The organism is Streptomyces sp. NPDC044719 (genome assembly GCF_056433405.1).
The window spans coordinates 1,128,630-1,184,674 of sequence record NZ_JBWKHE010000001.1 but is presented as its reverse complement, the minus strand read 5'-3'; the positions used below and the strand labels follow the sequence as shown (position 1 = coordinate 1,184,674).

54 protein-coding genes and 2 riboswitches (1 of these 56 only partly in view) are annotated in these 56,045 nt (G+C 71.1%); of the genes, 17 read left to right on the top strand and 37 right to left on the bottom strand.

Going from position 1 to position 56,045, the window contains the following annotated elements; genetic code table 11:
* Position 1: 1 nt before the first annotated feature.
* Positions 2-952: a 2-hydroxyacid dehydrogenase gene (locus AC07DF_RS05535; RefSeq protein ID WP_478967149.1), complete on the bottom strand. Its 951-nt coding sequence runs from the start codon at positions 950-952 to the stop codon at positions 2-4.
* Positions 953-1,029: 77 nt separating this feature from the next.
* On the opposite strand from AC07DF_RS05535, the gene AC07DF_RS05530 reads away from it, so the two are divergent.
* The gene (locus AC07DF_RS05530) at positions 1,030-2,028 is read left to right on the top strand and encodes an aldo/keto reductase (protein WP_478967147.1); all 999 of its coding nucleotides are present in this window, start codon (positions 1,030-1,032) and stop codon (positions 2,026-2,028) included.
* 135 nt (positions 2,029-2,163) lie between these two features.
* Positions 2,164-3,336, top strand: coding sequence for a PQQ-dependent sugar dehydrogenase (locus AC07DF_RS05525; protein ID WP_478967145.1), 1,173 nt, complete (start codon positions 2,164-2,166; stop codon positions 3,334-3,336).
* 7 nt (positions 3,337-3,343) lie between these two features.
* Here AC07DF_RS05525 and AC07DF_RS05520 read toward each other — a convergent pair whose 3' ends face one another.
* The 7 genes from AC07DF_RS05520 to AC07DF_RS05490 form a co-directional block, all read right to left on the bottom strand.
* Positions 3,344-3,526 (bottom strand): DUF6191 domain-containing protein, encoded by a 183-nt coding sequence (locus AC07DF_RS05520; RefSeq protein WP_478967143.1) that lies wholly within the window; start codon positions 3,524-3,526, stop codon positions 3,344-3,346.
* A gap of 48 nt (positions 3,527-3,574) precedes the next feature.
* Entirely contained in the window at positions 3,575-6,619 is a 3,045-nt protein-coding gene (locus AC07DF_RS05515) for a helix-turn-helix transcriptional regulator (RefSeq protein ID WP_478967141.1), read from the bottom strand.
* Positions 6,620-6,798: 179 nt separating this feature from the next.
* On the bottom strand, positions 6,799-6,984 hold the full coding sequence (locus AC07DF_RS05510) for a hypothetical protein (RefSeq protein ID WP_478967139.1): 186 nt from the start codon (positions 6,982-6,984) through the stop codon (positions 6,799-6,801).
* Between the two features lie 197 nt (positions 6,985-7,181).
* Entirely contained in the window at positions 7,182-7,742 is a 561-nt protein-coding gene (locus AC07DF_RS05505; protein WP_478967137.1) for a hypothetical protein, read from the bottom strand.
* A 35-nt stretch (positions 7,743-7,777) separates the two neighbouring features.
* Positions 7,778-8,350 carry a GNAT family N-acetyltransferase gene (locus AC07DF_RS05500; protein ID WP_478967135.1) on the bottom strand — a complete coding sequence of 191 codons (573 nt, stop codon included), beginning with the start codon at positions 8,348-8,350 and terminating at the stop codon, positions 7,778-7,780.
* Positions 8,328-10,574: an MMPL family transporter gene (locus AC07DF_RS05495; RefSeq protein ID WP_478967133.1), complete on the bottom strand. Its 2,247-nt coding sequence runs from the start codon at positions 10,572-10,574 to the stop codon at positions 8,328-8,330. Before AC07DF_RS05495 ends, AC07DF_RS05500 begins: the two co-directional genes overlap by 23 nt.
* Before the next feature lie 158 nt (positions 10,575-10,732).
* Entirely contained in the window at positions 10,733-11,194 is a 462-nt protein-coding gene (locus AC07DF_RS05490; RefSeq protein WP_478967131.1) for a hypothetical protein, read from the bottom strand.
* A gap of 191 nt (positions 11,195-11,385) precedes the next feature.
* On the opposite strand from AC07DF_RS05490, the gene AC07DF_RS05485 reads away from it, so the two are divergent.
* Positions 11,386-12,189 (top strand): SAM-dependent methyltransferase, encoded by an 804-nt coding sequence (locus AC07DF_RS05485; RefSeq protein ID WP_478967129.1) that lies wholly within the window; start codon positions 11,386-11,388, stop codon positions 12,187-12,189.
* 63 nt (positions 12,190-12,252) lie between these two features.
* On the opposite strand, the gene gatB is transcribed toward AC07DF_RS05485, so the two are convergent.
* From gatB to AC07DF_RS05435, 10 genes are all read right to left on the bottom strand, one after another.
* Positions 12,253-13,767 (bottom strand): Asp-tRNA(Asn)/Glu-tRNA(Gln) amidotransferase subunit GatB, encoded by a 1,515-nt coding sequence (gene gatB / locus AC07DF_RS05480; RefSeq protein WP_478967127.1) that lies wholly within the window; start codon positions 13,765-13,767, stop codon positions 12,253-12,255.
* A gap of 16 nt (positions 13,768-13,783) precedes the next feature.
* Entirely contained in the window at positions 13,784-14,023 is a 240-nt protein-coding gene (locus AC07DF_RS05475) for a hypothetical protein (protein WP_215118383.1), read from the bottom strand.
* A complete protein-coding gene (gene gatA / locus AC07DF_RS05470) occupies positions 14,020-15,513 on the bottom strand; it encodes an Asp-tRNA(Asn)/Glu-tRNA(Gln) amidotransferase subunit GatA (protein WP_478967125.1) in 1,494 nt (497 codons plus the stop codon). Before gatA ends, AC07DF_RS05475 begins: the two co-directional genes overlap by 4 nt.
* 6 nt (positions 15,514-15,519) lie before the next feature.
* On the bottom strand, positions 15,520-15,816 hold the full coding sequence (gene gatC, locus AC07DF_RS05465) for an Asp-tRNA(Asn)/Glu-tRNA(Gln) amidotransferase subunit GatC (protein ID WP_031485327.1): 297 nt from the start codon (positions 15,814-15,816) through the stop codon (positions 15,520-15,522).
* A gap of 135 nt (positions 15,817-15,951) precedes the next feature.
* Positions 15,952-18,249, bottom strand: a complete 2,298-nt coding sequence (locus AC07DF_RS05460; RefSeq protein WP_478967122.1) for a putative bifunctional diguanylate cyclase/phosphodiesterase — start codon at positions 18,247-18,249, stop codon at positions 15,952-15,954.
* 259 nt (positions 18,250-18,508) lie between these two features.
* The gene (ligA, locus tag AC07DF_RS05455) at positions 18,509-20,704 is read right to left on the bottom strand and encodes an NAD-dependent DNA ligase LigA (protein ID WP_478967120.1); all 2,196 of its coding nucleotides are present in this window, start codon (positions 20,702-20,704) and stop codon (positions 18,509-18,511) included.
* A gap of 15 nt (positions 20,705-20,719) precedes the next feature.
* Positions 20,720-21,727, bottom strand: a complete 1,008-nt coding sequence (locus AC07DF_RS05450; protein WP_478967118.1) for a methionine synthase — start codon at positions 21,725-21,727, stop codon at positions 20,720-20,722.
* Between the two features lie 31 nt (positions 21,728-21,758).
* Entirely contained in the window at positions 21,759-22,457 is a 699-nt protein-coding gene (locus AC07DF_RS05445) for an SDR family oxidoreductase (RefSeq protein ID WP_478967116.1), read from the bottom strand.
* 26 nt (positions 22,458-22,483) lie between these two features.
* Positions 22,484-23,023 carry an LOG family protein gene (locus tag AC07DF_RS05440; RefSeq protein ID WP_478967114.1) on the bottom strand — a complete coding sequence of 180 codons (540 nt, stop codon included), beginning with the start codon at positions 23,021-23,023 and terminating at the stop codon, positions 22,484-22,486.
* Positions 23,020-23,823 carry a class I SAM-dependent methyltransferase gene (locus AC07DF_RS05435; protein WP_478967112.1) on the bottom strand — a complete coding sequence of 268 codons (804 nt, stop codon included), beginning with the start codon at positions 23,821-23,823 and terminating at the stop codon, positions 23,020-23,022. The genes AC07DF_RS05440 and AC07DF_RS05435 overlap by 4 nt, the downstream gene beginning before the upstream one ends.
* A gap of 80 nt (positions 23,824-23,903) precedes the next feature.
* On the opposite strand from AC07DF_RS05435, the gene AC07DF_RS05430 reads away from it, so the two are divergent.
* Complete coding sequence (locus AC07DF_RS05430; protein ID WP_478967110.1) at positions 23,904-24,227, top strand: DUF427 domain-containing protein; 324 nt, start codon at positions 23,904-23,906, stop codon at positions 24,225-24,227.
* A gap of 61 nt (positions 24,228-24,288) precedes the next feature.
* A complete protein-coding gene (locus tag AC07DF_RS05425) occupies positions 24,289-25,071 on the top strand; it encodes an alpha/beta fold hydrolase (protein WP_478967108.1) in 783 nt (260 codons plus the stop codon).
* A gap of 61 nt (positions 25,072-25,132) precedes the next feature.
* On the opposite strand, the gene mnmA is transcribed toward AC07DF_RS05425, so the two are convergent.
* Positions 25,133-26,263: a tRNA 2-thiouridine(34) synthase MnmA gene (mnmA, locus tag AC07DF_RS05420; protein WP_454362887.1), complete on the bottom strand. Its 1,131-nt coding sequence runs from the start codon at positions 26,261-26,263 to the stop codon at positions 25,133-25,135.
* A gap of 60 nt (positions 26,264-26,323) precedes the next feature.
* Between mnmA and AC07DF_RS05415 the strand changes: the two genes are divergently transcribed.
* Positions 26,324-26,989, top strand: a complete 666-nt coding sequence (locus AC07DF_RS05415) for an N-acetylmuramoyl-L-alanine amidase (RefSeq protein ID WP_478967106.1) — start codon at positions 26,324-26,326, stop codon at positions 26,987-26,989.
* A gap of 34 nt (positions 26,990-27,023) precedes the next feature.
* On the opposite strand, the gene AC07DF_RS05410 is transcribed toward AC07DF_RS05415, so the two are convergent.
* The 4 genes from AC07DF_RS05410 to AC07DF_RS05395 form a co-directional block, all read right to left on the bottom strand.
* Positions 27,024-27,611, bottom strand: coding sequence for a hypothetical protein (locus tag AC07DF_RS05410; protein ID WP_478967104.1), 588 nt, complete (start codon positions 27,609-27,611; stop codon positions 27,024-27,026).
* An 8-nt stretch (positions 27,612-27,619) separates the two neighbouring features.
* Positions 27,620-28,789: a cysteine desulfurase family protein gene (locus tag AC07DF_RS05405; RefSeq protein ID WP_478967102.1), complete on the bottom strand. Its 1,170-nt coding sequence runs from the start codon at positions 28,787-28,789 to the stop codon at positions 27,620-27,622.
* A gap of 140 nt (positions 28,790-28,929) precedes the next feature.
* Positions 28,930-29,196, bottom strand: a complete 267-nt coding sequence (locus AC07DF_RS05400) for a DUF4190 domain-containing protein (RefSeq protein ID WP_478967100.1) — start codon at positions 29,194-29,196, stop codon at positions 28,930-28,932.
* A gap of 37 nt (positions 29,197-29,233) precedes the next feature.
* Positions 29,234-29,401: a hypothetical protein gene (locus tag AC07DF_RS05395; protein ID WP_184598666.1), complete on the bottom strand. Its 168-nt coding sequence runs from the start codon at positions 29,399-29,401 to the stop codon at positions 29,234-29,236.
* A 115-nt stretch (positions 29,402-29,516) separates the two neighbouring features.
* Here AC07DF_RS05395 and AC07DF_RS05390 point away from each other — a divergent pair, with 115 nt between their 5' ends.
* The gene (locus AC07DF_RS05390; protein WP_432966758.1) at positions 29,517-30,155 is read left to right on the top strand and encodes a TetR family transcriptional regulator; all 639 of its coding nucleotides are present in this window, start codon (positions 29,517-29,519) and stop codon (positions 30,153-30,155) included.
* 110 nt (positions 30,156-30,265) lie between these two features.
* Here the strand turns inward: AC07DF_RS05390 and AC07DF_RS05385 are convergent, their stop codons facing one another.
* Positions 30,266-30,697 (bottom strand): hypothetical protein, encoded by a 432-nt coding sequence (locus tag AC07DF_RS05385; protein WP_478967098.1) that lies wholly within the window; start codon positions 30,695-30,697, stop codon positions 30,266-30,268.
* Between the two features lie 347 nt (positions 30,698-31,044).
* On the opposite strand from AC07DF_RS05385, the gene AC07DF_RS05380 reads away from it, so the two are divergent.
* Positions 31,045-32,217 (top strand): RNA-guided endonuclease InsQ/TnpB family protein, encoded by a 1,173-nt coding sequence (locus AC07DF_RS05380; protein ID WP_478967096.1) that lies wholly within the window; start codon positions 31,045-31,047, stop codon positions 32,215-32,217.
* 84 nt (positions 32,218-32,301) lie between these two features.
* Here the strand turns inward: AC07DF_RS05380 and AC07DF_RS05375 are convergent, their stop codons facing one another.
* Positions 32,302-33,177: a thioesterase family protein gene (locus AC07DF_RS05375; RefSeq protein ID WP_478967094.1), complete on the bottom strand. Its 876-nt coding sequence runs from the start codon at positions 33,175-33,177 to the stop codon at positions 32,302-32,304.
* 142 nt (positions 33,178-33,319) lie between these two features.
* On the opposite strand from AC07DF_RS05375, the gene AC07DF_RS05370 reads away from it, so the two are divergent.
* Positions 33,320-34,555 (top strand): alpha/beta hydrolase, encoded by a 1,236-nt coding sequence (locus tag AC07DF_RS05370; protein WP_478967091.1) that lies wholly within the window; start codon positions 33,320-33,322, stop codon positions 34,553-34,555.
* On the opposite strand, the gene AC07DF_RS05365 is transcribed toward AC07DF_RS05370, so the two are convergent.
* The 9 genes from AC07DF_RS05365 to AC07DF_RS05325 form a co-directional block, all read right to left on the bottom strand.
* The gene (locus AC07DF_RS05365) at positions 34,446-35,120 is read right to left on the bottom strand and encodes a trimeric intracellular cation channel family protein (protein WP_478967089.1); all 675 of its coding nucleotides are present in this window, start codon (positions 35,118-35,120) and stop codon (positions 34,446-34,448) included. The genes AC07DF_RS05370 and AC07DF_RS05365 overlap by 110 nt on opposite strands.
* 64 nt (positions 35,121-35,184) lie before the next feature.
* Complete coding sequence (locus AC07DF_RS05360; RefSeq protein ID WP_478967087.1) at positions 35,185-36,321, bottom strand: ABC transporter ATP-binding protein; 1,137 nt, start codon at positions 36,319-36,321, stop codon at positions 35,185-35,187.
* Complete coding sequence (locus tag AC07DF_RS05355) at positions 36,318-37,400, bottom strand: ABC transporter ATP-binding protein (RefSeq protein ID WP_478967085.1); 1,083 nt, start codon at positions 37,398-37,400, stop codon at positions 36,318-36,320. Before AC07DF_RS05355 ends, AC07DF_RS05360 begins: the two co-directional genes overlap by 4 nt.
* Complete coding sequence (locus AC07DF_RS05350; protein WP_478967083.1) at positions 37,397-38,407, bottom strand: ABC transporter permease; 1,011 nt, start codon at positions 38,405-38,407, stop codon at positions 37,397-37,399. The genes AC07DF_RS05355 and AC07DF_RS05350 overlap by 4 nt, the downstream gene beginning before the upstream one ends.
* A gap of 90 nt (positions 38,408-38,497) precedes the next feature.
* Entirely contained in the window at positions 38,498-40,264 is a 1,767-nt protein-coding gene (locus AC07DF_RS05345) for an ABC transporter substrate-binding protein (protein ID WP_478967081.1), read from the bottom strand.
* Between the two features lie 8 nt (positions 40,265-40,272).
* On the bottom strand, positions 40,273-41,271 hold the full coding sequence (locus AC07DF_RS05340; RefSeq protein WP_478967079.1) for an ABC transporter permease: 999 nt from the start codon (positions 41,269-41,271) through the stop codon (positions 40,273-40,275).
* A 340-nt stretch (positions 41,272-41,611) separates the two neighbouring features.
* Positions 41,612-42,412 carry an enhanced serine sensitivity protein SseB C-terminal domain-containing protein gene (locus AC07DF_RS05335; RefSeq protein WP_478967077.1) on the bottom strand — a complete coding sequence of 267 codons (801 nt, stop codon included), beginning with the start codon at positions 42,410-42,412 and terminating at the stop codon, positions 41,612-41,614.
* Positions 42,413-42,550: 138 nt separating this feature from the next.
* A complete protein-coding gene (locus AC07DF_RS05330; protein ID WP_478967074.1) occupies positions 42,551-43,339 on the bottom strand; it encodes an enhanced serine sensitivity protein SseB in 789 nt (262 codons plus the stop codon).
* A gap of 383 nt (positions 43,340-43,722) precedes the next feature.
* Positions 43,723-44,391, bottom strand: coding sequence for an AAA family ATPase (locus tag AC07DF_RS05325; protein ID WP_478967603.1), 669 nt, complete (start codon positions 44,389-44,391; stop codon positions 43,723-43,725).
* 182 nt (positions 44,392-44,573) lie between these two features.
* Positions 44,574-44,674: riboswitch (glycine riboswitch) on the top strand.
* Between the two features lies 1 nt (position 44,675).
* A riboswitch (glycine riboswitch) is annotated at positions 44,676-44,801 on the top strand.
* Positions 44,802-44,838: 37 nt separating this feature from the next.
* On the opposite strand from AC07DF_RS05325, the gene gcvT reads away from it, so the two are divergent.
* The 6 genes from gcvT (at position 44,839) to AC07DF_RS05295 (ending at position 51,787) form a co-directional block, all read left to right on the top strand.
* Positions 44,839-45,960 carry a glycine cleavage system aminomethyltransferase GcvT gene (gene gcvT, locus AC07DF_RS05320; protein ID WP_478967072.1) on the top strand — a complete coding sequence of 374 codons (1,122 nt, stop codon included), beginning with the start codon at positions 44,839-44,841 and terminating at the stop codon, positions 45,958-45,960.
* A gap of 100 nt (positions 45,961-46,060) precedes the next feature.
* Positions 46,061-46,438, top strand: coding sequence for a glycine cleavage system protein GcvH (gene gcvH, locus AC07DF_RS05315; protein ID WP_189727772.1), 378 nt, complete (start codon positions 46,061-46,063; stop codon positions 46,436-46,438).
* A gap of 14 nt (positions 46,439-46,452) precedes the next feature.
* Positions 46,453-47,715: a serine hydroxymethyltransferase gene (gene glyA / locus AC07DF_RS05310; RefSeq protein WP_478967070.1), complete on the top strand. Its 1,263-nt coding sequence runs from the start codon at positions 46,453-46,455 to the stop codon at positions 47,713-47,715.
* Between the two features lie 99 nt (positions 47,716-47,814).
* Positions 47,815-49,182 carry an L-serine ammonia-lyase gene (locus AC07DF_RS05305; protein ID WP_478967068.1) on the top strand — a complete coding sequence of 456 codons (1,368 nt, stop codon included), beginning with the start codon at positions 47,815-47,817 and terminating at the stop codon, positions 49,180-49,182.
* 505 nt (positions 49,183-49,687) lie between these two features.
* Entirely contained in the window at positions 49,688-51,100 is a 1,413-nt protein-coding gene (locus AC07DF_RS05300; protein WP_478967067.1) for an MFS transporter, read from the top strand.
* Between the two features lie 129 nt (positions 51,101-51,229).
* Positions 51,230-51,787, top strand: a complete 558-nt coding sequence (locus tag AC07DF_RS05295; protein ID WP_478967066.1) for a glycoside hydrolase family 25 protein — start codon at positions 51,230-51,232, stop codon at positions 51,785-51,787.
* A gap of 1 nt (position 51,788) precedes the next feature.
* On the opposite strand, the gene AC07DF_RS05290 is transcribed toward AC07DF_RS05295, so the two are convergent.
* Positions 51,789-52,475, bottom strand: coding sequence for an NADPH-dependent F420 reductase (locus AC07DF_RS05290; protein ID WP_478967601.1), 687 nt, complete (start codon positions 52,473-52,475; stop codon positions 51,789-51,791).
* A gap of 53 nt (positions 52,476-52,528) precedes the next feature.
* Positions 52,529-53,221: a FadR/GntR family transcriptional regulator gene (locus tag AC07DF_RS05285; RefSeq protein WP_478967065.1), complete on the bottom strand. Its 693-nt coding sequence runs from the start codon at positions 53,219-53,221 to the stop codon at positions 52,529-52,531.
* Between the two features lie 208 nt (positions 53,222-53,429).
* Between AC07DF_RS05285 and AC07DF_RS05280 the strand changes: the two genes are divergently transcribed.
* Entirely contained in the window at positions 53,430-55,139 is a 1,710-nt protein-coding gene (locus AC07DF_RS05280) for a 2-isopropylmalate synthase (protein ID WP_478967064.1), read from the top strand.
* Positions 55,136-55,927: an ABC transporter ATP-binding protein gene (locus tag AC07DF_RS05275; protein WP_478967062.1), complete on the top strand. Its 792-nt coding sequence runs from the start codon at positions 55,136-55,138 to the stop codon at positions 55,925-55,927. The genes AC07DF_RS05280 and AC07DF_RS05275 overlap by 4 nt, the downstream gene beginning before the upstream one ends.
* Before the next feature lie 47 nt (positions 55,928-55,974).
* On the opposite strand, the gene AC07DF_RS05270 is transcribed toward AC07DF_RS05275, so the two are convergent.
* Positions 55,975-56,045, bottom strand: partial view of an EF-hand domain-containing protein gene (locus AC07DF_RS05270; RefSeq protein WP_391102399.1) — the 3' portion only. Its footprint extends 142 nt past the window's final position; only the last 71 of its 213 coding nucleotides appear in the window; the start codon falls outside the window, past its right edge; its stop codon occupies positions 55,975-55,977.

Genomic DNA, 56,045 nt, shown 5'->3' with positions numbered 1-56,045 from the left:
TTCAGCCTGTTGATGCACCCGTCGTAAGGATCACGTTGCGGAGCGGCTCCCGGTTCACATAACGGTTCAACTGGTCCACCAGGAGCCGCTCGGCGCGCGGAAGGAAGGCGGAGGTGGGTCCGCCGACGTGGGGGCTGATGAGTACCCCCGGCGCACGCCACAACGGGTGTTCGCGCGGCAGGGGCTCGGGGTCGGTGACGTCGAGGGCGGCGGTGATGCGGCCGGTCTCCACCTCGGCGAGCAGGGCCTTGGTGTCGACGACGGGGCCGCGGGCCACGTTGACCAGGAGCGCGCCGTCCTTCATCCGGGACAGGAAGTCGGCCCCGGCCAGGCCACGGGTGGTTTCCGTGAGCGGCGTGGACAGGATGACGATGTCCGCTTCCGGCAGCAGGGAGGCGAGTTCGGTGAGCGGATGCACCGGACCGCGCGCCGTGGTGCGCTCGGAGCGCGCGACGCGCGCCACCCGCGCCACCTCGAACGGAACGAGCCGGTCCTCGATGGCCGCGCCGATCGATCCGTATCCCACGATGAGGACGTTCTTGTCGGCAAGCGCGGGCCGGAATCCGCCGAGCCACTCCCCGCGGTCCTGGGCGCGGACGAAGTCGGGGATCCCGCGCAGCGAGGCCAGGATCAGCGCGAGGGTGAGCTCTCCGGTGCTGGCCTCGTGCACCCCGCGCGCGTTGCACAGCCGCACGCCCGGAGGCAGGTGCCGCAGTCCGGGCTGCACGTGGTCGATCCCGGCCGAGAGGGTCTGCACGACCTGGACGTGGCTCATCTGCGGCATCGGGCGCACGCACAGCGGGCTGGGCTTCATGTAGGGAACGACGTAGAAGGCGCAGTCCGCCGGGTCCGCGGGGAACTCGTCCCCGCCGTTCCAGTAGCGGTAGCCGGGCCCCTCGGGGAGCCCCTCGATCTCGTCCGGCGGGATGGGCAGCCACACGTCAGCAGTCATGCTCTGGAGGCTATGTCAGGAGCGTGCGACGGCAGAGGTTAGGTTGGGGTGGCCGGAACAGGGAGGGTCACGACCAGGTGGAGCGCAGGACGATCGGCGCGGCGGCGCTCGCGGTGGGGGCCGTCGGACTCGGGTGCATGCCGATGAGCTGGGCTTACAGCACGTCGCGCCAGCGTGGCGACGAGTCGCTCAGGGCGGTGCACCGGGCGCTCGACCTGGGCGCGTCCCTGCTGGACACGGCGGACATGTACGGCCCCTTCACCAACGAGCTGCTGGTGGGGCGGGCGTTGAAGGAGCGCCGGTCCGACGCGTTCGTGTCGACCAAGGTCGGTCTGCTCGTGGGCGACCAGCACATCGTCGCCAACGGCCGCCCGGGGTATGTGAAACGTGCCTGCGACGCCTCGCTGCGGCGCCTCCAGACGGACGTCATAGACCTCTACCAGCTGCACCGGGCCGACCCGGAGGTGCCCGTCGAGGAGACGTGGGGCGCGATGGCGGAGCTCGTCCAGGCCGGGAAGGTGCGGGCGCTCGGCCTGTGCGCGGTCGGCGCGCGGGCCGGCCGTCGCGGCGGGGCCCGGCTGCACGACGCGACGATACGGCAGCTGGAGCGGGTGCAGCAGGTCTTCCCGGTGAGCGCGGTGGAGGCGGAACTGTCGGTGTGGTCGCCCGAGGCGCTGGAGACCCTGCTGCCGTGGTGCCGGACGCGGGGCGTCGGCTTCCTCGCCGCGATGCCGCTCGGCAACGGCTATCTGACCGGCAGACTGCGGACCGGCGCGGGCTTCGAGGCCGATGACCTGCGCGCCCGGCACCCCCGTTTCACGGGCGAGATGATGGCCGCGAACCAGCCGATCGTCGCGGGCCTGCGCCGCGTGGCCCGCCGCCACGGCGAGCACGTCACCCCCGCCCAGGTCGCCCTCGCCTGGGTCCTCGCCCAGGGCCCGCACGTGGTCCCCGTTCCGGGCACGAAGCAGGAGCGCTGGGTCACCGAGAACGCGGCCGCGGCCACCCTTCGCCTGACGCCGGACAACTTGCGGGAAGTGGCGGAGCTGCCCCGGGCACAGGGGTCGTGGGACTGAGCCGTATCCGGCCCCCCGGGGGCTACGGCACAAACCCGCCCAGGCCCCCTGTTCTCGGTTCGGGGTTCGGCGATCGGGAACTTGTGAGGCGCGAGCGGTGTATGACAAGGAGAACCCCGCCGCGTCGAAGGGACCATGATCGTGCAACGTCGAGCCGTCCCGGCCGTGTTGGCCGCCGCCGCGCTCCTGCTGACGGCCGGCTGCTCCTCCGACGGCGGAGGATCGACCGGCTCGGACGAGGGCGCCTCCCCCGGCCGTACGACACCGCAGTCCTCCGCGCCGCCGCGGCAGGCCGCCGAAGAGACACCTCCCGCCAAGGGCTCGGTCGAGGTGGTGCGCACCGTCGCCGAGGGCCTGGACTCCCCCTGGGGCCTCGCTCCCCTGCCGGGCGGCGGGCTGCTCGTCTCCTCCCGGGACGACGGGACGATCGTCCGGGTCGACGAGAAGACCGGCAAGAAGACCGAGCTGGGCGAGGTGCCGGGCGTATCGGCCGCCGGCGAGGGCGGCCTGCTGGGCATCGCCCTGTCACCCGACTATGCCTCGGACCACATGGTCTACGCGTACTTCACCTCGGCCTCGGACAACCGGATCGTCCGGATGCTGTACGACGAGAAGAAGCCCTCCGGCGAGCAGCTGGGCGCTCCCGACACGGTCTTCAAGGGCATCCCCAAGGGCTTCATCCACAACGGCGGCCGGATCGAGTTCGGCCCGGACAAGATGCTCTACGTCGGCACCGGCGAGAGCGGCGACACCGGCCTGTCCCAGGACAAGGACTCCGTGGGCGGCAAGATCCTGCGTCTGACCCCGGAGGGCGAGCCGGCGCCGGGCAACCCGTTCTCCGGCTCGCCGGTGTACTCGTACGGCCACCGCAATGTGCAGGGCCTCGCCTGGGACACCAAGCAGCGGCTCTTCGCCTCGGAGTTCGGCCAGGACACCTGGGACGAGCTCAACGCGATCAAGCCGGGCGACAACTACGGCTGGCCGGAGGCCGAGGGCAGGTCGGGCGACGGGGACTTCCACAACCCGATCGACCAGTGGACCACGGCCGAGGCGTCACCCAGCGGCATCGCCTACGCCGAGGGGTCGATCTGGATGGCGGGCCTGCGCGGCAAGCGGCTGTGGCGCGTCCCGCTGAACGGCACGGAGGCCTCGGCCGATCCGCAGGCCTTCCTGGACGGCGAGTACGGCCGGCTGCGCACGGTGGTCCCGGCGGGCGGCGACCGGTTGTGGCTCGTGACCAGCAACACGGACGGCCGGGGCAGCCCGAAGGACGGGGACGACCGGATTCTGGAGTTGCGGGTGAAGTAGCCCCCGCTCACTCCTCGGTGGTCTCCGGCTCAGCCGGCGGGCGTACGACGACCTTCCCGGACGACAGGTCTATCGGGCCGCGTCCGGGATCGCCGTCGCCGGTGTCCTCGCGGGTCAGTTCCAGGCGGTTCTGCTCGTCACGGGTGTGTTTGCGGCCGGGTGAGAACAGTTCCTCGAACACGTTGAACACAAGGCCTCCCTGGCCACGACTCCCCCGACGTCCCTTACAGCGTATGCCTCAGCCCGCCGGGCCGGGCAGGACGGATTCCGCCGGAAACAGTTCCAGCCGGTGCGCCACCGCCGCCGCCTCGCCGCGCCCGGAGACACCGAGTTTCGCCAGGATGTTGGAGACGTGGACACTCGCGGTCTTCGGGGAGATGAACAGTTCCTCGGCTATCCGGCGGTTGGTGTGGCCGACGGCGACCAGGCGCAGCACGTCCCGTTCGCGGCTGGTGAGGCCGAGCGCCTCGGCGGGGTCGGCGGAGGCGAGGACCGGTTTCGGCACGGGCGTGAGCGGGAGGCGGGCGCGCTGGGCGAGCGCGGTGGCGGACTCGGCCAGGGGCCCGGCGTCGAGGTGCCGGGCGACGGCGTGGGCGAGGCGCAGCAGCTCCGTGGCGCGGTCGCGCTCGTCCTCGCCGCCGCCCGTCAGCAGGGACTCGGCCAGTCGGTACCGGACGCGGGCGAGGTCGTAGGGCCGCTCCAGGGGTTCGAAGGCGGAGACCACCCGCGACCAGATCTCCGGGGTGCTCCGGCCCTCGGCGCGCTGGAGTTCGGCGCGGACCCACTGCTCGTGGGCCAGCCAGACGGGGGCGTTGGTGGTGAGGCGCTTGGCGGCCCTGAAGATGCCGTCCAGGGCCTCCGCGCGGCCGTCCCTCGCGGCGGGCAGGGCCCGGGCGTCGGCCTCCGCGGTGGCCGCTTCGAGCAGCAGCGGCCAGGCGTAGCGCTGGGTGCCGGGCGGGAAGCCGGAGGCCAGGGTGCTGGCCAGTTCGGCGCGGGCGTCGGGGAGACGGCCCTCGGCGACGGCGAGGGCGATGGTGAGGCAGGAGACCGGGAGGTCGTGCTGCGGCATGGGGTCGTGCGGGCCGTAGGCGGCGCGGCCCTCGGCGAGGTGGCGGGCGGCCTCGGGCAGCCGGCCGCGGGCGAGCGCGAGGAACGCCAGGCTGTTGGCGCCGGAGCCGTGCGGCCCGGCCGTCTGCCCGCGCCGCTGGGCGTTGCCGGCGGCTTCGACGGCCTCGTCCCAGCGGCCCAGCGAGATGAGCGACTCCGCGAGGTTGCTCCAGATCCAGGCCTCGGCGACCCGCAGGCCCATCGCCCCGGTGAGCCGCAGGCCCTCGCGCAGGATGTCGACGGACTCCTCGGAACGGCCGACGCCTTCGAGGACGGAGGGCAGGTTCACATGGCTGCGGCCCACGATCGACGCGAGGCTCCGGGCGACCACCTCGTCCCTGATCTCGTACATGTGCGTGAGCCCGGCCTCGATCTGCCCGGCGTCGACCATGAGGCCGCCGAGGGTGAGCCGGGCGTTGGCCTCGATGGCCTCGGCGCTCACCATGCGCGCGTACTCGACGGCCCGCTCGGCGGCCGTCAGCGCTTCCGGGCCGGGCTCGTGGAGCATCGACCAGTGGGCGGCCGTGGCGAACACCTCGGCGTGCACCTCGGACGGCGGCAGGCCCCTCACCAGTTCCTGTGCGGCGGCGATCTCCTGCCGGCCGTCGCCGCGGGCGAGGCTCTGCACCAGCCGGGAGCGCTGGATCCAGAACCAGGCGGCCCGCAGGGGGTCGTCCTCGTCGTCCAGCAGGCGCAGCGCCCGCTTGGTGATCTTCAGAGCGCGTTCGCGCTCCCCGCAGAGCCGTCCGGCCACGGCGGCCTCGGCCAGGAGGTCGAGGTGGCGCAGCGGGGTGGTGGCCGGGTCGCAGCCGCAGGGAGGGTAGACCTCGGCGTAGTCGACGGGGCGCAGGGTGCGACGTACGGCGTCGGGGGCGGTGTCCCACAGTTCCATGGCCCGTTCCAGCAGCCTCAGTTGCTCGGCGTAGGCGTGGCGGTGGCGGGCCTCGACGGCGGCGTCGAGGACGGCGGGCAGGGCCTTGGCGGGGTCGTGGGCGTGGTACCAGTAGCTGGCCAGGCGGGCCGCGCGCTGGTCGGCGGGGACGAGACTCGGGTCGGTCTCCAGGGCTTCGGCGTAGCGGCGGTTGAGGCGGGAGCGTTCGCCGGGGAGGAGGTCGTCGCTGACGGCCTCACGGACCAGGGAGTGGCGGAAGCGGTAGCCGTCACCGCCGGGTGCGGGGGTGAGGATGCTGGCGTTCACGGCGGCCCGCAGCGCGTCGATGAGTTCGTCCTCGGAGAGCCGGGCGACGGCGGCCAGCAGCCGGTACTCGACGGTGGAGCCGCCCTCGGCGACGATCCGGGCGACCTGCTGGGCGGACTCCGGCAGCCCTTCCACGCGGACGAGCAGCAGGTCGCGCAGGGAGTCGGTCAGGCCCGTGCGGCAGCCCTCGTGGCAGGCGACGGCGAGTTCCTCGACGAAGAAGGCGTTGCCGTCGGAGCGTTCGAAGATCGCGTCGATGCGGTCCGGGTCGGGTTCGGTGGCCAGGATGCCGGCGACCTGGCGGCACACCTCCTCGCGGCTGAAGCGGGCGAGTTCGACGCGGCGGACGGTGCGGAGCCGGTCGAGTTCGGCGAGCAGGGGCCTGAGCGGGTGGCGGCGGTGGATGTCGTCGGAGCGGTAGGTGGCGAGGACGACGAGGCTGCCGGTGCGCAGGGTGCGGAAGAGATAGGCGAGCAGGTGACGGGTGGAGGCGTCGGCCCAGTGCAGGTCCTCCAGGGCGAGGACGACCGTGTGATCGGCGGCGATGCGCTCCAGCAGGCGTGCGGTGAGCTCGAAGAGGCGGGCCATGCCGTCCTCGTCGTGCCGTCCGGTGCCCGACTCGCCCAGCTCGGGCAGCAGCCGGGCCAGCTCCTCCTCCTGTCCGGCGGCCGCGGCGGCCAGCTCGCCGGGGAGTTCGCGGCGCAGGGCGCGCAGCGCGGTGGAGAACGGCGCGAAGGGCAGTCCGTCGGCGCCGATCTCCACACAGCCGCCCAGTGCGACGACCGCCCCCCGGCGGCGGGCGGCGGCGGCGAACTCCTCGACCAGGCGGGTCTTGCCGACTCCGGCCTCCCCGCCGATGAGCAGGGCCTGCGGCTCGCCCTCGCGGGAGCGGGCGAGCGCGTCGTGCAGCGTGCCCAACTCCTCGGCACGGCCGACGAACACGGGGCTGACGGACCTGGTCTCCACGGCCCCGAGCATCGCATGCGCGTCCGACGACGCGGCACCGGATTTCCCGCGGACAGCCGGAGCAACGGCCGGCGTTCCCCTGCGAACGTCCGGATCGCCGGCCACTGCGGTCGGCGATCCTGTGCGAACGGCCGGATCGCCGGCCCCCGCGTCGGGGTGAACGGCCGCGGCGGCCGGTGCCGCCCCGCCGTTCACGCGGCCCGGGCGGACCGGGTACGGCGGAAGCCCCGGGTATGGCTTTCGTGCTCGGCGGCGTTCCGGGCCGCTTGGCGGCGGGCGGCGCGGCGGGCCCGGGTGGCCGTGCGGACCAGGCGTTCGTGGTCGGCCCGGCGGATGAGTTCGGCGGTGCGCAGCTGCTGGAGCTCGTACTCGTACATGTGTGTGTCCTTGGTGAGAGGCCGGTCACGGAGGGTTTCTCCGTGATGGCTTCACTCTCGTCTCCCAGGCGGGCCGGCCACATCGGGAGAGTTCCGCATCTTCGGCGGCGATCGGTGCCTTAGACACGGCTGAGGGGCCCCAGGGGCTCCGTAAGGTGCTTACGGAACTCCTAAGACCCCTCAGGACCTGCGGTGCCTCAGCCTGCGGACGGCAGTCCGAGCAGGATGCCGGTGTACTTGAGGACGGCCAGGAACAGGCCGATGACACCGAGCGCGACACCCGCCCAGGCGACGGACTTGATCCAGGGGGCCTGGATCCTGCCGGGCGTGCCGAACGCGGGCCGGGCCAGCGTCACGACGCCGACGACCAGCGCGACCACCGCGAACAGGCCGCCCCACAGGGCGGTGGCCTGCCAGGCGTCGCCGTAGACCGCCTGGATCTGCTGGGCCACGCCCGCCCCCTGTGCGGTCTCCAGCTGACCGACCAGGTTCTGGCGCGCCGCGGCGATCGTGCCGACCCAGCTGCCGGTGAGCGAGACGACGCCCAGGGCGGCGGAGACCACGGCGGCGGCACCCTGGCCGATGCCGGAGGGGGCCTCCTCCTTGGTCTCGGCGACGGTCTCGGCGACCTCTGTCTCGACGACCTCGGTCTCGGCCGGGGCCTCGGTCCGGGTCGCCTCGTCGGACTCGGTGGTGTCCACCGCCTTCTCGGTCGTGGCCTCGGTGGCCTTGGTCTCGTCCACTGCGTTCGTTGCCATGTCTCGCACCGTAAAGTCGCTGTCTGAGAAGTCTCTTAATGATCGTCGTGAGCGGCACGCGCGCGTGCGGCGCGCCACTCGGGCGCCAGCACCGACCAGACTTCGAGATCGTGCCGTACGCCACGATAGGGGTGCGCCTCGCGTCGCACACCGTCGCGGGTCATGCCGAGGCGCTGGGCCACGTTCAGACTGGGCTGATTTCCCGAGGCGGCGACCCACTCGATCCGGTGAATACCGCGCTCTTCGACCGCCCAGTCGATGAGGACGCGCATCGCCCGGGTGACCAGGCCACGGCCCGTCCCTGCGGGCTCCAGCCAGCAGCCGACCTCACAGTTGCCGGACGCGGCGTCGAAGTTCAGGAGCAGCACGCCGCCCACGAGCTTGCCCTCCAGCCACAGGCCGTGCAGTGACCCCGTGTCGGCGGCGCGCATGTCGGCGTACAGCTGGAGCTTCGCCCGGGCCGAGGCCGGGTCCGTCTCGGTCGTCCCGAACGGGATGTACTGCCCGATGAACTCCCGCCCCCGCTCCAGGTGCGCGAAGAACTCCTCGGCGTGCCAGGGCTCCAGGGGCCTCAGCTCCGCGTCGTCACCCAGGGATATCGCGTACATCCCGCTGCCGCTCCTCCTCCGCCAGGACGTCCGCCATCTCGGCGTCCGTCGCGGCGGCCAGCCTCTCATGGGCGGCCCGGGCCTCGGGCGGTTCGATGCTGATCCGCGGCAGGCGCTTGTCGAGCCATCGGGGCAGCCACCAGTTGGCGCCGCCGAGCATGTGCATCAGGGCGGGGACGAGGAGCGTGCGCAGGACGAAGGCGTCGAGGGCGACGGCGGCGGCCAGGGCGATGCCGAACATGGCGATCACACGGTCGCCGCTGAGGACGAAGGCCAGGAAGACGGAGATCATGATGACCGCCGCCGAGTTGATCACCCGGCTGGTCTCGGCGAGGCCGACGCGCACGGCACGCCGGTTGTCGCCGGTCTCCAGCCACTCCTCGTACATGCGGCTGACCAGGAACACCTGGTAGTCCATGGAGAGGCCGAAGAGCACCGACACCATGATCACCGGCAGGAAGGGCTCGATGGGGCCCGCGCTGCCGAGGCCGAGCAGTTCGCTGCCCCAGCCCCACTGGAACATCGCGACCACCACCCCGAAGGCGGAGGCCACGGCGGCGACGTTCATCGCGGCGGCCTTCAGCGGGATGCCGACGGACCGGAAGGCGAGCAGGAGCAGCAGACAGCCCAGGCCGATGACGACCCCGACGAAGACGGGCAGCTTGGAGACGATGACGTCGGCGAAGTCGTCGTAGCCGGCCGTCATGCCGCCGACGTGCACGTCGAGCGAGGTGCCTGTCTCGGCGCGCGGCAGCACCTCGCCGCGCAGCCGGTCGACGAGGTCGCTGGTCTGCTTCGACTGCGGCGAGGACTCCGGTACGACGGTCAGGTACGCGGTGTGACCGCCGGAGTCGAAGGTCACCGGGGTGACCGAGGCGACGCCGTCGGTGGCCCGGAGCGTGCCGTCGAGGTTGTCCAGGGCGAGCTTGTCGTCGGCTCCGTCGACCTTGGTGACGAGGGTGAGCGGGCCGTTCACCCCGGGCCCGAACCCGTCGGCGAGCAGGTCGTAGGCCTGGCGGGTGGTGGCCGCCTTGGGGTCGTTGCCCTGGTCGGAGGTGCCCAGGTGCAGGGAGAACGTGGGCAGTGCGAGGACGGCCATGACGACCAGGGCGACCGCGCCGAGCACCTTGGGGTGGCGCTCCACGAACGCCGACCAGCGGGCGGCGAAGCCGGTGGGCAGTTCCGGTTCGGGCCCGTGCTCCGCCAGACGGCGGCGTTCACGGCGGCTGAGCGCACGGGTGCCGATGAAGGACAGCAGGGCGGGTAGCAGGGTCACGGAGGCCGCGACGGTGAGGACCACGGTCAGGCTGGCCGCGATGGCGACGCCGTTGAGGAAGCTCAGCCGCAGGATCAGCATGCCGAGCAAGGCGATGCAAACGGTGGCACCCGCGAAGACCACCGCCCGTCCCGTGGTGGCGACGGCGTTCGTGGCCGCCTCGGTGACCGAAAGACCGCGTTTCAGCCCGCGCCGGTGCCGCGTCACGATGAACAGCGCGTAGTCGATGCCGACGCCGAGCCCGATCAGCATGCCGAGCATGGGGGCGAAGTCGGCGACGGTCATGGCGTGCCCGAGCAGCACGATCCCGGCGTAGGCGGTGCCGACGCCGACCAGTGCGGTGGCGATGGGCAGCAGGGAGGCGGCGAGCGAGCCGAAGGCGAGGAACAGCACGACCGCGGCGACGATTACGCCGACGATCTCGGCGACGTGCCCTCCGGAGGACTGGGTGAGGGCGACGGCGCTGCCGCCCAGCTCCACCTGGAGCCCGTCGGTCTCCGCGCTCTTCGCGGTGTCGACGACGGCCCTGGCCTCGCCCTGGTCGATGTCCTCGGCCCGGTCGTCGAAGGTGATCGTGGCGTACGCCGTGCGGGCGTCCTCGCTGATGCGGCCCGTGCCCGGCCCGTCGTAGGGGCTGGTCACGGAGGCCACGCCGGGCAGGTTCTCGACCCGGTCCAGGGTGCGGGTCATGGTCTGCTCTACGTCGGCGGCGCGGACGGTGCCGGACGTGGTGTGCCAGACGACGGTGTCGCTGTCGCCGCCGAGCTGGGGGAAGCCCTCATGCAGCAGCTCGGTGGCGCGGCCCGACTCGGTGCCGGGGACCTGGTAGTCGTTCGAGTACGCGGAGCCGGCGACGGCGGCGCCCGCGGCCACCCCCGCGCAGGCGAGGAGCCACAGCAGAACGGTGACCAGACGGCGTTGGACACACCAGCGTGCTAGGGCTGCCACGAATCGTGCTCCCGGGGTGACTTTTTGTGGATCCTTGGCCGGGAGCAGTCGTCCATGACCTGAACATCCAGCAAAGAACGCATGAGCAATGCGAAGCCACTCTTACAGGCGGACGAGATCGTTTGTCGCTTTCGTGGGCTTGTTCACAACGGCCGTGATCAGTCGAACTGGTCCCCCAGGGCCATCACCATGGTTCCCGCGATCAGCAGCCACAGCGCCCGCCGAGTGCGTCCCCGGGAGCCCAGCACGGCGGCGCCGGCGCACACGAGCGCCCCGCAGGCGTACGCCGCCGGGACGAGCGCCGGGGCGGGGCGGGTGAGACGGAGCAGCGCCGCTGCCAGGCCCGCGAGGGTCAGCAGAGCGCCGGTCCCGGCCGCGGTCCACCGGGCCCGCCGCGCGTCCTCGCCCTCGCCCTCGCCCTCGCCCTCGTCATCGTCATCGTCATCGTCATCGTCATCGTCCGGATCATCGTCGGCGGCGTCGTCCGGATCATCGTCCGGAACGTCGGCGGCAGCGTCGGCCGGATCGTCCGGCTCCTCGTCCCGGTCGGCTTCCTGAACGGCGGCCGTCTCCGAGTCCGCTATCTCCGCGTCGGTGCCGGAATCAGCGCGTCCACTCATGGCCGAGACGGTAGCGCGTCGTGAACGAAAACCGGGTGCGGGGTCGTGCGGCCCCCTGTTAGCGTCCGCCGGTCCGAGGAAACGCCCGCGGCAGCCCGCCGCCCGGCCGAAGCAGGTGCATTGTTTGACGGTCCGACCGAGCTCCTCCGCATCCCCTTTCCTCCTCAAGGACTCAAGGAGCCCGTTCACCGATGTCGGACATCACTTCCCGGACCTCGAACGACCCCCTCTCTGACCGCACCGACCACCCCGGATACCCGCGCAGCAACCGCTACGACGCCCGCTGGACCATTGACAACCAGATGGGCCCGCACGCGCTCTGGCTGCTGGAGTGGCTGGCCCCGGCCCTGGGGCTCGACACCCTGAGCCCCGGCTCGCGCGTGCTCGACCTGGGCTGCGGTCGCGCCATGACGTCGATCTTCCTCGCCAAGGAGTACGACGTTCAGGTCACGGCCGCCGACCTGTGGGTCAAGCCGAGCGAGAACGCCCGGCGCATCGCCGAGGCGGGCGTGGCCGACCGTGTCCTGCCCGTGCTCGCCGAGGCGCACGACCTGCCGTTCGGCGAGGGCAGCTTCGACGCGATCGTCTCCGTCGACGCCTACCAGTACTTCGGCACGAACGACCTGTACCTGCCCGAGCTGACGCGGCTGCTGAAGCCCGGCGGGCCGATCGGTGTCGTCGTACCCGCGCTGCGCGAGGAGATCGAAGGCGTCGAGCCGCCGGAGCACCTCAAGCCGTTCTGGGAGCCTGATTTCTGGTGCTTCCACACCGCCGCCTGGTGGCAGCGCCACTGGACCCGCAGCGGGGCCGTGCAGGTCGAGACGGCCGACTGGCTCGAGGACGGCTGGCGCGACTGGCTGCGCTGGTGCGAGGTCGTCGCCGACGAGCACACGGACGAGTGGCACATCCGGATGGCCGGCCAGTGCGCCGAGATGCTGCGTCTCGACCAGGGCGCGAATCTGGGCTTCGTCCGGGTCGTGGGACGCCGCCTGTAGAGCACACGCACAGGGGGGATGCGCCGGGTCTCCGGTGCATCCCCCCTGTCGGGTCCGCGGGGGTCAGCCCTCGCTGACGCCCAGCTTCTCCAGAATCAGCTCCTTGACGCGTGCCGCGTCGGCCTGGCCACGGGTCGCCTTCATGACCGCGCCGACCAGGGCACCGGCCGCGGCCACCTTGCCGCCGCGGATCTTGTCCGCGACGCCCGGGTTGCCGGCGATGGCCTCGTCGACGGCCGCCGTCAGCGCCCCCTCGTCGGAGACGACCTTCAGACCGCGCTTGTCGACGACCTCGTCCGGGGTGCCCTCACCCGCGAGGACGCCCTCGATGACCTGCCGGGCCAGCTTGTCGTTCAGGTCGCCCTTCGTGACGAGCTCGGTGACCCGGGCCACCTGCGCCGGCGTGATCGCCAGCTCGTCGAGGGCCTTTCCCGACTCGTTGGCGCTGCGGGCCAGCTCGCCCATCCACCACTTGCGGGCGGAGGCGGCGTCCGCCCCGGCCTCGATCGTGGCGACGATCGGCTCCAGCGCACCGGCGTTGAGGATCGCCTGCATGTCGGTGGCCGAGACGCCCCACTCCTCGCGGAGCCGGTTGCGGCGGACCAGGGGCAGCTCGGGCAGACCGGCGCGGATCTCCTCGACCCACTCGCGCGACGGGGCCACCGGGACCAGGTCGGGCTCCGGGAAGTACCGGTAGTCCTCGGCCTCCTCCTTCACTCGGCCCGAGGTCGTCGACCCCGTGTCCTCGTGGAAGTGCCGGGTCTCCTGGATGATCGTGCCGCCGGAGGACAGCACGGCCGCGTGCCGCTGGATCTCGAAGCGGGCCGCGCGCTCCACGGACCGCAGCGAGTTGACGTTCTTCGTCTCCGAGCGCGTGCCGAACTTCTCGGTGCCGTTCGGGCGCAGCGACAGGTTCACGTCGCAGCGCATCTGGCCCATCTCCATCCGGGCCTCGGAGACGCCGAGCGCCTTGATGAGCTCGCGCAGCTCACGGACGTAGGCCCGCGCGACCTCGGGAGCGCGCTCGCCCGCGCCCTCGATCGGCTTGGTGACGATCTCGATGAGCGGGATGCCGGCACGGTTGTAGTCCAGCAGCGAGTGGGACGCGCCGTGGATACGGCCGGTGGCGCCGCCGACGTGCGTCGACTTGCCGGTGTCCTCCTCCATGTGGGCGCGCTCGATCTCCACGCGGAAGGTCTCGCCGTCCTCCAGCTGTACGTCGAGGTAGCCGTTGAAGGCGATCGGCTCGTCGTACTGGGAGGTCTGGAAGTTCTTCGGCATGTCCGGATAGAAGTAGTTCTTCCGGGCGAAGCGGCACCATTCGGCGATCTCGCAGTTCAGCGCGAGGCCGATCTTGATCGCGGACTCGACGCCGGTCGCGTTGACGACCGGCAGCGCGCCGGGCATGCCGAGGCAGACCGGGCAGGTCTGCGTGTTGGCGTCCTGGCCGAGCGCGGTCGAGCAGCCGCAGAACATCTTGGTCTTGGTGCCGAGTTCGACATGGACCTCGAGGCCCATGACGGGGTCGTACGACGCGAGTGCGTCCTCGTACGACACCAGGTCGGTCGTGGTGGTCACGGTGAGTACTTCCCTCTCAGCCCAGCAGGACGTCGTCGTCGCCCAGCCGCTTCAGCTCGCGGTAGAGGATGGCGAGGCCGGTGACGATGGCGACGGCGGACACGGTGGCGTCGATCAGGACCAGCGTGTCCTGCTCGGCGCGGGCCTTCTTCAGCCGCTTGGCGACGCCGATCGCGCCGAACGCGGTCCCGGCCATGGACAGGTACGTGCCGGACTTGGACTTCTTGAAGCCCTTGGCCTTGGTCAGTGCACTCACAGCGACGGAGCCTCCTCGATCAGCGGGTGGCCCCACTTTTCCACGAAGGCGGCCTCGACGGCGGCTCCCACCTTGTAAAGGCGGTCGTCCTTCATGACCGGGGCGATGATCTGCAGGCCGACCGGGAGGTTGTCCTCCGGGGCGAGACCGCACGGCAGCGACATGGCCGCGTTGCCCGCCAGGTTGGTCGGGATGGTGCACAGGTCGGCGAGGTACATCGCCATCGGGTCGTCGGCGCGCTCGCCGATCGCGAAGGCGGTGGTCGGGGTCGTCGGCGAGACGATGACGTCGACCTGCTCGAACGCCTTGTCGAAGTCCTGCTTGATCAGCGTGCGGACCTTCTGGGCACTGCCGTAGTAGGCGTCGTAGTAGCCGCTCGACAGGGCGTACGTGCCGAGCATGATGCGGCGCTTGACCTCGGGGCCGAAGCCGGCCTCACGGGTGAGGGAGGTGACCTCCTCGGCGGAGTGCGAGCCGTCGTCGCCGGTCCGCAGGCCGTAGCGCAGGCCGTCGAAACGGGCGAGGTTGGAGGAGCACTCGGACGGCGCGATCAGGTAGTACGCCGACAGCGCGAGGTCGAAGGACGGGCAGTCCAGCTCGACGATCTCAGCGCCCAGCTCCTTCAGCAGCGCGACGGACTCGTCGAAACGCTGGATGACGCCGGCCTGGTAGCCCTCGCCGCGGAACTGCTTGACGACACCGACGCGCATGCCCTCGACGCTGCCGTTGCGGGCGGCCTCGACGACCGCCGGGACGGGCTCGTCGATGGAGGTCGAGTCGAGCGGGTCGTGCCCGGCGATGACCTCGTGCAGCAGGGCCGCGTCCAGGACCGTGCGGGCGCAGGGGCCGCCCTGGTCGAGGGAGGACGAGAAGGCGACCATGCCGTAGCGGGACACCGCGCCGTACGTCGGCTTCACACCGACCGTGCCGGTGACGGCGGCGGGCTGCCGGATGGAGCCGCCGGTGTCGGTGCCGATGGCGAGCGGGGCCTGGAAGGAGGCGAGCGCGGCGGAGGAGCCGCCACCGGAGCCGCCGGGGATCTTGGTGAGGTCCCAGGGGTTGCCGGTCGGGCCGTACGCGCTGTTCTCCGTGCTCGACCCCATGGCGAACTCGTCCATGTTGGTCTTGCCGAGGATGACGACGTCGGCGGCCTTCAGGCGCTGGGTGAGCGTCGCGTCGTACGGCGGGATCCAGCCCTCGAGGATCTTCGAGCCGACCGTGGTCGGGATCCCCTCGGTGGTGAAGATGTCCTTGAGCGCCAGGGGGACACCGGCCAGCGGACCGAGCTTCTCCCCCTTGGCGCGCTTCTCGTCGACGGCACGGGCCTGGGCGAGAGCGCCCTCGCGGTCGACGTGCAGGAAGGCGTGCACCTTCTCGTCGACGGCCTCGATGCGGGCGAGGTGGGCCTCGGTGACCTGCACCGCGGTGAGCTCGCCGGAGGCGATCTTCGCGGCGGTCTCGGCCGCGGTGAGCTTGATGATGTCCGTCATGACTTCTTAGTCCTCCCCCAGGATCTGCGGCACCTTGAAACGCTGCTGCTCCTGGGCCGGGGCGCCGGAGAGCGCCTGCTCGGGGGTGAGCGACGGACGGACCTCGTCCACGCGCATGACGTTCGTCAGCGGGAGCGGGTGCGAGGTCGGCGGTACGTCTTGGTCGGCGACCTCACTGACGCGTGCGACCGCGCCGATGATGTCGTCCAGCTGTCCCGCGAAGTGCTCGAGCTCTTCGGGCTTCAGCTCCAGACGCGCCAGCCGGGCGAGGTGGGCGACCTCCTCGCGCGTGATGCCAGGCATGCAGCGATCCTCTGGGGTGAGTGAATGTGGTTTGGCCTAATCCTATGGGGCCGGGGGCCATGCCTGTGAAACGGTTTGGCGGGCCTTCGCGCCCGGGCTCCGCCAGAGCGCTGCAGGATCGGGTGACCAGCCGGCCTAGCCGACCCGCCCCGAGTCGTCCGCCGTCGCCGCCGGGAGTGCGGCCCGGGGTCGCTGCCAGCCGCGGGAGCCCCGGGCGCGGAGCCAGGCCGTGGTCTCCTCGGGGGGCATCGCGGCGGCGACCAGCCAGCCCTGGACGGCGTCGCAGCCGAGGTCGCGCAGGCGCTCCCAGGTCTCGTCGTCCTCGACGCCCTCGGCGACGACGAGCAGGCCGAGGGAGTGCGCGAGGTCGACCGTGCAGCGCACGATCTCCGCGTCCTCGGTGTCGACCGCGAGCCGGGCCACGAACGAGCGGTCGATCTTCAGTTCGCTGACCGGGAGCCGGCGCAGGTGCACGAGCGAGGAGTACCCCGTGCCGAAGTCGTCCAGGGACATCTTGACGCCGTGCCCGGTCAGGGCGTTGAGGGTGTCGGCGGCGCGCTGCGGGTCCTCCAGGAGGACGTGCTCCGTTATCTCCAGTTGGAGCGCTCCCGCGGGGACGCCGTGCCGGGCCAGCCGGGCGGCGACGGAGCCCGCGAAGCCGGGGGTGTGCACATCACGCGGGGAGACGTTCACCGCGACGGGTACGAACAGGTCCTGGGACCGCCAGCGCGCGACCTGGCCGAGCGCGGCCTCCAGGACGTATTCGGTGAGGTGGGGCATCAGGCCCGAGGACTCGGCGATCGCTATGAACTCGTCCGGAGGCACCTTGCCCCGCTCCGGGTGCACCCAGCGGACCAGCGCCTCCAGGCCCACGACCTGTCCGTCGAAACGGACCTTCGGCTGGTAGTGCAGATGCACTTCATTGGCTTCGAGGGCGCGGCGCAGATCGCCCAGCAGACCGAGCCGGTCGGGGGTGTTCGAGTCGCGCTTGGACTCGTAGACCTCCACGCCCGTACGGTCCCGCTTCGCCTGGTACATCGCCACGTCCGCCCGCCGCAGCAGCCCCTCGGCGTCCAGGGCGTGGTCGGGGAAGACGGCGACTCCGGCGCTGGCCTCCAGGACGAGGGTGAGGCCGTCGAGGTCGAGGGGGGAGCTGAGCGCGGTGACCAGGCTGCGGGCGACCTGGGTCGCGGACGTCGTGGAGTCGGCGACCGGCAGTAAGACGGCGAATTCGTCCCCGCCGAGCCGGGCGGCCTCCGCCCCGCGCGGCAGCGCCACCCGCAGCCGGTCGGCGATCTGCAGCAGCAGCCGGTCACCGGCGAGATGCCCCAGCGTGTCGTTGACCGACCGGAACCGGTCGAGATCGATCAGCATCAGGGCGGCGCGGGCGTCGATCCGCTCGGCGTCGTCCAGCGCGGTCCAGATGCGCTCCAGCAGCCACTGCCGGTTGGGCAGACCGGTCAGCGGGTCGCGCAGCTGTTCCTCGGCCCGGGCCCGGGCTATCCACAGGGTGGAGTCCAGGGCGATGAGGGGGATGGAGAACAGGGGCAGCAGGATGGGCTTGGCCACGGCCACCACGCAGACCAGCGGCGCGATTCCCAGCAGCGCGACCGCGACCAGGCCTTGTCTGACCAGGGCGGTGCGGGCGACGGTGGGCAGCCCTGGGCGCGGGGCGTGCAGATACCAGAGCAGGACGCGGGTGACCATCAGATAGGCGGCGGCGACCAGGACCACCTGGGGTGCGGTGGCGAGCGTCCAGGCGGCGGGCCGCGCGGGCGACTCGACGGACGGCACGGTTCCGGACACGGCGAGCACCAGGGCGCCGGCGCCGATGCCGAGGAGATCGACCGCCCCGTGCAGCACGCCCTGGCGCCAGCGGTTGCGGCGGGCCACGCCGACCAGCACGACGACCGTGAGGCTGACCATGCCGGCCGGTACCCAGCCGTAGAGCAGCAGCACGGCGAGGGTGAGGGCGGCGCCCGAGCCGGTGCCGCCCCACCAGCGGGAGCGGCCGAGCATGACGAGGTGGCCGACGATGATGCCGGTCAGGACGGCCAGCGCCCAGCCGGGTGTGCCGGACGGGAACAGGGCATGGCCGCCGGTGAAGGCGCGGTAGAAGCCGGCGCCCAGGACGAACGCGGCCGCCGCGACGATCGCGGCGGGCAGCGCGGGCCAGGAGTGGTGCCGTTCGCCGTCCGCGTCCTCGCCGGTCAGTCCGGGGGTGTGCTCGGTAGCCGACTGCGGGGCGCCGCGGCCATCCGCCGCGGCGCGCCCCCCGACGGCCCGCCCGTCCGCGGTGTACCGTCCGACGGCGCGCACCTCCGCACCCGGACGCACCGCCGGCCGTCCGACCCCGCGGACCGCACGCCATGCGACCGCCATGCGGCGCAGGCGCAGCCGTGCGCCCGGCACGGCGCTCTCGGTCGGTTCCATTCCCGTCCCTCTCACAGCCGGCGGTGCCCACGCCCCGCGGCCCGGTGCCCGACAACCCTCAACGGCCCGCGCTGGAAAACCCTTCCCCGCGCTCTGTGCGAGCACGAAGATGCCCCGACCGCAGCTGGGCACGGCAGGCGCACATCCTCAACAGTAGGCCGCAGAAGGCTTCCACGGGCAGCGGTCGCGGACGGTTGCCCGAATGCGCCCCGGCCACCCGTATGCATCTGATATGCGCTGAACGGGTGGCCTTCAACCGCTACTCCTCGGCCGAAAGCGCGACTTCGGCCGCCGCGTCCGGTCCCTGCTCCAGCAGGACGCCGAAACCCTCCTCGTTCAGGACCGGCACCTTCAGCTGCATCGCCTTGTCGTATTTCGAACCGGGACTGTCACCCACAACGACGAATGACGTCTTCTTGGAAACCGAGCCGGTCACCTTCGCTCCGCGGCTCTGCAGCGCCTCCTTGGCGCCGTCCCGCGTGAAGTGTTCGAGGGTGCCGGTGACGACGACGGTGAGCCCTTCGAGCGGGCGCGGCCCCTCGTCCTCGCCGGTGCTCTCCTCCTCCATGCGGACGCCGGCGGCCTTCCACTTACGGATGATCTCGCGGTGCCAGTCCTCGGCGAACCACTGCTTGAGGGAGGCGGCGATGGTCGGACCGACGCCCTCGGTGACCGCCAGTTCCTCCTCCGTGGCCTGGTCGATCCGCTCGATCGAGCGGAATTCCCTGGCCAGCGCCTCGGCCGCGACGGGCCCGACGTGACGGATCGACAGGCTGGTGAGGATGCGGGCGAGCGGCCGCTGCTTGGCCGCCGCGATGTTCTCCAGCATGGCGAGCGCGTTCTTGCGGGGGTTGCCCTCCTGGTTCGCGAAGATCGTGGCGACCTTCTCCTCGCCGGTCTTCGGGTCCCGCTTGGGCAGGCCGCTGTCCGAGTCGAGGACGTACGCCTTGATGGGGAGCAACTGGTCGATGGTGAGGTCGAACAGGTCGCCCTCGTCGACGAGCGGCGGGTCCTTCGGCTCCAGCGGCGCGGTGAGGGCCGCCGCCGCCACATAGCCGAAGTGCTCGATGTCCAGCGCCTTGCGGCCCGCGAGATAGAACAGGCGCTCGCGCAACTGGGCCGGGCAGCTGCGGGCGTTCGGGCAGCGCAGGTCGACGTCGCCCTCCTTCATCGGCCGCAGCGCCGTACCGCACTCGGGGCACTCGCTCGGCATCACGAACTCGCGCTCGCTGCCGTCGCGCAGGTCGGCGACCGGCCCGAGGATCTCGGGGATGACGTCACCGGCCTTGCGCAGCACCACGGTGTCGCCGATGAGGACGCCCTTGGCCTTGACGACGTCCTGGTTGTGCAGCGTGGCGAACTCGACCTCGGAGCCGGCGACCGTGACCGGTTCGACCTGGGCGTACGGCGTGACCCGGCCCGTGCGGCCCACGCCCACGCGGATGTTGACGAGCTTGGTGTTGACCTCCTCGGGCGCGTACTTGTACGCGATGGCCCAGCGCGGCGCGCGCGAGGTGGAGCCGAGGCGGCCCTGGAGCGGGATCTGGTCGAGCTTGACGACGACGCCGTCGATCTCCCACTCCACGGAGTGGCGGTTCTCGCCGAAGTACGCGATGAACTCCCGGATGCCGTCGAGGCCGTCGACCACCCGGTTGTGGCCGGAAGTGGGCAGGCCCCAGGTCTTCAGCAGGCCGTAGGCCTCGGAGAGGCGGGTCAGGCCGGTGAAGCCCTCCAGGGCGCCGATGCCGTGGACCACCATGTGCAGGGGGCGGGTGGCGGTGACGCGCGGGTCCTTCTGGCGCAGTGAACCGGCCGCCGCGTTGCGCGGGTTGGCGAAGGGCTTGTCGCCGGCCTCGACCAGTCGGGCGTTGAGCTCCTGGAACTTCTCCATCGGGAAGTAGACCTCGCCGCGGATCTCCACGAGGTCGGGAACGGAGTCGCCCTTGAGGCGCTCGGGGATCTCGGCGATCGTCCGGACGTTCGGCGTGATGTCCTCGCCGGTGCGGCCGTCACCGCGGGTCGCCGCGCGGGTGAGCCGGCCGTGCTCGTAGGTGAGGTTCACGGCGAGGCCGTCGACCTTCAGCTCGCACAGGAAGTGGTAGTCCTGCTCGCCCAGTTCCCTGGCGATGCGCTCCGTCCAGGCGGCCATCTCCTCGTCGTTGAACGTGTTGTCGAGGGAGAGCATGCGCTGACGGTGCTCGACGGCCGTGAACTCCGTCTCGTACGACCCGGAGACCTTCTGGGTCGGCGAGTCCGGGGTGCGCAGCTCCGGATGCTCCTCCTCCATCGCCTCCAGGGAACGCAGCAGCTGGTCGAACTCCGCGTCGCTGACGACGGGAGCGTCCTTCACGTAGTACCGGAAGCGGTGCTCCTCGATCTGCTCAGCGAGGCGCGCGTGCTTCTCCCGTGCCTCGGCGGGCACCGTCGTCGTCTCCGCTTGCTTGTCCCCGGCCACCGTGTCGTCCTCCCGTTACTCTGGGTTGTCCGCGAGAGATCTCGCCGCCCTGACGCAGTGCGCGAGAGCCGTGCGCGCGTACCCCGGGGAGGCCCCTGCGAGTCCGCACGCCGGGGTGACTGTGACCGCCTCCGCGAGAAGCCCCGGTGACAGCCCCAGCCTGCGCCACAGCGTCCTGACACCCATGACGCTACCGGCAGGGTCTGACAATGGGCCCTCCGCGCCGGGGACGACACCGGTGAAGAGCCGGGTGCCGGCCTCCACCGCCTCGCCGATCGCCTCGTCGTCACGCTCGGTGAGCAGGGAGAAGTCGAAGGAGACGGCCGCCGCGCCCGCCCGGCGGAGCAGGGCGAACGGGACGTCCGGTGCGCAGGAGTGGACCACGACCGGCCCGTCGGCGTGCACCCCGACGGCGTCGCGGAGCGTGGCCTCGACGATCTGCCGGTCGACGGCCCGGTGGGTGCGGTAGCCGCTGGCGGTCTTCACCTGGCCGCGCAGCACAGCGGTGAGGGACGGCTCGTCGAACTGGAGCACGAGCTGCGCGCCGGGGATCCGCCGCTGTACCTCCGCGAGATGCAGGCGCAGCCCCTCGGCGAGGGAGGCGGCGAGGTCGCGGCAGGCTCCGGGATCGGAGAGGGCGGCCTCGCCGTTGCGCAGCTCCAGGTTGGCGGCGAGGGTCCAGGGCCCGACGGCCTGGACCTTCAGCGGCCCCTCGTACTCCTGTGTGAACTCCTCCAGCGCGTCGAGGTCCTCGCCGAGCCAGGAGCGGGCCCGTTTGGTGTCCCGGCCGGGCCGGTCCCCGAGGCGCCAGCCGCTGGGCTCCACGCGCGCGTACAGCTCGACGAGCAGTCCGGCGGTCCGCCCGATCATGTCCGCGCCTGGCCCCCTGGCGGGCAGTTCGGGCAGGAAAGGGAAGTCCTCGAAGGTTCCGGTGACGGTTTTGGCGGCTTCTCGGGCGTCGCCGCCCGGCATGGACCCCACACCGGTGGCGGCGCCGAACCTGAACTGGCTGTTTTCACTCACCGGAGAAGCCTACGCAGCGGCTCCGCCGGGGTCAGTTCCCCGGCCGCACCGTCAGGTCGTTGACCTCGGCGTCCCTCGGCAGATCCAGGGCCATCAGGATCGTCGTCGCCACCGACTCGGGGTCGATCCACCGGGAGGCGTCGTACTCCTTGCCCTCCTGCTGGTGCACCTTGGCCTGCATGGGGCCGGCCGTGCGGCCGGGGTAGACCGAGGTGACGCGGACGCCGGCCGCGTGCTCCTCGTGGCGCAGGGAGTCGGCGAGGGCCTTCAGGCCGTGCTTGGAGGCGGCGTACGCGGACCAGCCGGCGTGGGCGTTGAGGCCTGCGCCGGAGTTGACGAAGACCACGTGGCCGCGCGCGACGCGCAGCTGGGGCAGGAAGTGGCGGGTCAGCTCGGCGGGGGCGACGAGGTTGACGTTGAGCTGGTGGCGCCAGGTCTTCGGGGTGAGCTCGCCGACCGGGCCGAGGTCGACCACCCCGGCGATGTTCAGCAGCGAGTCCACGCTTTCGGGCAGCGACTGGTGGGAGAAGGCCCAGGAGAGCTTGTCGGGGTCGGCCAGGTCGCCGACGAGGGTCCGCGCCCCCGGGAACTCGGCCGCCAGCTCCTTCGCCCGGCCCGCGTCGCGCGCGTGCAGCACGAGTTCGTCCCCGCGCGCGTGCAGCCGGCGGGCCACGGCCGCGCCGATGCCGGAGCCCGCTCCGGTGATCACATGAGTAGCCATGCCCGCCATGCTCGCATCAGGGTCAGGGGCCTCGGTCACTCGATGCCGCGGCTCTCCTCCAGGTAGGCCAGGGCACCCACCGGCTCCTCCGCGAAGAACACCAGGTCGGTGAGCGGGCGGGGGAGGAAGCCCTCGTCCTCCATGCGGCGGAACTGCTCCTTCAGACCGTCGTAGAAGCCGGCGGTGTTGAGGAGCACGACCGGCTTGTCCGTGTGGCCGTGCTTCTTCAGTTCCAGGATCTCGGTCGCCTCGTCGAGGGTGCCCGTGCCGCCCACCATGATGACCACGGCGTCGGCCTTCTCCAGGAGGAGCTTCTTGCGTTCGGCGAGGTCCTCGGCGACGACCATCTCGTCGACGCCCGGGCGGGCCTTCGCCGAGAGGAATTTCACGGAGACGCCGGTGAGCCGGCCGCCCGCCTCCTGCACCCCGTCGGCGACCACCTTCATGAGGCCGACGTCCGAGCCGCCCCACACGAGGGTGTGTCCGCCCTTGCCCAGCAGGGTGGCGAACTCCCGCGCGGGCCGGGTGTAGCGCTCGTCGAGGTCGGCGGCGGAGAGGAAGACACAGATGTTCATGAGCCCACCGTACGGGCACGGTCGGGCGCCGTGGTGACCCGCATTTTGGACTGCCGGTGCGGGAGTTCCTCCCAGTCGTCCATGAACCGGGCGTTCAGGCCGTGCTTCGCGGCGAGTTCGGTCAGCGTCCGGGTCCGGTAGTAGAAGTCCTCGTGGAGCACCTGGTGCTCCACGCCCTCGGTGCGGTCGAACGTGAAGTCGAAGAAGCCGCCGGGCGCGAGGATCCGGCCGACGTGGGCGAAGCACTCCTCTATGACGTGCGGAGGCGAGTGCGAGAAGACGCTGTGCGCGTGCACGACGTCGAAGTGCGCGTCGGGCAGGAAGGCGAAGGTGAGGTCGTCGGCGAGCGCCAGGTAGGGCATTTTGGACTGGAGGCCCTCGGACACCAGGGTGTCCTGGGCGGCGAGCAGGATGTGCGGCGAGATGTCGATGCCGTAGTAGTGGCCCGCCTCGAGGTGGTCGATGAACAGGCGTCCGGCGCGCAGATTGCCGCAGCCGATCTCCAGCATCCGGTGCTGCGGCTGGAGGCCGTGCCCCACCAGGTAGTCGAACTGCATGCGCCCGATCCGCGTCCACGCCTCGCGGGAGGGGTTGTGCCCGACCGCCGCCTCCGCGCTGCGGGCGGCGTCGGAGGCCATGACGGCGCGGTAGTAGGAAATATGGTCGCGGTAGCGCAGCCGCAGCCAGGCGTCCCGCGCCGCGCGCCGGGCGTGCGCCGGTACCCGCCCCGGGTGGCGCAGGGCATACCTGACCTGGTGGGCCAGGGTGCTGCGGTTTCCGGCCGGTTCTGCTGCTCGCATGGAAGCCTCCTGCGGCGAGGGAAGAACTCCGCTACAGCGTGCGCTGTATCGAGGGACTCGGCTACCCAAGGAGGGCGATCGTGACCAGAGGGCACCGCATCACCGTCGAACCGAGCGGGCGGCACGTGCGCGTGGTGCACGGCGGACAGATTCTGGCGGAGAGTGACCGGTCGCTGGTCCTGCGCGAGACGGGCTGTCCCGAGCGGTACTACATCCCGGCCGAGGACGTACGCCTGGACCTGCTCACACCGTCCGGCACCCGGACGCACTGCCCCTTCAAGGGCGACGCCTCCTACTGGTCGCTGCCGGGCGCGGCGGACCTCGTGTGGGCGTATCCGGACCCCGAGCCGGACGTCGCGGAGATCAAGGACCACCTGTGCTTCTACGAGGTCGAAGTGATGTGATCGGCTGACGCACGGCCCGCCTCACCGATGAAAACCCTGCCGTGCGGCAGTCTGCGTGAGCATGGACAAGAAGATCCTTTCGCGCGACGGCACCCGCATCGCCTACGAGGGCACCGGACAGGGCCCCGCGGTCGTCCTGGTGAGCGGCGCGATGTCGACGGGCGGCACCCTGGCGCCGCTGGCCGTGTCGCTCTCGGAGCGCTTCCAGGCCGTGGTGTACGACCGGCGGGGCCGCGGTGCCAGCGGGGACACCGCGCCGTACGCCGTGGAGCGTGAGCTCGAGGACCTGGCGGCGGTCATCGAGGCGGTGGGCGGCGAGGCGCTCCTGTACGGCATCTCGTCGGGCGGGGCGCTGGCCCTGGAGGCGGCGGCGAGCGGACTGCCGGTGCGCCGTGTCGCGGTGTACGAGACACCGTTCGCGATGTCCGAGGAGGGCGCCGAGGAGCGCGCGGAGTACACCCGGCGGCTGACGGAGGCGCTCGGCGAGGGACGGCGCGGGGACGCGGTCGAGCTGTTCCTGCGGCTGACCGGCCTGGCCGAGGGGGTGATCCAGGGGGCCCGCCAGTCCCCCATGTGGGCCGGCATGGAGTCGATCGCCGCGAGCCTCGCCTACGACGACGCCGTCATGCGCGACGGCCGGGTCCCCCGCGACCGGCTGGCCGCGGTGGGCGTCCCCGTCCTGGCGGTCGCGGGCGACGCGAGCCCCGCCTGGCTGCGCGAGGCGGCCCGGGCGATCGCGGACTCGGTCCCGACGGGTTCGTACCGCACGCTCCAGGGCCAGACGCACATGGTCGAGCCGAACGTGCTGGCGCCGGTGCTGACGGAGTTCTTCCTGCAGGGCTGACGGGTCCGGCCGGGAGCGCGTGCCAGGCGTCGCGGGGCAGGCGGGACTTCACGGGCCCGGTCTAGGCCACGCCCGCCGTCGCCCGGGTCGTCGAGGCGATCGTCGCCGAGCCCACCACGCGCGTGCCGTCGTACAGCACGATCGCCTGGCCGGGGGCGACGCCGCGGACCGGCTCGGTGAAGGTGACCTCCAGGGAGCCGTCGACGAGTTCGGCACGCACCTCGGTCTCGCCGCCGTGGGCGCGGAGCTGGGCCGTGTAGGTGCCGGGGCCGGTGGGGGCGGCGCCGCACCAGCGCGGCTTGATCGCGGTCAGGGCGCTGACGTCCAGCGCGGCGGCCGGGCCGACCGTGACCGTGTTGTCCACCGGGGAGATGTCGAGGACGTAGCGGGGCTTGCCGTCGGGGGCCGGGGTGCCGATGCGCAGGCCCTTGCGCTGGCCGATGGTGAAGCCGTAGGCGCCCTCGTGCGTGCCGATCCGGTTGCCGGACTCGTCGACGATGTCGCCCTCGGACCTGCCGAGCCGGTTGGCCAGAAAGCCCTGGGTGTCGCCGTCGGCGATGAAGCAGATGTCGTGCGAGTCGGGCTTCTTGGCGACCGCCAGGTCGCGGCGCTCGGCCTCCGCGCGGATCTCGTCCTTCGTGGTGACCGTGTCGCCGAGGGGGAAGAGCGCGTGGGCGAGCTGCCGGTCGTCGAGCACGCCGAGGACGTACGACTGGTCCTTGGCCATGTCGGAGGCGCGGTGCAGCTCACGGGTGCCGTCGGCGAGCGTGACGACCTTGGCGTAGTGGCCGGTGCACACCGCGTCGAAGCCCAGCGCGAGCGCCTTGTCGAGGAGCGCGGCGAACTTGATCTTCTCGTTGCAGCGCAGGCAGGGGTTGGGGGTGCGGCCGGCCTCGTACTCGGCGACGAAGTCCTCGACGACGTCCTCGCGGAAGCGGTCGGCGAGGTCCCAGACGTAGAACGGGATGCCGATGACGTCCGCGGCGCGGCGGGCGTCGCGCGAGTCCTCGATGGTGCAGCAGCCGCGCGCGCCCGTCCGGAAGGATTGGGGGTTGGCGGAGAGCGCGAGGTGGACGCCGGTCACGTCGTGGCCGGCCTCGGCCGCGCGGGCGGCGGCGACGGCGGAGTCGACGCCGCCGGACATGGCGGCCAGGACGCGGAGCGGGCGGGAGCGCTGCGGGGTTTCAGTCATAACCCCTCCAGGGTAAAGGGGCGCGGGAACCAGGGCTCGCGGGTATCCGTTGACGATCACATGGGACAGCGGAAGGCTTCGAAGGACGGCGACCGGAAGGTCGGGCGCCGCGCGCTGCTGATCGGCGGGGCGGCGGCAGCGGCGGGCACGGGCGCGCTGGCCCGGGACGAGCTCGCGCGGCTGTGGTGGCGGACTCCGGGCGTGGAGAAGCCGCGCAAGGCGGGCGAGGTCGACTACACGGATGCCCGCTGGGTGGCGGCGTCGGAGGCGAACTGGCGCCGGGCGGACCGCCCCGACGACTTCGGCATAGACATGGTGATCGTCCATGTCACGCAGGGCAGCTTCGACAGCGCGGTGAAGGCCTTCCAGGACCCGGGGCACAAGGCGGCCACGCACTACATCGTCCGCCAGGACGGGCACGTCACGCAGATGATCCGCGAGCTGGACGTGGCCTACCACGCGGGCAACCGCGACTACAACGAACGCAGTGTCGGCATCGAGCACGAGGGCTTCGTGGACCGCCCGCAGGACCTCACGGAAGAGATGTACGAAGCCTCCGCCCGCCTCACGGCCCGCATCTGCGCGCGCTACGACATCCCCGTGGACCGCGAACACATCATCGGCCACGTGGAGGTCCCGGGCACGGACCACACGGACCCGGGGCCGCACTGGGACTGGGACAAGTACATGCGGCTGGTGCGCGAGGCGCGAACAGGGCGGGCTTGATCCGGATACCGGCCCGGGCACTCGCCCCAGGGCGTCAGGCCGGCCCCACGAACACGTCCAGCAGGTTCGACGACCTGCTGATGAAGGCGCGAACGGCCCCACCACGAGTGAGATTACGGGTGTTGACACCGCACATCACCGCGGCCAGGGCGAGGTCGGTGGCGTCGGCCGGACCCAGGACGGTGAACGTGGCCTTCTTCCGTGCGCCCCTGCCGTGCCGCCGGGTCCGGATCTCCACACCGTTGCGGATCAGGGCCCGGTCGCGGTGCCGGGCGCTGGTCGCGAGGTAGCGGTACTCCCGCCCGGCGACCTGCATCCGCAGCGCCCGTCCGGCTCGGGTCTGGGCCCAGCGGTTGCGCTTGAGCCGGATGCCGTCCCCGGCGACGCTGAGCTGCGCCGACAGGAGCGAGGGCTTTCGTCCGTAGGCCCAGCCGTCGAACGAGATGGTGGGCACGTTGTCCCCCTTGACCTCGGTGACGTGACGGTCGCCGTGCCGCCGCGCCGGGTAGATCACCTCGATCTTCCCGAACGGCCCTGCCGTCCCCCGGTACCCGAACGTCCAGAACACCCGATGCCCCGAGCGATCCTCCCAGCGGTCCAGGGTGTACGTGTGCTGCTGCATGGTTCCTCTCAGGTCAGCCCCGCCGCCCGTGCCCGTTCCACCGCTGGGCCTATGGCCTTCGCGAGGGCCTTGATGTCGGACTCGGTGGAGGTGTGGCCGAGGGAGAAGCGGAGGGTGCCGCGGGCGAGGTCGGGGTCGGTGCCGGTGGCGAGGAGGACGTGGCTGGGCTGGGCGACGCCGGCGGTGCAGGCGGAGCCCGTGGAGCATTCGATGCCCTGCGCGTCGAGCAGGAGCAGCAGGGAGTCGCCCTCGCAGCCGGGGAACGTGAAGTGCGCGTTGGCGGGGAGGCGGCCCTCCGGTGCGGGATCGCCGCCGAGGATCGCGTCCGGTACGGCCGAGCGGACGGCGGTGACCAGGGCGTCGCGCAGGGCGCCGATCTCGCGGGCGAACCACTCGCGCTGCTCGGCGGCCAGCCGGCCGGCGACCGCGAAGGAGGCGATGGCGGGTACGTCGAGGGTGCCGGAGCGCACATGGCGTTCCTGGCCACCGCCGTGCAGGACCGGTACGGGGGCGTGCTCGCGGCCGAGGAGCAGCGCGCCGATGCCGTAGGGGCCGCCGATCTTGTGGCCGGACACCGTCATCGCGGCGAGGCCGGAGGCGGCGAAGTCCACGGGGATCTGGCCGAAGGCCTGGACGGCGTCCGAGTGCAGGGGGACGCCGAACTCGGCGGCCACGTCGGCGAGTTCGCGGATCGGCAGGATCGTCCCGATCTCGTTGTTCGCCCACATGACGGTGGCGAGGGCCACGTCGCCGGGGTCGCGGGCGATCGCCTCGCGCAGGGCGTCCGGGTGGACGCGGCCGTGGGCGTCGACCGGCAGGTACTCGATGGTGGCGCCCTCGTGTTCGCCGAGCCAGTGGACGGCGTCGAGGACGGCGTGGTGCTCGACGGGGCTGGCGAGGACGCGGGTGCGGGCCGGGTCGGCGTCGCGGCGTGACCAGTACAGGCCCTTGACGGCGAGGTTGTCGGCCTCCGTGCCGCCCGAGGTGAAGACGACCTCGCTGGGGCGGGCGCCGAGGGCTTCGGCGAGGGTCTCGCGGGCCTCCTCGACGGTACGGCGGGCCTGCCTGCCGGATGCGTGGAGGGAGGAGGCGTTGCCGGTGGCACCCAGGTGCGCGGTGAGCGCCTCTGCCGCCTCCGGAAGCATCGGGGTGGTCGCGGCGTGGTCGAGGTAAGCCATGGTGAGCCCGATTCTACGGCTCTGGTTCCACGGGCCTCAGAGCAAGGTTGGCCGAACGTGAACCGCTTTCCCGCGCGGCTGCGGCCCGTCGTCCCCGGGCCCGGCCGCGCCGTGTCGGCGCACGGTCGTCCGACAGCGGCTCAGAAGCTCCAGGAGATCGAGTTGTCGAACTGCATGAACGCCGCCAGCACCAGCAGGTCGGCGATGCCCAGGCCCAGGCCGAGGTAGGCGCGGCCGGGGCGCGCGGTGCCGCGCCACAGGGCGACGCTCGCCAGCACGATGGCGGTCGGGCCGAGGAAGAGGTTGAGGACGAGCAGGCCGAGCAGGCCGAGGACGAAGGACGCGACGGCCATGCCGTCGGTGTCGCGGATACCGGTGCGGCGCGTGGCCGGAGCGGTGAGCTGCATGATGATCGACTCCCAGTCGGGTCGGCGGGGCGGGTGGTCAGTGGGCCTGCGTGTGGCGCCGGCGGCTGTGGCGCTCGCGGATCGCGAAGATGCCGAGCCAGGCGGCGATGACCACGCCGGCGGCGACGGAGAAGGTGAGCGGCGCATGGGCCACGGTGCCCAGCACGACCCCCAGCAGCAGGAGTGCGGCGACGATGAACAGCATGGGAAAAGCCCCCAGGGTTTCGGTGAACGGTTGTGGTTACAGTTGTTCACTGACTTCCCAGTCTAGCCCCTCCTATGACTTTCCAATTCCAGAGAACAGTTGTTAACTGCATGGTATGAGTCACACCCTCGGCATCCGGCAGGCCCAGAAACAGAAGACCCGGCAGGCACTCCTGGACGCGGCCCTGGGGCTGCTGGAGGAGCAGAGCCTGAGCAGCCTCGGGCTGCGCGAGGTCACGCGCGCCGTCGGTGTCGCCCCGACGGCCTTCTACCGGCACTTCCGCTCCACGGCGGATCTGGGCGTGGCCCTGGTCGAGGAGGCGCTGGGCAGCCTGCACCCGATGATCCGGACGACGGTGTCCGCGACCGGCGACCACGAGGAACGCATCACGCGCGCCATCGAGCTGATCGCCCGTCACGTCGACGGGTACCCCGCACATGTCCGGTTCATCGCCCGTGAACGCCATGGCGGAGTCCAGCCGGTACGGGAGGCGATACGGGAGCAACTGGCCCGTTTCGCGCGAGAGGTCAAGGACGAGCTGGCCAAGGACTCGGTGTCCGAGGGCTGGACCGAGGACGACCTGCTGATGCTCGCGCACCTCTACGTCGACCAGATGCTGATCACGGCGTCGCTCTTCCTGGAGGCACTGGAAGGCCCGGAGAAGGAGCGTGCGGAGCGGACTCGGCACGTCACACAGGTGGCGACCCGCCAGATGCGGCTGATCGGCCTCGGCCGCCACCACTGGCTGGACTGACACCCGGCGCGCAACGCAGCGGGGCGGCACGCCCGTTCGCCGAGCGCGCCGCCCCTGCCGTATTCCGGAGGGCCCTGGCCGTCCCCTCCCCCACCCCTGCGCCCCTGCGCCTACTGCTCCTTCTGCGCCTGCGGAGTCTGCTGCCCCTGCCCGCCCGAGGCCTGACCGCCGCCCGGAGCACCGCAGCCGCCGCCCCGCCCGCCGCCGGGGCCGCCCTGGCCGCCGGCCTGAGCGCCGCCCGGCGCGCCACTGGGCGCACCCGAAGGCGCCCCGGACGGCACACCCGAGGGTTTGGCACCCCCGGAAGCGGCGCCCGAAGGCGCCCCGGAGGCAGCCCCCGAGGGCTTACCGGAAGGAAAGCCCGACGGAGCCCCGGAAGGGGCACCCGAAGGCGCCCCCGACGGCGCCTGGCAGGCCTGCTGCTGTCCGGAGCCGCCGCCGCTGTTCGAGGACGACGAGGAGTCGCCCGAGCCGCAGGCCACCAGGGCGAGGGGCGAGAACGTCAGCAGGGCCACGGCAGGGAGGAGACGAGCACGCTTCATGAGAGACAGCTCCAGGGAAGATGAGGAAGTCCTGAGGCGAGCACTCAACCAACGCCACCCAGGACCACCCTCTGCGCACCCTGGGACCTGCCTGTCAGCAGGGCGGAGTTCAGCGTGTTCTTGCGAGGAACCCCGGGCGTTCACGCCCGGGAGGAATCGCATCTGCTGGTGGCGGTGCGGAGCACCGCGGAATCGGGCCGGAGGCGACAGGGTCGCGAAGCGGCCAGGTGACTTCCCGGCGGAGCGGCCGGCTGGCTGTGGCCGGGACGGGGGGGGCTGGTCGCTCGTTCGGGTGAGGGCATGGGAACACCCGGCGGCTGCCCGTACAGGTGTGTACGTTCATGGCCATGAAGCTGGTAGTGCGGGTCAAGCTCCTGCCGACGCCCGTACAGGCGGCGGCACTTGAGGCGACCTTGCATGCCTGCAACGAGGCCGCCACGTGGGCCGCCCATATCGCCTTCGAGGAGAAGGCGGCCAAACCCCTGGCCCTGCGCAAGCACACCTATCAGCAGATCAAGACCCGGTGGAATCTGGGTGCGCAGGCCGCCCAGCACGCGATCAAGAAGACCTGCGACGCCTACACCACGCTGCGCGCCAACCTCCGTAACGGTAACTACGGCAGGCCCGGCTCCAAGCGGTATGAGAAGGCGGCCGGCAAGCCGGTCACCTTCCGCGCGGACGCCGCGCAGCCTTACGACGACCGGATGCTGTCGTGGCAGCACAAGCAGCGCACGGTGTCGGTCTGGACCACGGCCGGGCGGATGAAGAACGTCGCGTTCACCGGCGAGCCGGGGCAGCTGGCGATGGTTGCCGCGCACCGCAAAGGTGAGTCCGATCTGCTGTGCCGGGGCGGGCAGTGGTATCTGCTGGTGACCTGCGACATCGCCGAGGCCGAGGTGAACGCACACCCGGTGGGGTTCGTCGGGGTGGACCTGGGCATCGTCAACATCGCCACCACCTCCACCGGCAAACGACACAGCGGACGCCGCCTGAACCGGCGCCGTGAAGCGGACCGGAAACTGCGCACCAAGCTGCAGAAGAAGGACACCAAGTCCGCCAAGCGGCGGGCGAAGAAGCACGCGGGCAAGGAGAAACGCCGGGCCCGCGACATCAACCACAAGATCAGCAAGCGCATCGTGGTGGAGGCTCAACGCACCGGCCACGGCATCGCCCTGGAAGTATTGACGGGCATCCGTGAACGGGCACGGCTGAGAAAGCCCCAGCGCGTCACGCTGCACTCCTGGTCGTTTCACCAACTCGACGCGTTCATCGCCTACAAGGCCAAACGCGCCGGGGTCCCGGTTGTATACGTCGATCCGGCGTATACCAGCCGGGAATGCTCCCGCTGTCATCACATCGAGAAAGCCAACCGGCCCTCCCAGGCCCTGTTCATCTGCCGGTCGTGCGGCTTCGCTGAGCACGCCGACCACAACGCGTCCCACAACATCAGCCACCGCGGCTGGTACGCGTGGGTCCGCGGGGCCGAGTCACAGGCCCCTGCCCTCACTCTCATCGCCTGACCGGCGACAACATCGAGAGGGAGAGCTGGACGCAGCCGCGGCCACCGAAGCCATCGGTGAACCCGAGCAGCAAGCCCGGGACTTTCAGGCCCGGGTAGTTGACCCGAGCCTGACCCGGGCGAGCTGACGGGACTGGGCGACCAGCCGGTCGGCGCTGTCCCAGACCTCGGCGTCCTCCTCCAGGAAGCCGCCGGCCAGGTTGCGCGTGGTGATCGAGACGCGCAGGGGGCCCGGCGCGGGGCGGCAGCGGACGTGCACGGTCAGCTCGACCGTGGGGACCCAGCCCTTGATCCCGATCTCGAAGGCGGTGGGCGGCAGGGCGTCCACCGCGAGCAGCAGGGAGAGCGGGTCGTGGTCGCGGCCGTCCGCGAGCCCGAACCAGGCGCGCATCTCGCCCTTGCCGGACGGCTGCCCGAGGGCCCAGCCCAGCGTCGACGGGTCGAGCTTGAGCATCAGGCGGTCGGCGATGGCCGAGCTGCCGTCGACGGGCGCCGGCCCGTCCTCGGGCCCGAAGCAGTGCTCCATGGGCGGGATCGCGGGCGGCTCGGCCGTCGTACGGACGTCGTCGGGCAGGGCGTCCAGGTCGCCGTAGGAGGCGAGGACGCGGATGCGCTCGACCTCGCGGCCCTCGTCGTCGTACTGGAAGAGGGAGGCCTGGCCGGTCGACAGGGTGCGGCCGGTGCGGACGACGTCCGTGCGGACGACCGCGGGGCCGGGCTGAGACGCGGTCAGGTAGTGCGCCGAGATGGTGAACGGGTCGGCGTGCGGCAGGGCGTCCGCGAGCGCGCGACCCAGGACGGCCAGCAGGTAGCCGCCGTTGACGGCGCTGATGATCGTCCAGCCGGCGGAGAGGTCGATGTCGTAGACGCCGGGTGCGCGCGGGGTCAGCGCGGTGTCGCGGTCGAACTCGCTGTCGCCGATCGTGGCCCGGACGGCCGGGGCGGTGGCTGCTTCTGGCATGACTGAACAGTACAAGAACTACTTACTAAGCGGTAGCTTTTTGGCGTTCCCGGCGCCCCCGCCGGGTGAGACCCGGGCAATTTCTCGGTAAGTGTCCGACTCGTCCGTACACCCGCGGGCAGTCCTCGTCCTCTGTATGGGCATGAGCCTCACCGGGACCCCGTTCCTCTGCACGCTGGCCGTGCTGTCCGTCGTCGCCCTCGTGCTGCCCCTGGTCCTCTGGTCGCGCCTGCGCGGGCCCCGGATCCTGCGCGCCGCGGCCCGGACACTGATGCTGCTGTTCGCGCAGGGGACGGCCGTGGCCCTGGTCTTCACCCTGGTCAACAACGCCAACAGCCTGTACGACACCTGGGGCGATCTGCTCGGCACCTCAGACCATGTGCAGCAGGCGGCCGATCTGGGCGCCGACGGCACCGGCGGCCTCGCCCTGAAGCGGCTGCCCAAGGTGCGCCAGGTCTTCGAGCCGGCCACCGGGCCCGGTATGCGCGCGGCCGGCGGGGTGCGGGTCACCCAGCTCAGGGGCCGGGTGTCGGGCGTGAACGCCGAGGTGTACGTGTGGCTGCCGCCGCAGTACGACGAACCGGCCTATCGGCATCACCGGTTCCCGGTCGTCGAGCTGCTGCCCGGCTATCCCGGCTCGGCGAAGGCCTGGTTCGGCTCGCTGCACGCGCACGAGCAGCTGCTGCCACTGATGCGCGACGGGCAGATCGCCCCGTTCATCCTGGCCGCCCCGCGCACCAGCCTGCTGCCCGGGGTGGACACCGGGTGTGCCAACATCCCGGGCACGGTCAACGCCGACACCTGGCTGAGCGTCGATGTGCCGAGGATGGTCATGGACAACTTCCGCGCCGAGGCCGCCCCGCAGGGCTGGGCCGTCGCCGGCTACTCGGCGGGGGCGCACTGCGCGGCCAAGCTCGCCGTCGCCCACCCCGACCGCTTCCGGGCCGCCGTCAGCCTGTCCGGCTACAACGACCCGATCGGCGAACGCGACTCGCTCGCCGCGCAGAGCCCGGCGCTGCGTGCCGGGAACAACCCCTGCCTGCTGCTGCGCGAGGCGCCCGCCCCGCCGCGGATCGCGCTCTATCTCTCCGGCCAGCCGCACGACGGCTACGAGGCGGCCGTCGCGCTGGAACAGGCCGCGAAGGCCCCGACGACCGTGCACGTGGTGTTCGTGCCGAGGAGCGCGGGCGGCCACACCATGGCGCTGTGGCGGCCGCAGGTGGTCCCGGCGTTCGAGTGGCTCACGGAGATGGCGGGCCGCCGGCCCGTCACGGCAGGACGGGCTGCTCCTCCTCGCTCACCGTCGACCGCCGGTGCCACGCCCGCGGAGCTCGCCAGTGGTATCGCATCGCCAGCAGCCGCAGGACGAAGGCGGTGATCACCGCGAGCGCGCTGGTCAGCGGGGACAGGACGTCGTAGCGGATGCACAGCACGACCATCGTGGCGCCGACGATCGCCGGGACCGCGTACAGGTCGCGGTCCCAGCGCAGCAGCGAAGGCACCTCGTTGGCGAGCACGTCCCGCAGCACGCCCCCGCCCACCGCCGTGGCCAGGCCCAGGCAGGCGGAGGCGGTCAGGCCGAGCCCGTACTCGTACGCCTTCGTCGTCCCGGCGACGCAGAACAGGCCGAGGCCGGCCGCGTCGAAGACGTTCACGGCGACCTGGATGCGTTCCACATGGGGGTGGAGGAAGAACACCAGGAGGGTGGCGAGCAGCGGGGTGAGGAAGTACCCCAGGTCCGTGAAGGCGGCGGGCGGTACGGCCCCGATGACCAGGTCACGGAAGAGACCGCCGCCCAGCGCGGTGACCTCGGCGAGGACGGCGATGCCGAACACGTCGAAGTTCTTCCGGACGGCCAGCAGGGCGCCGGAGATCGCGAAGACGAAGATGCCGATCAGCTCGAGCGAATGCTGGACGGACGGGGTGAACAGTTCCTGGAGCACCCGAACATTTTTACCCACGGCCGAGCCCCCGCCCCCGGGTGAGGGGGCGGGGGCTCGGGCGGAGTCACTTCTCGACGACGGGTGTGGGGTTCTCCGCGGCGGCTTTGTGAGCCGAGGAGAGCAGCTTGGTGTCCTGCGGCTGCTGGTCCTCGAAGTTCTCCGGGTGGTGGCAGGCGACGCGCTGTCCGGCCCGCAGCTCCACCAGCGGCGGCTCGGTCGTCTTGCACATCTCGGTCGCCTTCCAGCACCGGGTGTGGAAGCGGCAGCCGGTCGGCGGGGCGATCGGCGAGGGCACGTCGCCCTTGAGCAGGATGCGCTCGCTCTTGACGCCCCGGCGCTTGGGGTCCGGGATCGGCACGGCCGACAGCAGGGCCTTGGAGTACGGGTGCATGGGCGACTTGTACAGCTTGTCGCGGTCGGCCAGCTCGACGATCTTGCCGAGGTACATCACCGCGATCCGGTCGGAGACGTGCCGGACGACCGACAGGTCGTGCGCGATGATGACGTACGTCAGGCCCAGTTCCTCCTGGAGGTCGTCCAGCAGGTTCACCACCTGCGCCTGGATCGACACGTCCAGCGCGGAGACCGGCTCGTCCGCCACGACCAGCTTGGGGTTGAGCGCGAGCGCGCGGGCGATGCCGATGCGCTGGCGCTGGCCGCCGGAGAACTCGTGCGGATAGCGGTTGTAGTGCTCGGGGTTGAGGCCGACCACCGACAGCAGCCGCTGGACCTCCTTCTTCACCCCGCCCTCGGGCTCGACGCCCTGGAGCTTGAAGGGGGCGCCGACGATCGTGCCGATCGTGTGCCGGGGGTTCAGCGAGGAGTACGGGTCCTGGAAGATCATCTGCACATCACGGCGCATCGGGCGCAGATCGCTCGTGCCGAGGTGCGTGATGTCCTTGCCCTCGAACTCGACCCTGCCGTCGGTCGGTTCGAGCAGCCGGGTGATCAGCCGGCCCATCGTGGACTTGCCGCAGCCCGACTCGCCCACGACACCGAGCGTCTCGCCCCTGCGGACCTCGAAGTCGATGCCGTCGACGGCGCGCACCGCGCCGGTCTGCCGCTGGAGCAGGCCCTTGCGGATCGGGAAGTGCTTCTGCAGGCCGGTCACCTTCAGCAGGACGTCGCCGTCGGCGGTGGTGTCCTTGGTGAGGGTGCCTGCGCTCTGCTCCGGCTTGCTCGCCGTTTTGTCGTCGCTCACAGCTTCGGCGCAATCTCTTCGGTCCAGATACGCTCCCGCTGCTCCTGGGTCATGTGGCAGGCGGCCCAGTGCGAGCCGCCGACCTCGGTCAGCTCGGGGCGGACCGTGCGGGTGACGTTGTCCTTCGGGATGTCCGCGTACGGGCAGCGCGGGTTGAAGGCGCAGCCGGACGGGAGGTTGATGAGGGAGGGCGGCGCGCCCTTGATCGGGATGAGCCGGTCGGTCTCCTCCCGGTCCATACGCGGCATCGAGCCGAGCAGGCCCCAGGTGTAGGGGTGCCGGGGCTCGGAGAACACGTCCTCGGCGGGACCGCGCTCCACACACCGGCCGCCGTACATGACCAGCAGGTCGTCGGCCATCTCGGCGACCACGCCCAGGTCGTGGGTGATCATGATGACCGCGGAGCCGAACTCCTTCTGCAGGTCATGGATCAGATCGAGGATCTGCGCCTGCACGGTGACGTCCAGGGCGGTGGTCGGCTCGTCGGCGATGAGCAGCTCGGGGTTGTTCACCAGCGCCATGGCGATCATCGCGCGCTGGCGCATACCGCCGGAGAACTCGTGCGGGTAGCCGTCGACGCGCTTGGCGGGCTCGGGGATGCCGACCCGGTCGAGCATCTCGACCGCCCGCTGCCTGGCGACCTTCTTGTTGACGTCGTGGTGGACCCGGTACGCCTCGACGATCTGCTGCCCCACCGTGTAGTAGGGGTGCATCGCCGACAGCGGGTCCTGGAAGATCATGGCCATCTTCCGGCCGCGCAGCCGCCGCACCTCGTCGGGGTCGGCCGCGATCAGCTCCTGGCCGTCCAGCCACACCTCGCCGGAGACCTTGGCACGCGCCGAGCGGTGCAGGCCCATCACGCCGAGCGAGGTGACGGACTTGCCGGAGCCGGACTCGCCCACGATGCCCAGGGTCTTGCCCTTGCGCACGTCGAAGCTGACGCCGTCCACCGACTTGACCAGACCGTCGTCCGTGTCGAAGTGGATGCGCAGATCCCGTACGGACAGGAACACGTCGTCCGCGGTGGACGGGGCGACGGAGTCCGGTTCGCCGAGCGCGGCTTTGTCGAGCTTGCTCACGAGTACCTCACCCGGGGGTCGATGGCGGCGTACACCAGGTCGACGATCAGATTGCAGAAGACGATGAAGAACGCGGCGACCAGGGTCACGCCCATCACGATGGGCAGGTCGTTGTCCTTGATGGCCTGGACCGAGTAGGCACCGATGCCCTGCAGGGAGAACACGGTCTCGGTGAGCACCGCGGTGCCGACGAGGGTGCCGAAGTCCATGCCGAAGATGGTGACGATCGGGGTGAGCGCGGAGCGCAGGCCGTGCTTGGCCACGACCGTCGTCTCCTTCAGGCCCTTGGCCCTGGCCGTGCGGATGTAGTCCTCGCTCATCGTCTCCAGCATGCCCGCCCGGGTGAGCCTGGCGTAGAGCGCGGAGAAGAGGAAGGCGAGGCTGACCCAGGGAAGCACCATGTGCCAGGCCCATTCGGCCGGGTTCTCGGTGAACGGGACGTAGTCGATGCTCTCCCAGATGGGGATCTCGTAGACGAAGAGCGCGAGCAGGATCTGGCCGGTGAAGAAGATCGGGAGCGAGACGCCGGCGAGCGCGATGAACATCGAGAAGCGGTCGATCGGCTTGCCCTTGCGCAGGGCCGAGATCACGCCGGTGGTCACACCGGAGACGAGCCAGATCACCGCCGCACCGACGGCCAGCGAGAAGGAGACCGGAATCCGCTGCTCCAACTGGGGCCACACCTCGATGTGGCTCTTGAAGGAGTACCCGAAGCAGGGTGCGCCGCAGTGCGTCGCGTCGGGACCGAACTTGTAGTCGGCGCCGATCACGAGGCCCTTGATGAACTCCCAGTACTGGACGTAGACCGGCTGGTCCAGCCCGAGGTTCTGCTTGATCGCGGCGACGGACTCGGGGTTCGCGTCCTTGCCGACGTACTGGGTGGCCAACTGGTCGGCCGTCTGGCCCCCGAGGCGGGGCACCAGGAAGAAGATGGCGAAGGTGACTGCGCTGACCACCAGCAGCAACAGCACCGCGCCCATGACGCGTCGGAGGATGTACGCAGCCACAGCTGTACGGCCCCGGGTGGCCGCGGCGGGGTCATCCGCCGCGGCCACCCGGTGCCTTCACCTGCCTTTCGAAAGGATCCGGCCCGCTGATTACTTCGTGGAGCTCATCAGCAGGTAGTCGTACATGCCGAGGTAGGCCTGCGTGACCGTGACGTTGGCCGCGGACGTCGGCCTGAGCAGCAGGTTCTTGCGGTAGACCAGCGGGACGACCGAGGCGTTGTCGAGCACCATCTTGTCGATGTCACCCCAGGCCTTGGTGCGGGCCGCGTCGTCGGTGTTGGCGATCGCGTCCGTCAGGGCCTTGTTGATCTTCGGGTCGTCCAGCTCCATCAGGTTGTTGCCGCCCGAGGGCTTGATGGCCGCACCGTTGATGATCTGGTCGAGGAAGCCGTAGCCGGTCGGCCAGTCGGCGCCCCACGCCATCGAGAGCATGCCGAGCTTGTTGTCGTGGACGTAGCTCGGGACACCGGCGAAGTTGGAGAAGTACTTGCCGGAGGGGAACTGCTTGATCTCGATGTTGATGCCGATCTTCTTCAGCGACGCCTGGACGGCGGTCGCCGCCGCGACCTCGGCGGGCCGGTCGGAACGGGCCGTCAGGATCGTGTTGAAGCCGTTCGGCTTGCCGCAGGCCTTCAGGGCAGCCTTGGCCTTGGCCACGTCGCCCTTGTGACCGGGGCTCGCGTAGGTGTCGAACTTGGTGTAGCCGTTGACCGACGGCGGCAGCAGCGTGGTCGCCACGTCGCCCTTCGGCGAACCACCCATGGCGTCGAGCACCGACTGCTTGTCGAGGCCCCACTGCACGGCCTTGCGGCAGTCGGCGTTGTCGAACGGCTTCACGTTCACGTTCAGCGCGATGTACTGCGTCGCGCCGGCGTACGAGCTGTCCGTCTGGTTGGCGTACTTGCCGCGCAGCACCTTCGGCTGGGTCTGCGGCTGCACACCCGTGCCGGCCGCGTCAGCCGTGATCTTGTCGGAGAGCAGGTTGTTGTCGACCGTGACCGGGTTGACCTTGAACTTGATCGTGATCTTGTCCGGCAGGGCCTTGCGGTTCGGGTCCGTCTTCGCGTCCCACTGCGGGTTGCGCACGAGGGTGGCGCTGCGGCCCTCCTCGTAGGACTGGAACTGGTACGGGCCGGAGGACTGGATGCTCTGCACGTACTTCGCGCCGGTGTCCTTCGACTGCGGCACGGGCGCCGTCTGCGAGAACGTCGCCAGGTAGTCGAAGTCGGCGAACGGCTGCTTCAGCTTGAAGACGATCGTCTGGTCGTCCGGCGTCTCGATGGACTTGATGCCCTCGGCGGACTTGTCCTTGTACGGGCCCTTGTACTTGTCGCCGCCCTCCAAGTACGACTTGAAGTAGGTCGGGCCGTTGGACAGGGCCTCGGGCGCGAAGTTGGAGCGCTCGATGGCGTACTTGACGTCCTTGGACGTCACCGGGGTGCCGTCCTGGAACTTCACACCCGTACGCAGCTTGTACGTCCAGGTCTTGGCGTCCGGGCTGGACTTGCCGAGGGACTCGGCGAGGTCCGGCACGACCTCCAGGCCTTCCTTGCCCGCCGCCGGTTTGAACGTGGTGAGCGTTCTGCCGTAGAGGCGGGAGAAGTTCTGGACCCAGCCGTAGTACGTGTTGCCCGGGTCGAGGGAGTCCGGCACGTCCGAGTGCTCGTACGTGACCGTCCCGCCCTTCTTGCTCGACGCGTTGACGATCGAGTTCAGCGCGGCGTCCTTCTTGCCGTTGCCTCCCCCGTCGTTGTCGTCACCTCCGCCGCCGCACGCGGCAGCACCCAGCGACAGTGCCAGGACCGACGCAACGCCGGCGGTCACCCTTCTCGTCTTCACCTGAGGAAGCCCCCTCATTCGATGGATCACTTGCTGCGAGGGTCGAGGGCGTCACGCAGCCCGTCACCCAGCAGGTTGAAGGCCAGGACGGTGATGAAGATCGCCAGTCCGGGCACGAACATGTACTGCGGATCAGCCGTGTAGAGATCCACAGCGTTGCTGAGCATGCCGCCCCAGGAGGCCTGCGGCGGAGCGATACCGACACCGAGGAAGCTCAGCGCTGCCTCGAACAGGATGTTCGTCGGGATGATCAGCGTCGAGTAGACGAGGATCGGTGCGACGAGGTTCGGGAGCAGTTCCCGGAAGAGCACGTACGGGCCGCGTGCCCCGAGGCTCGTGGCGGCCTCGATGAACTCCCGCTTGCGCAGGGTCATCGTCTGGGCGCGCACGATGCGGCCGATGTACGGCCAGCTGAAGAAGCCGATCACGAAGATCAGCACGCAGATGCGCAGGGGCAGGCCTTCGAGACCGAAGAACCCGTCCTGCACCGAGGCGGAGATCGAGATGGCGAACAGCAGCAGGGGGAAGGCCAGGAAGGTGTCCATCAGCCTGCTGATGACGCTGTCGATCCAGCCGCCGTAGTAGCCGGCGACGACACCGAGCACGGTGCCGATGCACACGGACAGCAGCGTCGCGCCGCCCGCGACCAGGAGGGAGACCCAGGAGCCGTCGATGATGCGGGCGAGCATGTCGCGGCCGTACTGGGGGTCCACGCCGAGCGGGTGGTCCCAACTCATACCTCCCCAGCCGCCCTTGGGGGCGAGCAGCGCCGGGTCGATGAGGTCCTGGTTGAACTTGTTCGGATCGAGGTTGAAGATCCACAGGATCGGCTTGGAGAACACCGCCATCGTCACGAGCAGGATGACGACGACGCCTCCCGCCATCGCCACCTTGTCCCGCTTGAAGCGCATCCAGGCGATCTGGGTGAGCGAGCGCCCCTCGATCTGGCTCTTCTTGACCCCGGAGAGCACGGCCTCGGGCTGTGCTCCGGCTTCCGCCCCGGTGGTCTCGATGGGTGCGGTCACGGTGCGATTGACCCCTCTCGGGCCGGCGATCGCCGTCCCCTGGCTGCCGCTGTAGCGGTTTTGTTTGTCTCGTACACGCGACCGACCCGGTCCGTGTCTTGCGGGGAGTCTTCAACGCTTTGGCGATCAGTTGCCAGACTTGGCGATGAAAGGATGCGTAAACGTGATGCTGTCTGCAGGGTTCCGTTATCCGGACAACGGGTAACAGCGGCCGGACGCGCTGCGTCAGGGGCATATTAGGACAGAAGCGCCCCTATAGCCCTTATCTACGCGCGAAGAGTTGAACGGTTGTCACGTTCGGGGCGTTGCGGGAAAGGCCTTCGGGGACCTGCCGAGCGGGTCAGTACCTGCCCTGGGCAGGGGGGTATCCGTAGCCCGAGACCGGGGCCTGGACAGGGGCGGTGGCGTGGGCCTCACGGTCGTAGAAGGGGCGTGCGCCGGCGCGCAGCCACATAGCGACCGGGTCGTGCTCGTCGGACATCGCCACGGTCGAGACGGGGAGCCCGTCCGGTACGGCGCCGAGGGACTGCTGCATCATCGCGCGCACCGAATCCACGGCCGACGGTGAGGTGTCGTAGACGTCGAGTCCGATGGCGAGATACGGCGCCCCGAGCGCGGGCTGCACCCAGGCACGGCGCAGCGAGCGGACGGCCGGGGTGCGGTGGGCGTTCTGCGCGAGCAGGGCGTAGAACTGCGGGATCTCGATGGCCGGTTCGGACAGCCGCAGGGGCCCGGCGGGCTGGCGGTCCAGGCCCGTGGCGATCCGGCGCAGGTCGAGCCAGGGGATGCCGACGCCGCCGCCGGGGGCGTGCGGGTTGAGCCAGAGACCGTAGTGGTCGGGGTAGAGAGCCCGGGCCACGTCGACTCCGTCGACGACCTCGTAGCTGCGGTTCCAGCCGCTCGCCGAGAGCTCCTGGGCGGAGGTCACACAGGGGGCGTAGCCGTAGCCCTGGACCTCCATGTTCCCGTACTGGGCGTCGGGGGATCCGGCCTGGCCGTGCCACAGGAGCATCCAGATCTGGCCGCTGTGCGGGGTCGCGAGCGCGCGCAGGAGGGCCTCGTAGGCGTCATAACGCCCGGGCGTGACCTGGCGCAGCATGTGCTCGACCTGTCCGGCCGCGGCCGTGCCGCTCGCGCTCACCTTTACCGCCCCTTCGTACAACGCCTCGACCGTGACCTAGCTTAAGCCCGCTCGGGAGCCCGGAGCTTGGTGCCGTCGGGCGGGTGCGGGTCGTGTGTGGTTGATCGCGCAGTTCCCCGCGCCCCTGAGTGCGTCGCCCTACCGCTGGTAGAAGGGCCGGACCCGGTCCTTCATCCAGTTGCCCACCGGGTCCTCCGCCACGTCCAGCAGGACCAGGTTGACCGGCCAGGGGGCCGGGGCGGTGGTGACGGCGCGGGTGAGGGCGTCCAGGGGGAGGGCGCGCAGGTCGCCTTCCCACTGGGAGAGTTCGACGCCGACGAACATCACCGGGTCGGCGGTCTCGATCGCGGCGAGGCAGCGGCGGGCGGTGACGACGACGCCGGTCGCCTCGAACTCGGCGGAGGCGGCGGCGAGGAAGTCCACCGGGTCGTCCTGCCAGTCGGGCTCGAAGAGGCGCACCCGGCCGCCGCTCGCGGGGCCGTCCAGCGGGGTCCGGCCGGCCCGGCACAGCTCGGCGACGGCGGGCGGCGGGAGCGGGATGCCGACCACGCCACCGGGGTTGATGGCTATCCCCGCGTGCGGGGGCAGACCACGGGCGAACTCCACGGCCGGCGCGATGGTGTACGACATGTGCGAGCCCACGACCTGGCGGAACTGCTCCTCGGAGCTGAACACCGGTACGAACGCCTGGCCGTCGATCTCGATGCCGGGGAGGTCGAGGGGGCCGCTCTGCGGGCCGCCGCCGTTGGGGAGCGGGATCCACACGAAGCTCCGGCCGAGCACCTCGACGATCCGCCCGCCGGCCGAGGGGCCGGCGCCGAGGGAGGCCGAGAGCACCTCCTCCAGCTCGTTGCCGGGCCATCCGCCGTGCGGGTGGGTCTGCGTCTGCGCCGGGAAGTCCGCGGAGAAGTCCGCCGGGAAGTCCATCTGCCTACCGCCTGCCTGAAACCACTGCTGTGGCTCAAAGGCTAGCGGCTCGGGAACGAGGGACGACCACCCCGTGAACCACGACGCGGGGCCGCGGGCGACCGGCCCACGCTTTTCGGGCTCACCGACTGCGGCTGCCCGCCCATGAACACGGTGCACTGGCCGGTGCCGCCTGCCCCATGAACGCGGCTCACCGGTCAGTGCCGCCTGCCCCATGAACACGATTCACCGACTGCGGCCACCGGCCCATGAACCCGGCTCACCATCCGCGGCCGCCGACTCCGCGAACACGGCTCACCGACGGCGGCCGCCAGCCCGGTAGCCAGAGCCGCCGGCCGCGCGGACAGCCGGCACCGTCCGTGCCGGTTCACGGGCCCGGGCCGTCAGCCCGCGAAGGCGATGCGGTGCAGGGTGTTCGCCGCGTCGCGGTCGGCGAGGATCGCCGAGCCGCAGCCGCTGGGCAGTTCGCCGCGCTCCACCTCTCGCAGGAGGCGGGTGGTGGCCGCGCGGTGGCGCAGGAACGCGTACCGCGAGACGCCGCGGCCGCGGTCGCGCTGGCCGGCCAGGGCCTGTTCGGGGGCGACGTCGAGCATCAGAAGGTGGAGCGTGCCGCCCCGGCGGCGGGCCTCGCGGGCGAGCCAGCGGCGGACCCAGGCCTGGGTGCCGCAGTCGTGCACGACGACGCCCTCGCCGGTGCGCAGGGCGCGGCGCAGTCCGGCGTAGTGCGCGAGCCGGACGAGCGGGCGGTAGACCGCGTACGGCAGGGCGCGCGGCATGCGGAGGTCCCAGTGGTCGCGGGTGTCCTGGGAGTCGATGCGCCGGCCCGGCACGGTGCGCCGCATCAGCGTGGACTTGCCGCTGCCGGGCAGGCCTGTGACCACGACGATGTCGTTGGGGCCGAACAGCAGCGCGTGCGGGCCGCGGCCGGCGCGCTCGCGCAGATCGCGGACGACCGGCACCGGCTGCGGGCCGCAGGCCGCGCGCACCGGAGCGGCCGGCTGCTCGGGCAGCGCGATGCCCGACGTCGTGGCGTACGCGGTGGTCCTGTTCACCGTGATCGTCCTCCCCTGGGGCCAGGTACGGAGTCCCATGCCCGCCGAGTGTAAAGAGAAGGTAATGCCCGATGTCTCTGGATTTAGTCCTCTTCCTGCAACATCCCTGCTACAGGGTGGTCCCCCTGCCACCCCGCGACAATGCGTGCAATGATGTGCGCGCCAACTGCATACCGGCCGTTTGAATCCGCGCGGGAGAGTCCCCAGCACCGTCCGACGCTGGGGCGCCGAAGGAGCAAGTCCCTCCCTTGAATCTCTCAGGCCCCGTTACCGCGCGGGCGAGGCACATCTGAAAAGCGGGCCGCACCCTTCTCCGATTCCGGGGAAGCGGCGTGGCTCCACCCAAGGTGCAAGCCGTGTCCCGAGTGGTCATGGCGAACCTCTCAGGTTCCGATGACAGATGGGGAGGAACGACCTCGCCGTCATGCCTTGGGAGACAACCGACCGATGAGCAGTACAGGAGAACTCCGCCACACCGCGCTCGATGCCCTGCATCGTTCGCTCGGCGCGACGATGACCGACTTCGCCGGCTGGGACATGCCCCTGCGCTACGGCTCCGAGCGCGACGAGCACAACGCCGTGCGCACGAAGGCCGGGCTCTTCGACCTCTCCCACATGGGCGAGATCACCGTCACCGGCCCGCAGGCCGCCGCCCTCCTCGACTTCGCCCTGGTGGGCAACATCGGCGGGGTCAAGCCCGGCCGCGCCCGCTACACCATGATCTGCCAGGCCGACGGCGGCATCCTCGACGACCTGATCGTCTACCGGCTGGGCGAGACCGAGTACATGGTGGTCGCCAACGCCTCCAACGCGCAGGTGGTCCTGGACGCCCTGGTGGAACGTTCCGCCGGCTTCGACGCCGAGGTGCGCGACGACCGGGACGCCTACGCGCTGCTCGCCGTACAGGGCCCGGAGTCCCCGGGGATCCTGAAGTCCCTGACCGACGCCGACCTCGACGGCCTGAAGTACTACGCCGGACTGCCCGGCACGGTCGCGGGCGTCCCGGCCCTCATCGCCCGCACCGGGTACACCGGCGAGGACGGCTTCGAGCTGTTCGTGAAGCCCGAGCACGCCGTCGAGCTGTGGCAGGCCCTGACCAAGGCGGGCGAGGGCGCCGGCCTGGTCCCGTGCGGCCTGTCCTGCCGCGACACGCTGCGCCTCGAGGCGGGCATGCCGCTGTACGGGCACGAGCTGAGCACCTCCCTGACGCCCTTCGACGCCGGGCTCGGCCGGGTGGTGAAGTTCGAGAAGGAGGGCGACTTCGTGGGCCGCGAGGCCCTGACGGAGGCCGCCGCGCGCGCCGAGCAGAACCCGCCCCGCGTCCTGGTCGGCCTCGTCGCCGAGGGCCGTAGGGTCCCGCGCGCCGGGTACCCGGTGGTCACCGGCGGCGAGGTGATCGGCGAGGTCACCTCCGGCGCCCCCTCCCCCACGCTCGGCAAGCCGATCGCGATGGCGTACGTCGACCCCGCGCACGCGGCGCCCGGCACACCCGGTGTGGCCGTGGACATCCGGGGCAGTCACGAGCCGTACGAGGTCGTGGCGCTGCCGTTCTACAAGCGCCAGAAGTAGACACTGGCCGCGGGCCGTCACAGCGGTCCCGGGCATCTCATCCCCGCTCACCAGCGGTCCCCTTCATCAGCACTCCCGCGCGTACAGGAGAATCCAGGCCATGAGCAACCCCAAAGAGCTGCGTTACAGCAAGGAGCACGAGTGGCTGTCGGGCGCCGAGGACGGCGTCTCGACGATCGGCATCACGGAGCACGCGGCGAACGCGCTGGGCGACGTCGTCTTCGTCCAGCTCCCGGCGGTCGGTGACGCCGTGTCCGCCGGTGAGACCTGCGGCGAGCTGGAGTCGACCAAGTCCGTGTCCGACCTCTACTCCCCGGTCTCCGGCGAGGTCACCGAGGTCAACGAGGACGTGGTGAACGACCCGTCGCTGGTGAACTCGGCCCCCTTCGAGGGCGGCTGGCTGTTCAAGGTGCGCGTCACGGACGAGCCGGGCGACCTGCTCTCCGCCGACGAGTACACCGCGTTCTCCGCCGGCTGAGGAGTCGTAGCCGTATGTCCGTCCTGAACACGTCCCTGCACGAGTTCGACCCGGCCGTCGCCGCCGCGGTCGACGCCGAGCTGCACCGGCAGCAGTCCACGCTCGAGATGATCGCCTCGGAGAACTTCGCCCCGGTCGCGGTCATGGAGGCACAGGGCTCGGTCCTCACCAACAAGTACGCCGAGGGCTACCCGGGCCGCCGCTACTACGGCGGCTGCGAGCACGTCGACGTGGTCGAGCAGATCGCGATCGACCGCGTCAAGGAGCTGTTCGGCGCCGAGCACGCCAACGTCCAGCCGCACTCCGGCGCCCAGGCCAACGCCGCCGCGATGTTCGCGCTGCTCAAGCCGGGCGACACCATCATGGGTCTGAACCTCGCGCACGGCGGGCACCTGACCCACGGCATGAAGATCAACTTCTCCGGCAAGCTCTACGACGTCGTCGCCTACCACGTCGGTGACGACGGCCGGGTCGACATGGCCGAGGTGGAGCGGCTGGCGAAGGAGTCCCGGCCGAAGCTGATCGTCGCGGGCTGGTCCGCCTACCCGCGGCAGCTGGACTTCGCCGAGTTCCGCCGGATCGCGGACGAGGTCGGCGCGTACCTGATGGTCGACATGGCGCACTTCGCGGGGCTCGTGGCGGCGGGGCTGCACCCGAACCCCGTTCCGCACGCGCACGTGGTCACCACCACCACCCACAAGACGCTGGGCGGCCCGCGCGGCGGTGTGATCCTCTCCACGGCCGAGCTCGCCAAGAAGATCAACTCCGCTGTCTTCCCCGGTCAGCAGGGCGGTCCGCTGGAGCACGTGATCGCGGCCAAGGCGGTCTCGTTCAAGGTCGCCGCCTCCGAGGACTTCAAGGAGCGCCAGCGCCGTACGCTGGAGGGTGCCCGCATCCTGGCCGAGCGTCTGGTGAAGGACGACGTCCGGGCCGTGGGCGTGGACGTCCTGTCCGGCGGCACGGACGTGCACCTGGTCCTGGTCGACCTGCGCCACTCGGAGCTGGACGGCCAGCAGGCCGAGGACCGCCTCCACGAGGTGGGCATCACGGTCAACCGCAACGCGATCCCGAACGACCCGCGCCCGCCGATGGTGACGTCCGGTCTGCGGATCGGCACGCCGGCCCTGGCGACCCGGGGCTTTACGGCCGAGGACTTCGCAGAGGTCGCGGACGTCATCGCCGAGACGCTCAAGCCGTCCTACGACGCGGACGCGCTCAAGGCCCGGGTGAAGGCCCTGGCCGACAGGCACCCGCTGTACGCGGGCCTGAACAAGTAACGAAGAAACCTTTCAGGGCGCCGTGCCCGCCGGTGGCGGCACCGGCGAGCACGGCGCCCGCCCGCTCACGCACCACCCCGTAGTCAGTCAGGAGTTCCCGTGGCCATCTCGGTCTTCGACCTGTTCTCGATCGGCATCGGCCCGTCCAGCTCCCACACGGTCGGCCCGATGCGCGCGGCCGGCCTGTTCGCCCGGCGGCTGCGCAACGAAGAGCTGCTGGAGTCGGTCGGCTCGGTCCGTGCGGAGCTGTACGGCTCGCTCGGCGCCACCGGCCACGGCCACGGCACACCCAAGGCGGTCCTGCTCGGCCTGGAGGGCGACTCGCCGCGCTCCGTCGACGTGGAGAAGGCCGACGACCGGGTGGCCGCGATCAAAACCGACGGCCGGCTGAAGCTGCTGGGCGAGCACGAGATCGCGTTCTCCTTCGACGACGACATGGTCCTGCACCGCCGCAAGGCCCTTCCGTACCACGCGAACGGCATGACCCTGTGGGCGTACGACGCCTCGGGCGCGGAGCTGCTGACCAAGACCTACTACTCGGTCGGCGGCGGCTTCGTCGTCGACGAGGAAGCCGTCGGCGCGGACCGCATCAAACTCGACGACACCGCCCTGAAGTACCCCTTCCGCACGGGCGACGAGCTGCTGCGCCTGGCCGAGGAGACGGGCCTGTCCATCTCGGCGCTGATGCTGGAGAACGAGCGCGCCTGGCGCACCGAGGAGGAGATCCGGGCCGGCCTGCTGGAGATCTGGCGGGTGATGGAGTCGTGCGTGGCGCGCGGCATGTCCCGCGAGGGCATCCTGCCGGGCGGTCTCAAGGTGCGCCGCCGCGCCGCGAACACCGCGCGCAAGCTCCGCTCCGAGGGCGACCCGAAGGCCCTCGCGATGGAGTGGATCACCCTCTACGCGATGGCGGTCAACGAGGAGAACGCGGCCGGCGGCCGGGTCGTCACCGCCCCCACCAACGGCGCGGCCGGAATCATCCCCGCGGTCCTGCACTACTACGTCAACTTCGTGCCCGGCGCCGACGAGGAGGGCGTGGTCCGCTTCCTGCTCGCCGCGGGCGCGATCGGCATGCTGTTCAAGGAGAACGCCTCCATCTCCGGTGCCGAGGTCGGCTGCCAGGGCGAGGTGGGCTCCGCCTGCTCGATGGCCGCGGGCGCCCTGGCCGAGGTCCTCGGCGGCTCGCCCGAGCAGGTCGAGAACGCCGCCGAGATCGGCATGGAACACAACCTCGGCCTCACCTGCGACCCGGTCGGCGGCCTCGTCCAGATCCCGTGCATCGAACGCAACGGCATGGCCGCGGTCAAGGCCGTCACCGCCGCCCGCATGGCCATGCGCGGCGACGGCTCCCACAAGGTGTCCCTGGACAAGGTCATCAAGACGATGAAGGACACCGGGGCCGACATGTCGGTGAAGTACAAGGAGACGGCCCGGGGCGGGCTGGCGGTGAACATCATCGAGTGCTGAGGGGGCCTCTGCCCCCCTATTCAGAGGCGCTTGGCAGTGCGGTGGGAGACGGGACTCCTGCCGTTGTGCACGCCGAACCCGGTTCGTTCTCCACGGCCAGTTCCACGACGGTGACCACGGGCCTCTGCCCAGCAATTCCGCGGTCACCGTGACATCGGGGCCCTGCCGCTCGATGCCGACCAGGCCCTGGGCGGGCTTTCCGTGGGGGAAGACCCGGGCGATCTCCCCGTCGTCCACCACACCGTCGGACGCCGCCCGGACGAGGCTCTCCCAGCACCAGCGCCACCAGGCAACCGTTCAACAGGCAACCTCGGGTCGTTCCGTCGTCCACCTGCCCTGGTCTCCACATGGCCTGAGCATGACAGGCCGTAGGTACGCCAGGGGGCACCGTTCCAAGCCGTTACTCGCCGGCCTCTGCTGTCTCAATTCTCGAGACGGAAATACCGGAATCAGAGATGACTGACATCGTTGCAGTAGCCATGTTTCACACGTGAAAGACCGAGCGATGCCCGCCCCAGTCACTGGTTCAGCCCCGACGCCCGTCAACCCGCGGTCCCGTGTCCTCGTCGCCAGCCTCATGGGCACGACGATCGAGTTCTACGACTTCTACATCTACGCGACCGCCGCGGTGCTCGTCTTCCCCCAGCTCTTCTTCCCCAGCAGCGACCCGACCACCGCACTGCTGTCGTCCTTCGCGGTCTTCGGCGCCGCGATGGTGGCCCGCCCGATCGGCGCCGTCGTCTTCGGGCACCTCGGTGACCGGCTCGGCCGCAAGAAGACACTCGTCGTCTCGCTCCTGACCATGGGCATCGCCACGTTCCTCATCGGCGTACTGCCCACCTACGCCCAAGCCGGCTGGGTGGCCACCGCTCTGCTCGTGCTGATGCGGCTCGCGCAGGGCTTCGCGCTCGGCGGCGAGTGGAGCGGCGCCGCCCTGGTCGCGACCGAGAACGCCCCCAGCGGCAAGCGCGCCCTGTACGGCACCTTCCCGCAGCTGGGCGCCCCGCTCGGCTTCATCATCGGCAACGGCCTGTTCCTGGTCATCGGCGCGCTGCTGCCGTCCGCGGCGGGCGCCGACCCCTCGCAGCCCTCGGAGGCCTTCGTCAGCTGGGGCTGGCGCGTCCCGTTCCTGTTCTCCGCCGTGATGGTCGCGATCGGCCTGTGGGTGCGCTCCCGGCTCGTCGAGTCGGCGGTCTTCGCCAAGACCCGCGAGTCCGGCGGGGTGCGGCGGCTGCCGCTCGTCACCGTGGTGCGCAGCCACGGCAAGCAGCTGGTCCTGGGCACCTTCATCATGCTGGCGACCTACGTGCTCTTCTACCTGATGACCACCTTCTCGCTCAGCTACGGACGCGCGGCCGAGGACGCCGCCGTGCCCGGACTCGGGTACGACTACACCACGTTCGTGCTCATGATGATCTTCGGTGTGCTGTTCTTCGCCGCGTTCACGCTGGTCTCAGGGCCGCTCGCGGACCGGTACGGGCGGCGCGCCACCCTGATCTGGATCACCGCCGCGATCGTGGTCTTCGGACTGGTCTGGGTGCCGCTGATCGAGCTGGGCACCCTCGGCGTGGTGCTGTGGCTCGTACTCGGCTTCACCCTGATGGGCATGACGTTCGGCCCGATGGGCGCGCTGCTGCCCGAGCTCTTCCCGACGAGCGTGCGCTACACCGGATCCGGCATCGCGTACAACGTCAGCTCGATCCTCGGGGCCGCGGTCGCCCCGTTCATCGCCGTGGCGCTGTGGGAGGCCGGGGACGGCTCGCCGTGGCTGGTCGGCGTCTACCTCTCGGCGATGGCGGTGCTGACGCTGATCGCGCTTCTGCTCGGCAAGGAGACCAAGCACGTCTCCCTGGACGACCGCGAAGCCGCCTCCGCCGACGACGCGCCCCGCGCCGAGGCCGCCTCCCCCGCCTCCTGAAGCCGACCGGCGTTCACCACCGCCGGGCCGCGAGCCTCCTCGCGCCCGGCGTACGGCCGCCCTCGCGGGGCATAACAACAACCCCCGGCCCAAAGGAACTTCAGCCCCACCCGCACCAGAGGGAGCCCCATGCTGCGCGGCATCGACGTGAGCGCCTACCAGTCCTCCTCCTACGACACCGACGGCCTCTCCTTCGTCTTCGTCAAGGCGACCGAGGGGCGGTCCTACGTCAACCCCAAACTGACCGCCCAGACGAAGCGGGCGCGTGACGCCGGGCTGGTCGTCGGCTTCTACCACTTCCTGTGGCCCGGCAACCTGTCCGCCCAGGCCGAGTACTTCGTCGGCAAGGCCCCGGAGCGGGCGGGCGACATCCTCGCCGTCGACTGGGAGACGACCAGCAACGGAACGCACGCGAGCAACGCGGAGAAGGACCTGTTCATCCGGAAGCTGAAGGACCTGCGGCCGAACAACCAGGTGGTGCTCTACTGCAACCGGAACTTTTGGCTCAACATAGACACGACGTCCTACGCGGGGGACGCCCTGTGGATCGCCGACTACGTCTCCGCGGGCAAGCCCCGCATCAAGGCGAAGTGGCGCTTCCACCAGTACACCGACAACCCGCTGGACAAGAACGTGGCCGACTTCGAGAGCAAGGCCGCGCTGCGGAGATGGGCCGAGGACGCCTGACCTATCCGCTGAACTCAGGGGTGCGCTCCGGTGATGCCTCTGCCAGGGCCTTCGTGACGGCCTCGGCGCCGGCGCGGAGGCCGTAGACCGGGGTGGCGGGCTGCTGGCGCCAGGAGTCGTCGATGCCGCCGGCGTCCACCGTGTCGAAGCCGAGGGCGTCGATGAGGTCCCGTATCTTGCGCTTGGCCGGCTCGCTGTCGCCTGCCACCGGGAGGGCCATGCGGTCGGGGTCGCCGGGCGGGAGCGGGCGGTCCAGGATGTCCTGGGCGTAGGTGCCGTTGAAGGCCTTGACGACCGCGTGGCCGATCTGGCGCTCCGTCCAGCGGCTCTCGGTGAGGCCGTCGTCCTCGATCCCGGCGATCCTGCCGTCCCGCTCCCTGGGGTAGTAGTTGCCGGTGTCGATGACCGCGACGCCGTCCGCCGCCGTGTCGAGGAGACCGGACGGCAGGTCCGGGACCGCCTTCAGCGGGATGGTGATCACGACGATCTCGGCGCCCTGCGGCGCCTCCTCGACCGTCACGGGCGTCGCGCCGGTCTCCTCCGCGAGGGCCGTGAGGGTGTGCGGGCCCCGGGAGTTGGCGACGGACACGTCATGGCCGAGGGCGGTGAGCCGCCGGGTCAGGTTGCCGCCGATGTTGCCCGCTCCGATGATGCCGATCTTCATGTCTCGCCTCGCCCTTCCGGAGATGAACCGCGCTCGTGGAGTCTTGTTGACCACGGTCAACCTCCGGAGCGGGTGGGCTATTCCGGCTTCGGAGCGGGCGCGAACGGGTCCTCCAGTTCCCCGCGCAGCACCTCCGCCGCCCCCTCCTCGTCCCCGTCCGCCACCGCCCGGACGAGTTCCTCGTGGGCCTCGTCGCCGGTGTTCGGGTCGTGGCCGCGCAGGCCCGTCAGGGACAGGAGCTCGATCAGGCCCTCGCGCAGGACGGGGGTGAACTCGGTGAACAGGTCCGCGAGCACCGGGTTGCGGGCGGCGGCGACCACGGTGGCGTGGAAGGCGATGTCCGCGTCGACGAAGGCCGCGTCGTCGGCGGTGGCGGCGGCGCGGCGGGCCTCCAGCGCCGCCCGCAGCGCCGCGATGTCGTCGGCGGTGCGGCGGCGCGCGGCCAGCCGCGCCGCGTGGACCTCGACGGCCATACGGACCTCGTAGACGTCGGTCACGGCGGCCCGGCGCAGCCGCGTGGGCCAGTCCTCGACCGGCTCGGTCGCCAGGACGAAGACGCCGGCGCCCTGGCGCGGCCGCACCAGCCCGGCCCCGGCCAGGGCGCGCAGCGCCTCGCGGACGGTCGAGCGGCCGACGCCCAGTTCCTTCGCCAGGGTCGTCTCGCCGGGCAGCTTGGTGCCGACGGGCCAGTGGCCGCCGGTGATCTGCTCGCGCAGCCGGGCGGCGGCCTGCTCGACGAGAGGGCTGGGGCGGACGGCGCCGAGCGGCATGTGCTTCACCAACTTGTCTGAGGAGTGGAAGGATTCTACCGAGGTTCCACTTGTCTGAGGAGCTGAGGAGTGGCTAGCGTACGGCGCATGACGTTCCGCGGTCTCCTTCTTCTCGGCTGCCGCGGCGGGGCCTGACGCGACCGGCACCCCGCCGCGGGGCGCCGTGCTGCCGGTCACCGTCCGACCGAGCCGAAGGCCACAGCCGACGATGACCACCACCCCTGCCCCGGCCTGGAACCCCCAGCGCCCGGGCCCCATGCCCTTCCACCGCTACCGCCCCTTCCAGGACCGTGTGCACGTCCCCGCCGCCGGCCGCGACTGGCCCGCCGCCAGGATCGAGCGCGCTCCCCTCTGGGTCCCCGTCGACCTGCGCGACGGCAACCAGGCCCTCGCCGAGCCGATGGACACGTCCCGCAAGCGCCGCTTCTTCGACCTGCTGACCGGCATGGGCTTCAAGGAGATCGAGGTCGGCTACCCCTCGGCCAGCCGCACCGACTTCGACTTCGTACGGCACCTGGCGACCGGCGACGCCGTCCCGGACGACGTCACGCCCGTCGTGTTCACCCCGGCCCGCCGGGACCTCATCGACCGCACCTTCGAGGCGATCGAGGGGATGCCGAGGGCGGTCGTGCATCTGTACATCGCGACCTCGCCGGTGTGGCGGGACGTCGTCCTCGGGCGGGACCGGGCGGAGGTGCGGCGGACCGTGCGGGAGGCCGCCGAGCACATGGCCCGCCGAGCGGACCGGGCCCCGTACGTCCGCTTCCAGTTCTCGCCGGAGACCTTCAACCTGACCGAGCCCGACTTCGTCCTGGAACTGTGCGACGGGCTGACCGAACTGTGGGACGCGAGCCCGGACCGGCCGGTGACCCACAACCTCCCGGCGACCGTGGAGATCGCGACGCCGAACGTCTACGCCGACCAGATCGAGTACGCGCACCGCCATCTCTCCCGGCGCGACAGCGTGATCCTCTCCGTGCACCCGCACAACGACCGCGGCACCGGCGTCGCCTGCGCCGAACTGGCCGTCCTGGCCGGTGCCCAGCGCGTCGAGGGCTGTCTGTTCGGCAACGGTGAGCGCACCGGCAACGTCGACCTGGTGACCCTCGCGCTGAACCTGTACGCCCAGGGCGTCGACCCGATGATCGACTTCCGAGACATCGACACGGTCAGGGAGACGGTCGAGCACTGCAACCGCCTGCCCGTGCACCCGCGCCATCCCTACGCCGGGGAGCTCGTCCACACCGCCTTCTCGGGCACCCACCAGGACGCGATCAGCAAGGGCCTGGCCCGGCACGCCGAGCGGGCGCGGGAACTGGGCGTGCCGGAGCGGCAGGCGCCCTGGTCGATGCCGTACCTGCCGGTCGACCCGGCCGACGTGGGCCGCTCCTACGAGGCGGTGATCCGCGTGAACTCGCAGTCGGGCAAGGGCGGCGTGGCCTATCTGCTGCGCGCCCACCACGGCGTCGACCTCCCCGCGCGCATGCGGCCGGACTTCTCCCGGGCCGTGCAGGAGGCGACGGACGGCAGCGGCCGGGAGATGGCGGCGAAGGAGCTGTACGAGCTATTCCGTTCGACGTACGTCGTGGAGGACGGGGAGGTGGCGCTGGAGGCCTGGTCCGTGCACCCGGACGAGTCCGGCCGGCGCTTCGTGTGCACGCTGCGGACCGGTGAGCGCACCGGCGACTACGAGGGCACCGGCAGCGGCCCGGTCTCCGCGTTCGTCGACGCGCTGGCCGGCGCGGGAGTCGATGTGGAGGTGCTCGACTTCCAGGAGCAGGCCGGTGAGGACGGTGCGAACGCCTTCGCCGAGTGCCGGGTCGGCGGTACGACGTGCTGGGGCGCGGGCCAGGACTTTTCGGCCCTGGCCGCGTCCGTCCGGGCGGTGCTGTCCGCGGTGAACAGGGCGCTGCGGTGACGGCGGTCGTCCTGCGCGCCGAGGACGCCCACGTCGTACGCGATGGTCGGCCGATCCTCCAGGAGGTGTTTCTCACGGTCCGGGCCGGTGAGCACTGGGCGCTGCTCGGGGCCAACGGCGCGGGCAAGTCCACCCTGCTCGGCCTGCTCGGCGCGCGCGTCCACCCCACCCGGGGCACCGTGGAGGTGCTGGGCCACCGGCTGGGCCGGGTCGATCTGCGGGAGCTGCGCGCGTACATCGGGCATGTCGACCCGCGGCATCCGCTCGGCTCGCCGCTGCGGGTACGGGACGTCGTCCTGACCGGTCTGACCAACTCCGTGGAGCCCCTGCCCCGGTGGCGTCCGACGCCGGGGCAGGAGGAGCGGGCGGAGCGGCTGATCCGGACGCTGGGGCTGGCGGAGCACCGTGAGGCACGCTGGCCCACCCTCTCCCAGGGCCAGCGCGGCCGGACCCTGATCGCCCGGGCCCTCATGCCCGAGCCCCGGCTGCTCCTCCTGGACGAACCCGCCACCGGCCTGGATCTGCCCGGCCGGGAGCGGCTGATCGGGGCGCTGGAGGAGCTGCGCCGGGACCATCCGCGGCTGGCGACGGTCCTGGTCACCCACCATCCGGAGGAGCTTCCGCCGCACACCACGCACGCCCTGCTGCTGCGCGAGGGCCGTCCGCTGGCCGACGGCCCGGTGTCCGAGGTGCTGACCGCCGACCGGCTCGGCACGTGCTTCGACCTGCCGCTGGCCCTGGAACGGCGGGACGGCCGCTGGAGCGTGCGCACGGCACGCCGGGCATGACGAGGGGCCCGGTCCGACCGAGGTCGGGTCCGGGCCCCTTCCGTCCCCTACTTGTTCAGGTAGGCCCAGAACTCGTCGAAGCTCAGCTTCTTGTCGCCGTCGAGGTCGCGGGTCTTGA

Excerpts from the sequence above, each read along its gene's own strand:
- AC07DF_RS05445 (WP_478967116.1), bottom strand. The coding sequence starts at position 22,457 with ATGGCGGGCATGGCTACTCATGTGATCACCGGAGCGGGCTCCGGCATC.
- AC07DF_RS05415 (WP_478967106.1), top strand. The coding sequence starts at position 26,324 with ATGGGACAGCGGAAGGCTTCGAAGGACGGCGACCGGAAGGTCGGGCGC.
- AC07DF_RS05370 (WP_478967091.1), top strand. The coding sequence starts at position 33,320 with ATGAGCCTCACCGGGACCCCGTTCCTCTGCACGCTGGCCGTGCTGTCC.
- AC07DF_RS05460 (WP_478967122.1), bottom strand. The coding sequence starts at position 18,249 with ATGGAACCGACCGAGAGCGCCGTGCCGGGCGCACGGCTGCGCCTGCGC.
- mnmA (WP_454362887.1), bottom strand. The coding sequence starts at position 26,263 with ATGACTGAAACCCCGCAGCGCTCCCGCCCGCTCCGCGTCCTGGCCGCC.
- gatA (WP_478967125.1), bottom strand. The coding sequence starts at position 15,513 with ATGACGGACATCATCAAGCTCACCGCGGCCGAGACCGCCGCGAAGATC.
- AC07DF_RS05425 (WP_478967108.1), top strand. The coding sequence starts at position 24,289 with ATGGACAAGAAGATCCTTTCGCGCGACGGCACCCGCATCGCCTACGAG.
- AC07DF_RS05485 (WP_478967129.1), top strand. The coding sequence starts at position 11,386 with ATGTCGGACATCACTTCCCGGACCTCGAACGACCCCCTCTCTGACCGC.
- AC07DF_RS05345 (WP_478967081.1), bottom strand. The coding sequence starts at position 40,264 with ATGAGGGGGCTTCCTCAGGTGAAGACGAGAAGGGTGACCGCCGGCGTT.
- AC07DF_RS05280 (WP_478967064.1), top strand. The coding sequence starts at position 53,430 with ATGACCACCACCCCTGCCCCGGCCTGGAACCCCCAGCGCCCGGGCCCC.
- AC07DF_RS05395 (WP_184598666.1), bottom strand. The coding sequence starts at position 29,401 with ATGCTGTTCATCGTCGCCGCACTCCTGCTGCTGGGGGTCGTGCTGGGC.
- AC07DF_RS05490 (WP_478967131.1), bottom strand. The coding sequence starts at position 11,194 with ATGAGTGGACGCGCTGATTCCGGCACCGACGCGGAGATAGCGGACTCG.
- AC07DF_RS05515 (WP_478967141.1), bottom strand. The coding sequence starts at position 6,619 with ATGCTCGGGGCCGTGGAGACCAGGTCCGTCAGCCCCGTGTTCGTCGGC.
- AC07DF_RS05380 (WP_478967096.1), top strand. The coding sequence starts at position 31,045 with ATGAAGCTGGTAGTGCGGGTCAAGCTCCTGCCGACGCCCGTACAGGCG.
- gcvH (WP_189727772.1), top strand. The coding sequence starts at position 46,061 with ATGAGCAACCCCAAAGAGCTGCGTTACAGCAAGGAGCACGAGTGGCTG.
- AC07DF_RS05405 (WP_478967102.1), bottom strand. The coding sequence starts at position 28,789 with ATGGCTTACCTCGACCACGCCGCGACCACCCCGATGCTTCCGGAGGCG.
- AC07DF_RS05385 (WP_478967098.1), bottom strand. The coding sequence starts at position 30,697 with ATGAAGCGTGCTCGTCTCCTCCCTGCCGTGGCCCTGCTGACGTTCTCG.
- AC07DF_RS05440 (WP_478967114.1), bottom strand. The coding sequence starts at position 23,023 with ATGAACATCTGTGTCTTCCTCTCCGCCGCCGACCTCGACGAGCGCTAC.
- AC07DF_RS05410 (WP_478967104.1), bottom strand. The coding sequence starts at position 27,611 with ATGCAGCAGCACACGTACACCCTGGACCGCTGGGAGGATCGCTCGGGG.
- AC07DF_RS05535 (WP_478967149.1), bottom strand. The coding sequence starts at position 952 with ATGACTGCTGACGTGTGGCTGCCCATCCCGCCGGACGAGATCGAGGGG.
- glyA (WP_478967070.1), top strand. The coding sequence starts at position 46,453 with ATGTCCGTCCTGAACACGTCCCTGCACGAGTTCGACCCGGCCGTCGCC.
- AC07DF_RS05510 (WP_478967139.1), bottom strand. The coding sequence starts at position 6,984 with ATGTACGAGTACGAGCTCCAGCAGCTGCGCACCGCCGAACTCATCCGC.
- gcvT (WP_478967072.1), top strand. The coding sequence starts at position 44,839 with ATGAGCAGTACAGGAGAACTCCGCCACACCGCGCTCGATGCCCTGCAT.
- AC07DF_RS05505 (WP_478967137.1), bottom strand. The coding sequence starts at position 7,742 with ATGGCAACGAACGCAGTGGACGAGACCAAGGCCACCGAGGCCACGACC.
- AC07DF_RS05390 (WP_432966758.1), top strand. The coding sequence starts at position 29,517 with ATGAGTCACACCCTCGGCATCCGGCAGGCCCAGAAACAGAAGACCCGG.
- AC07DF_RS05330 (WP_478967074.1), bottom strand. The coding sequence starts at position 43,339 with ATGGACTTCCCGGCGGACTTCTCCGCGGACTTCCCGGCGCAGACGCAG.
- AC07DF_RS05295 (WP_478967066.1), top strand. The coding sequence starts at position 51,230 with ATGCTGCGCGGCATCGACGTGAGCGCCTACCAGTCCTCCTCCTACGAC.
- AC07DF_RS05375 (WP_478967094.1), bottom strand. The coding sequence starts at position 33,177 with ATGCCAGAAGCAGCCACCGCCCCGGCCGTCCGGGCCACGATCGGCGAC.
- AC07DF_RS05525 (WP_478967145.1), top strand. The coding sequence starts at position 2,164 with ATGATCGTGCAACGTCGAGCCGTCCCGGCCGTGTTGGCCGCCGCCGCG.
- gatC (WP_031485327.1), bottom strand. The coding sequence starts at position 15,816 with ATGCCTGGCATCACGCGCGAGGAGGTCGCCCACCTCGCCCGGCTGGCG.
- AC07DF_RS05285 (WP_478967065.1), bottom strand. The coding sequence starts at position 53,221 with ATGCCGCTCGGCGCCGTCCGCCCCAGCCCTCTCGTCGAGCAGGCCGCC.
- AC07DF_RS05435 (WP_478967112.1), bottom strand. The coding sequence starts at position 23,823 with ATGCGAGCAGCAGAACCGGCCGGAAACCGCAGCACCCTGGCCCACCAG.
- AC07DF_RS05400 (WP_478967100.1), bottom strand. The coding sequence starts at position 29,196 with ATGCAGCTCACCGCTCCGGCCACGCGCCGCACCGGTATCCGCGACACC.
- AC07DF_RS05500 (WP_478967135.1), bottom strand. The coding sequence starts at position 8,350 with ATGTACGCGATATCCCTGGGTGACGACGCGGAGCTGAGGCCCCTGGAG.
- AC07DF_RS05300 (WP_478967067.1), top strand. The coding sequence starts at position 49,688 with ATGCCCGCCCCAGTCACTGGTTCAGCCCCGACGCCCGTCAACCCGCGG.